The sequence below is a fragment of the Geobacillus stearothermophilus ATCC 12980 genome (assembly GCF_030369615.1).
Taxonomy (GTDB): domain Bacteria; phylum Bacillota; class Bacilli; order Bacillales; family Anoxybacillaceae; genus Geobacillus; species Geobacillus stearothermophilus.
In genome coordinates, this window is record NZ_CP128494.1 from 1,197,501 (window position 1) to 1,255,171 (window position 57,671).

The window sequence follows — 57,671 nt, forward strand, 5'->3', positions numbered from 1 at the left end:
AAGTCGTAACAAGGTAGCCGTACCGGAAGGTGCGGCTGGATCACCTCCTTTCTAAGGACGAAAAGCGGAAGCGCCGCGTTCGGCTCTCGAAGCCAAATGTTCTTCACCCGGAGGGGTGCTGGCACCCCGAGGGGGAAGGTTATTTGGCAGAAGAGAGCCAGGCGCTGGAGCTAGACAAGACGAAAAGTGGAGGCCGCAATGGCCAACTGTCGATACACAGCGCTTTCGTTTCGTTCAGTTTTGAGGGAACGAGTCATGTTCTCTCAATGACAAAAATCGTTCCTTGAAAACTAGATAACCGGAAAAGCGGAGGCTCGCGGGTTGCCGCGATGGGCAAATGTTCTTCGCCTGCAAGGGTGCTTGCACCCGGAAGGCGAAGGTTATTTGACCCCGAGCGGCGGCGAGCCGACGCTAGACAATAAGGAAGAAGCCGAGAGCGCTGTAGGTTAAGCTAGAAAGGGCGCACGGTGGATGCCTTGGCACTAGGAGCCGATGAAGGACGGGGCAAACGCCGAAACGCTCCGGGGAGCTGTAAGCAAGCGTTGATCCGGAGATGTCCGAATGGGGGAACCCACTGTCCGTAATGGGGCAGTATCCATGCCTGAATCCATAGGGCATGGAGGGCACACCCGGGGAACTGAAACATCTTAGTACCCGGAGGAGAAGAAAGCAAACGCGATTCCCTGAGTAGCGGCGAGCGAAACGGGAACAGCCCAAACCAAGAGGCGTGCCTCTTGGGGTTGTAGGACCGCTCATTGTGGGAGTGAGAAAGGAACGGGGTAGACGAACCGGTCTGGAACGGCCGGCCAGAGAAGGTGACAGCCCTGTAGTCGAAACTTCGTTCCCTCCCGAGCGGATCCTGAGTACGGCGGGACACGGGAAATCCCGTCGGAAGCAGGGAGGACCATCTCCCAAGGCTAAATACTCCCTAGTGACCGATAGTGCACCAGTACCGTGAGGGAAAGGTGAAAAGCACCCCGGAAGGGGAGTGAAAGAGAACCTGAAACCGTGTGCCTACAAGTAGTCAGAGCGCGTTCATGCGTGATGGCGTGCCTTTTGTAGAATGAACCGGCGAGTGACGATGGCGTGCGAGGTTAAGCCGAAGAGGCGGAGCCGCAGCGAAAGCGAGTCTGAACAGGGCGAAAAGTACGTCGTCGTCGACCCGAAACCAGGTGATCTACCCATGTCCAGGGTGAAGGCCGGGTAACACCGGCTGGAGGCCCGAACCCACGCACGTTGAAAAGTGCGGGGATGAGGTGTGGGTAGGGGTGAAATGCCAATCGAACTTGGAGATAGCTGGTTCTCCCCGAAATAGCTTTAGGGCTAGCCTCGGGATGGAGAGTGTTGGAGGTAGAGCACTGATTGGGCTAGGGGCCCTCATCGGGTTACCGAACCCAGTCAAACTCCGAATGCCAACGACTTATGCCCGGGAGTCAGACTGCGAGTGATAAGATCCGTGGTCGAGAGGGAAACAGCCCAGATCGCCAGCTAAGGCCCCAAAGTGCACGTTCAGTGGAAAAGGATGTGGAGTTGCAAAGACAACCAGGATGTTGGCTTAGAAGCAGCCACCATTTAAAGAGTGCGTAATAGCTCACTGGTCGAGTGACTCTGCGCCGAAAATGTACCGGGGCTAAACGTGCCGCCGAAGCTGCGGGATGACCGTTGGTCATCGGTAGGGGAGCGTTCTAAGGGCGTTGAAGCCAGACCGGAAGGACTGGTGGAGCGCTTAGAAGTGAGAATGCCGGTATGAGTAGCGAAAACAGAGGTGAGAATCCTCTGCGCCGAAAGCCTAAGGGTTCCTGAGGAAGGTTCGTCCGCTCAGGGTTAGTCGGGACCTAAGCCGAGGCCGAAAGGCGTAGGTGATGGACAACAGGTTGAGATTCCTGTACCACCTCCTTCCCGTTTGAGCGATGGGGGGACGCAGGAGGATAGGGCGAGCAGGCGGCTGGAAGAGCCTGTCCAAGCCGCAAGGCTGATCCGTAGGCAAATCCGCGGATTGTAAGGCCAAGCGGTGATGGCGACGGAGTCATCCGGAAGTCCCCGATTTCACACTGCCAAGAAAAGCCTCTAGCGAGGGAAGAGGTGCCCGTACCGCAAACCGACACAGGTAGGCGAGGAGAGAATCCTAAGGCGCGCGGGAGAACTCTCGTTAAGGAACTCGGCAAAATGACCCCGTAACTTCGGGAGAAGGGGTGCTCGTTTGGGTGAAGAGCCCGAACGAGCCGCAGTGAAAAGGCCCAAGCGACTGTTTATCAAAAACACAGGTCTCTGCGAAGCCGAAAGGCGACGTATAGGGGCTGACACCTGCCCGGTGCTGGAAGGTTAAGGGGAGCGCTTAGCGGAAGCGAAGGTGCGAACCGAAGCCCCAGTAAACGGCGGCCGTAACTATAACGGTCCTAAGGTAGCGAAATTCCTTGTCGGGTAAGTTCCGACCCGCACGAAAGGTGTAACGACTTGGGCGCTGTCTCAACGAGAGACCCGGTGAAATTATACTACCTGTGAAGATGCAGGTTACCCGCGACAGGACGGAAAGACCCCGTGGAGCTTTACTGCAGCCTGATATGGAATTTTGGTATCGCTTGTACAGGATAGGTGGGAGCCTGGGAAGCCGGAGCGCCAGCTTCGGTGGAGGCGGCGGTGGGATACCACCCTGGCGATATTGAAATTCTAACCCGCACCCCTTAGCGGGGTGGGAGACAGTGTCAGGCGGGCAGTTTGACTGGGGCGGTCGCCTCCCAAAAGGTAACGGAGGCGCCCAAAGGTTCCCTCAGAATGGTTGGAAATCATTCGGAGAGTGCAAAGGCACAAGGGAGCTTGACTGCGAGACGGACAGGTCGAGCAGGGACGAAAGTCGGGCTTAGTGATCCGGTGGTTCCGCATGGAAGGGCCATCGCTCAACGGATAAAAGCTACCCCGGGGATAACAGGCTGATCTCCCCCAAGAGTCCACATCGACGGGGAGGTTTGGCACCTCGATGTCGGCTCATCGCATCCTGGGGCTGTAGTCGGTCCCAAGGGTTGGGCTGTTCGCCCATTAAAGCGGTACGCGAGCTGGGTTCAGAACGTCGTGAGACAGTTCGGTCCCTATCCGTCGCGGGCGCAGGAAATTTGAGAGGAGCTGTCCTTAGTACGAGAGGACCGGGATGGACGCACCGCTGGTGTACCAGTTGTCCCGCCAGGGGCACCGCTGGGTAGCTATGTGCGGACGGGATAAGCGCTGAAAGCATCTAAGCGTGAAGCCCCCCTCAAGATGAGATTTCCCACCGCGTCAGGCGGGTAAGATCCCTCGAAGATGACGAGGTCGATAGGTCCGAGGTGGAAGCGTGGCGACACGTGGAGCTGACGGATACTAATCGATCGAGGGCTTAACCTAGAAAAGCGGCGGCGAGCCGGAGCTAGACAATGAAAAGTGAAAGCGTCCCGGCTTCTTCCCGAAACGGTTATCTAGTTTTGAAGGAATGGCTTTCCTTCTTGACAACATTTATTTTTTAAGTATAATAAATGATGTCGAAACTGAATCGCTTGCCTAGTGGTGATAGCGGAGGGGAAACACCCGTTCCCATCCCGAACACGGAAGTTAAGCCCTCCAGCGCCGATGGTAGTTGGGGCCAGCGCCCCTGCAAGAGTAGGTCGCTGCTAGGCAAAGAACAAGCAGCCAGTTGTGCGTAATGCATAATTGGCTGCTTTTGTTTTTGTTGACCAAGTTTCTGGAAGCCTCCCGTTCTTAATAAGGTGGATGGATCACGATCCGCTTTTTTCAGAACTCCTATTTGCCCTTGGAAATGTTCACTCGTTCAATCTTTCTTTTTCGCCCTTCTCCTTGCGCATCATGCTGAATGACAATGTTAGTAGTGGAATATCTGTGAACTACCCACCACCTACGCTTCGCTTAGAGGTGGGGGCTTCAAGCGACTTGTGTGTGTTCGCTGAACGGTAAGCCACACACAAGAACCCTTTACGCTTCCCTTCGTTCCGAAGGTGTCCGTTCTAGCCATATTCTATCATATTCGTTGGCTAACGCCAACCGAAATTCATCTCCCACTTTCACTGGTGCTGGCGCACCTTCACGTTTAGAAGTAGGAGACTTCTTTCGAAGGGAAGTTAAAGAGAATGCAAAATTTTTTTGAAGTACATATAATGTCCAAGTGGAGATGGTAATATATTGTTGGGGATTCATAATGGGACCATTTTAGGAGTATTATAGTAATTTGGGCTGATCGGCGTTTCGACAGTACAATGGGGGGATGAGCGTGGATGATCAGCACCCAAAGTCATTGCGGGTTCTATCCATTTATGAGAGGCTTCGCAAAGGGGAGGCGATTTCAAAAAAGAGGGAGGCGGAACGGTTTAGCGTCAACGAAAAAACCATTCAGCGTGATCTCGATGAGTTGCGTGCGTACATTGCCGAGATGTTCCAAGGTTTAATGGAATTGGAGTATGATCGGAAGAAAAATGGTTATGTGCTGAAGAAGGACGAAGAAGGATGGTTGACAAACAAAGAAATTTTGGTTGTCTCTAAAATACTGCTGGAAAGTCGTTCGCTGCCAAAGGAAGAGATGGATCGAATATTGAAAAAACTCATTTTTCAATCCCATCCGCAAAATCAACGGTTTATTCAGGAAGTGATCCAAAATGAACGTTTTCACTATGTTCCTTTGCAGCATAACCAACCGCTTATTGAAATCATTTGGGAGTTAAGCAGCGCTGTACATACGAAACGCATTGTTTTAATCGACTACAAAAAGGAAGGGAGCGATGCCCCCGTTGCCCGGAAAGTCAAACCGGTAGGCATTATTTTTTCCGACTATTACTTTTACTTGATTGCCTTTCCGGAAGATTATGATTTTGACTTTCCAACGATTTATCGCATTGACCGTATTGTCCGCTATACGATAACTGACGAACATTTTCACTATGATTACAAAAATCGTTTTGAAGAGGGGGAGTTTCGAAAACGGGTGCAATTTATGCATGCTGGGGAATTGATAAAAATCACCTTCCGCTTTTGGGGTTCGTCTTTGCAGGCGATTTTGGACCGTCTTCCTACCGCGAAAGTTATAGGGAAAGATGGAGATGCTTTTGTCATTGAGGCTGAAGTATACGGGCGCGGTATCAAAATGTGGCTGCTAAGCCAGGCGCAATATTTGGAGGTGATCAAGCCAAAAGAGTTTCGCGAAGAGATGAAAAGAACGATTGAAGAGATGCTGGGGAATTATCGGCAAGAATACGTTTGACGAATTCATGCTAGGGGATGAGCCGCTAGTCTTGCAGGTGAAACGATGTAGGCAAATGATTTTTCTATAATAATGTAAACGCCTTGTTGACTTTCATACAGACAGCGACAACACGTTGCCTATGAGCTTTTTTCGTGTGCTAAGAGGATTAGAACTAGAACCACCGATAAATCTCGAACAAAGATCAGTTATTGGGAAGGGGAAAAGATAAAGTATGAAAAAACGCTTATCATTCTTTTTGGCACTAGCATTGTTGTTCTCCACGGCGGCAGGCTGTTCATCGGAATCATCGTCCCCATCTTCCGGTGACAAAAAAGAAAGCCAAAAGCAAGAAACGAAGGCACCGCTATCGAAGGAAGAGTTTGCAAAAATGATTTCCGATCCGGATCAATACAAAGGCTCGAAAGTAGACTTCTATGCGAAAATTTTTGTTGAACCGGAAAGGAGCGATGACGGCGTTTACATTCAGGCGTTCGCCGATCCAAAAAATAGTGAACAGAACGTGATTGTGGTGGCGGATCCGAAAACGGATGTGAAAAATGAGGATATTATTCATGTTGTTGGAACAGTGAGAGAATCATTTGAAGGAGAAAATGCATTAGGTGGAACCGTGACTGCTCCTGTCATTGATGCAGAAAAAGTAGAAAAAACGGACTATATAAAAGCGTTTTCAAAGCCTTTGAAAACAATTGAGGTGAACAAAGAAATTAATCAGCATGGCTACATTGTTAAATTAAGCAAAGTTGAGGTTGCCGAGGATGAAACAAGGGCGTATGTGACGATTTCCAATCAAAGCAACGCTAAAATTAACTTCTGGGAGCATAATGCAAAGCTGTTAGTAGGGAATACACAGCATGAAAAAGCGGATAACTTTGAAGCAGGCTATCCAGAAATTCCTTCGGATATTTTGCCGAAAGCAACAGTTGATGCGATTATTCCTTTTCCTGCAATTGACCAGAATGAAAAGACGATTAAACTTTATTTTGAGGGAAGTTCAGAAAACTATGACATTACTATCGAACCGTTTCAATTTGAAGTTAATTTGAACTAAAATGCACTTTTGGAACGTGTTAGTGTAATAAAAATAAAGAGGAAAAGGGGGAGCGGCGCTGCACATTGCGCCGCTCCTTGCGTCTTGTTTACAGGTTTTGCCTGTCTTTCGTCACGGTTGTTCATTATGATGGCGGTTTCTCACGGCTGCAGGGATGGGAAGTAGGCTCTGCCGACGGAACAGACGATTTTTCAGCTTCATTTATATAAAGCCGGAAAATGTGCTGATTTTAGGTCCTTCGAAAATGTTTATCAGTTCGTTCCAAGGGCTGCTTCCGGATTTGAATTTAGAGGGCATTCAACAAATGACGTTTCAACAGCTGGCCTTGATGATTTTGCCTTTCTTGCCGAAGGGCCAGCTTGGTCGGTCGCATCACTGGTATTTTGAAAGCGTTTTGTTTGATGATGATGAACTAGAGCGAAAACGAATTGAGTTCAAAGGTTCGTTGTCTTTTATGCGGCTGCTTGACTGGTTTGTCGAAGGAATAAAGGAACGATACGAATCGCAGATGCAGCCGGTCATGGTGTTCGATGAGTATTTGCCATAGCAAAGGAATGGAATTTGATGCGGTGATGCTGGTCAACGTGAATGGAGAACATTTTCCTAATGACGATTTGCATGCCCGTCTCCTTTATGTTCTAGTCACCCGCGCCCAGCATGAGTTGAAAATATTTCGCTATTGGAAGGGCTCGTTCAGCCAACAGCCAAATCCGCTTCCAAGTTTGATGACATCTTATGAGAAGGCGGTGCATGCCCATCCCTAAAGTTCAAAATTTCTTCATTTTTTCTCCACAGATGATGGCGAAATATTCAACTATTTTGTAAAATTAAATATGTAGGTGAGCGTAGGTTTCCACTATTGATATCATAATTGTAGAGCAAAACAATTTATTATATAAGTATATTTTTTGCAGTGCAAATAAAAGTGATATACTATAACTGAAATGTGTTATAATAATTCTCGTCATCTCCCCCAAGCGGCGAGGGGGAGTGCTGAAATCGTTTCGAGCGGTCGCTCACCGTTTTTACAAATATGAGAGGATAGGGATGGTAAACATGGGCAACAAACAAGGAAAAACGGATGTCATTTTAATCGGCGCTGGCATTATGAGCGCGACGTTGGGGGCGCTCTTGAAGGAATTGGCGCCAGAGTGGGACATTGCCGTGTTTGAGCGGCTGGAGGAAGCGGGAGCGGAAAGCTCCAACGAGTGGAACAACGCCGGGACGGGGCATGCGGCGCTGTGTGAGTTGAACTATACGGTTGAGAAGGCCGATGGGTCGATTGACATCGGCAAAGCAATTAAAATCAATGAGCAGTTTTACGTCTCTTTGCAGTTTTGGGCTTATTTAGTCAACAGCGGTATTCTTCGTGACCCGAAAGATTTCGTCCGTCCGCTGCCGCATATGAGCTTTGTGCAAGGGGAAGACAATGTGGCGTTTTTGAAAAAGCGCCACGAAACGATGGCGGCCAATCCACTGTTTAAAGGGATGGAATTTTCCGATGATCCGAAAAAGTTGGCCGAATGGGTGCCGCTCATGATGGAAGGGCGGGTGGTGGACGAGCCGATCGCGGCGACCCGCATCGAATCGGGAACGGACGTGAACTTCGGGGCGTTGACGCGTCAACTGTTTGAACATTTGAAACGGAAAAATGTCAACATTTACTACCGCCATCATGTCGAGGATATCCAACGGACAAGCGATGGCTTATGGGAGTTGAAGGTGCGGAATTTGGACACGGGCGCGGTGGAGCGCCATGCGGCCAAGTTCGTTTTCATCGGCGCCGGGGGAGGCAGCCTCCATTTGTTGCAAAAATCCGGCATTCCCGAAGGAAAGGGGATTGGCGGCTTCCCGGTGAGCGGGTTGTTTATAGTGTGCAACAATCCGGAGGTTGTGGAAAAGCACCACGCGAAAGTGTACGGCAAAGCGAAAGTCGGCGCGCCGCCAATGTCGGTGCCGCATTTGGACACGCGGTTCATCGACAATCAAAAGATGTTGTTGTTTGGGCCGTTTGCGGGTTTTTCGCCGAAATTTTTGAAAAACGGATCGATGCTCGACCTGTTCACTTCAATCAAGCCGCATAACGTCTTGACGATCTTGGCGGCGGGCGTGAAAAATATGGCCTTGACCAACTATTTGATCCAGCAAGTGCTGTTGTCGAAAGAACAGCGCATGCAAGAGCTGCGTGAATTCGTGCCGACGGCGAAAAGCGACGAATGGGACATCGTCGTGGCGGGTCAGCGCGTGCAAGTGATCAAAGACACGGAATCTGGCGGCAAAGGAACGCTGCAATTCGGCACGGAAGTCGTCCATGCGGCTGATGGTTCGATCGCGGCGTTGCTCGGCGCTTCGCCGGGGGCATCGACGGCGGTTCATGTGATGTTGGAAGTCATCGAGAAATGTTTCCCAGAGCAGATGAAACAATGGCGACCGAAAGTGAAAGAAATGATTCCGTCCTACGGTGAATCGTTGATGAAAAACGAAGCGCTGTTGCGGCAAGTGCAAGCGTCTACAGCGGAAGCGCTCGGGTTGAACGGCCACTTTGCGATACAGTTGGCGTAGGCTTATAGGTTTGAGCAATGGAAAGGAAAGCCGAGAGCCCGTTGCTTGGAAGGAGCAGCTGCCTGGAAATGAAGGGCGGCTGTTTTTCTATTTCGTTTGCCGCTTGATGTCGGAATGAAAGGGGCCTTGCCCTGCGGTTTTCAGATGCACGGTGGGGCGCAATCAAGTATACTGGAAAACAAAGACGTGAATGGAATAGCAATGGATCATCAAGGCTTGTTGAGACGATCTTGCGCTGCGGCCGCTGTTATCTTCCATGGAGAAGCAGTTGAAGGGGGTGAGGCTATGACGAGATGGGTGTCCTATTCAGAAAAGCGGCAGTTCTTAACAACGTTTTTGCACAATCATCGCTTAAAGCATCCGGATGCCCGATTTGTGCTTAAGTATTTGCTTCAGCACCCCCATTTGCTTGAGAACGTCCAGTTTACGGAAACCGAGCAAAAGCAGGCGCGGTGGCTGATCATTTCGACTGCGATGACGGAAGAGGAAGGGCTCGTCTTTTATCGGCGCGGTCAAAAAAGCACGAGTCTTGCCTCGATTATGGGCGATTTGGCGCTGCATCCGAACGAGCCGCTCTATTTGACGCTCCATTTTCCAGGAAAGGCAAGGAATTTTTCGTACCTTCGGCTTATTGATCACCAAGCGTTTGAAAATGTCAGACGGCACGAGCGGCATGAGAAAATGGCGAAGGCGGCCGAGCAAGTGTTGGATGAGGCGCTGAAACGTCATGAACTATCGGTGTTGAAAATGCAAATTGACCAGGCGCTTGACCGAAAAGATATGGCGTTGTTTCAACAGCTGACGGAACAGTTAAAAAAATACGAAGGACAAAACAGCTAAACGGGCTGCGGGCCTGCATGGGGCAAGCCCGCAGCCGGCGCTGGCCGCTGAACGCGGCAGTTGGGCATCGGGTGGGAGTGCTAGTGTTGCACCGTGCGGCAGCGTCAGGAAAGCGGGATGATGGCCTCGGCGACGTTGTAGTCGAACGAATCAAGTTCGGTCGGGCGGCCGAGTACAAGCTTGGCAAGTTCTGCGCCTAAATATGGCCCGACGGTGAGCCCGGAAGAGCCAAGGCCGTTGGCTGCGTAAAGGCCGGTAAAACCGGGAAGCGACCCGAAGACAGGGAGAAATCCAGGCGTGCGCGGGCGAAACCCGACCCGTGTTTCCACGTAGGTGCACGCCGACAGCCCTGGCGCGACGGCGAGTGCTTTGTCCAGTATTTCGTGGATGCCGCCGGCGGTGGCGCGGACATCCATCCCCGCTTCATCTTCATGGGTCGTTCCGATGATGATTCGCCCTCTAGGGAAGGCGAGCATATACTGATTGTTCGGCGGCATGACGACCGGCCATCGGTCGGTCTCGCCTGCCAACCATTCGAGATGAACGATTTGTCCTTTTTGCGGAGTGACGGCAAACCGAACGCCCAGCGGCTCAAGCAGTTCGCCAGCCCATGCGCCGGCTGTGACGATGACCGCTTCGGCCGTGTATTTCGCTCCATTGACTTCCACGCCGATGACGCGGGAGCCTTCAAACAGGATCTGGGCGTTTCCGCGGATGTAGGCGGCGCCAAGCTTTTGGGCCGCGTTTGTGAGGGCGTCCCGCACCGCTCGGCCGTTCACTCGGGCGGCGCCGCTCACATATAGGGTATGATGCTCACCGCCAAGCGGCGGAAACAGCTCCTTCGCCTCATGGGGATGAAGCCGCACGATCTCTCCCATTTCCGGCGCGTCTTCGCGCCGTTTGCGAGCGCGCTCCTCCATTTGTTCCAGTTTCTGTTCGTCTGTATGCAGGCAAAGCGCCCCGACGCGCGCATAACCGGTGTCCGTTTCCCCGAGCGCTTGCAGTTCTTCGATGAGGGAGGGGTAAAACTTCGCTCCGTTTTTGGCCAATCGGTACCATTTTTGGTTGCGGCGCTGCGACAGCCAAGGGCAGACAATCCCCGCCGCCGCACCGGTCGCCTGCCCTTTGTCGCCGCGGTCGATGATGATCACGTTTGCGCCTTCCTTGGCCAAATGGTAAGCGGTCGAGGCCCCTAAAATGCCGGCTCCGACGATGATGTACTTCATTCATGAACACCTTTTCCTTTTTTCTACTAGTATACCATAGACGGCGCCAATCGGGAACCGGTGTGGGCCGGCCCGAAAGCCGGCAGGCGTCAAAAAGGCGCCCGCGTCAAACGGTGTTCGGCATATTTTTTCCGTAAAAGATCTCATCCATTTCCCTTCTCAGCTTGGCGGTTGTTTCATTCGCTTCTTGTTCGCTCAAATCCTCTTTTGCATAGCCAAACAAGTAGTTGTCCAAATCAAACTGTTTCAACTTGCATTTTGTGTGAAAAATATTCTCTTGGTAAATGTTTACGTCGATCATATCGTACTTTTCGCGAATGTGCTCCGGGATATAATCTTGAATCGACGTAATGTCATGGTCGATAAACAGCTTGTATCCGTGAATGTCGCGCGTAAATCCGCGCACGCGGTAGTCGATGATCATAATGTCGGCGTCAAATGAATGAATCAAATAGTCGAGCGCTTTGAGCGGCGAAATTGCCCCGCATGTGACGACATCAATATCGGCGCGGAACGTGCTGATTCCGTCATTCGGGTGATATTCTGGGTATGTATGGACGGTGATATGGCTTTTGTCAAGGGAAAGCACCACCGCCTCCGGCAAAGGGCCGTCATCTTCGGGCACCTCGACAACCGGCCCCTCGGAAACGAGCATCGTCACGCTCGCGCCCTGCGGAACGTAATCTTGCTTGGCGATGTTTAACACATGGGCGCCGATCATGTCGGCGACACGTTTTAAAAGATTCGTCAGCCGTTCGGCATTGTACACGTCGTCAATGTATTCGATATACGCCTCTCTCTCCTTCGCCGTTTTCGTATAGCAAATATCGTACATATTGAAGCTGAGCGATTTCGTCAAGTTGTTGAACCCGTGCAGCTTGACGCGCGGTGTTTCGTTCATCGACGGGACCCATCCTTTCGTTTTTTCTTAATTTGTCCCGTTGCTGGCGAAGATAGTAATTTTTCTTTTGAAATGGAAGAAAACGGAATATGGGCTTGCCCTAATGGTCTATGGCCATTTCCGGGAAGTGTCCGCTTCAGCTTGCCCGTTTCGCTTGATATTCTTGAATGACCGACCGGACAATGTGAAGGGAGTCCCACTCCTTCGCCGAAAAAAAAGACGATCGGATATTTTTTTTCGGGAAAAGCGTTTCTTGAATTTGTTTCGGCGGCATGCCTTTTTCGTATAAATCGATGATGTTGCCTTGAAGTTCAAGCAAGTAATCGAGTTTTCGCTGCAAGGCCTCGCGCCCGTTTGGGAGATAGCCGGCATGGGCGCAGAAGACGTCGCCGAAATCGTATGTCAACGTGCGTTGCAAGGAGGCGATGATCGCCGGGATGTTTTCCTCGCGCAAGATGACTTTCGTTTTCTCTTGGCAGTACAAGTCGCACGGGGAACGAAACGTGTTGGGGCGGCTTTTTCTTTTCGATTTCGTCTTCAAAAGGTGCCTCTCTCCCCTAACCGGAAAAGCGGAAGGGGGCGGCGCGTCAATACGCCGTCCATCCGGCATCGGCGACGATCACAGCGCCGTTTAGAAAACTGGCGTCATCGGAAGCTAAAAACAGGGCGATGTTGGCGATTTCCTCTGGTCCCCTGCGCGAGGTTTGAGGGCGGCGTCTGCCATGGCTATTTCGAATGGAGTTGACGCCGTAATCGTGGCGCTGAATGTTTGTTCGTACTGACTCCCAGGTGCGATGGCGTTGCAACCTTCAAGCGTTAGCTAAGAGGGGGAAGTGGACTGGCGACGTCATAGAGGCAATGTAGTATAATGGAATGGGGTGCTTCCACCTATTATGATGAGCCACGAGGGGGACATAGCTGTGATTGTCACGACCACCAATACCATTGAGGGAAAAGAAATTGAAGAGTATTTGGGCATCGTAGCGGGAGAGGTCATTTTGGGCGCCAATGTCGTCCGTGATTTTCTCGCCAGCATCACCGACATCATCGGCGGGCGGAGCGGAACGTATGAAAGCAAGCTGGCCGAAGGGCGGGAGATGGCGATCAAGGAGATGGTCAATAAGGCGAAGCATCTTGGCGCTAACGCCGTCATCGGGGTGGATCTTGATTTTGAAACGCTGCGCGATGGCATGATGATGTGCATTGCGACAGGGACGGCGGTGCGGGTGAGATCGTAATGGAAAAGCAGAGGGTCTATCGGCCCCTGCTTTTTTTGCTTTGCTGGCTGCCGTTGTGGGGTGTCAGTGCATCGGCTGTTGATGCTGATGGGGTTTTGCGGCTTGAAATTGGATTGACAGAGGAAAAAAAGAGGGTTATGATTCACATATATGAACAAATGCTCATATGTTAAAGTGAGAGGGAACAATGATGAAGGCAGAAGATCATTTGTTTTTAGATGAAAGCGTCGTGGAGGAAGTGTCGAAAATCTTTAAAGCGTTGGCGGATCCGACGCGGATGAAGATGTTGTATTTGTTGTCGCAGGAAGAATGCCATGTCGGCCATATTGCGGAAGTGCTCGGCATGTCGCAGTCGGCCGTTTCCCATCAACTGGCGCTGCTTCGGGCGCTACGGCTTGTCAAATATCGCCGTGAAGGGAAATCACTGGTGTATTCGTGCGATGACGATCATGTCATTTCGCTGCTGAGGCAGGCGATTGATCACGCTCAACATCCATAAAAGGGAGAGAAGAACGATGCATCATCATGAACACGGCCATTGCGGCCACCATCACGGGCATCATCATGGCTTGGGCAGAGAGGGGAGCCAAAAAGGGCTGGCGGCCGCTCTTGTCATTACCGTCGGGATTATGGTTCTGGAGTTTGTCGGCGGGCTTGTGACGAACAGCCTTGCTCTTCTTTCGGATTCGGGGCATATGCTGAGTGATGCCATTTCACTTCTATTAAGCCTGGCGGCGGTTTGGCTGGCGGCGAGGCCTGCGTCGCCGAAGAGGACATATGGATTTTACCGGTTCGAGATTTTAGCGGCGCTCGTAAACGGGGTTGCGTTGGTGGGGATTGCCGCTTGGATTATTTGGGAAGCGGTCGCGAGGTTTGTGAATCCACCTGCTGTCGCGAGCGGGCCGATGATGGCCATTGCTGTCATAGGGTTGCTGGCTAATTTGGCAAGCGCTTGGGTGTTAATGCGCAAAGGGGATGTCAAAGAGAACGTCAATGTCCGCAGCGCCTATCTTCATGTACTTGGCGATGCGTTAGGCTCGGTCGGGGCGATGGCGGCAGGGCTTGTCATCTGGCTGTTCGATTGGTACGCGGCCGATCCGCTCATTTCCATCGCGGTGGCGGTTTTGATTCTAAAAGGAGCATTTGCCGTAGTCAAGCAGACAGTGCATATTTTAATGGAAGGAACGCCGGCGGCGATTGACCATGCGGAAGTGAAGGCGGCGCTCTCGGGCATTGATGGGGTGATCGATGTCCACGATTTGCATATTTGGACGATCACCTCGGGGCTTGATTCGTTAAGCTGCCATTTGCTCATTGAGGAAGGATGCGATGGGCAGGCGGTTTTGCAGCGGGCGATTGATTTGATCGAGACGCGCTTTCACATTCGCCATGCGACGATTCAAATCGAAATGCCGCATATTCGCCATGGGGAGATGGAAGTATAGGGGAGGGCTGCCAAGCTTCTCCCCGTGTTTTTTAGGATCTCCAATTGTGTTGCAACGTTTCAAGGAAGATACGTACATTTTGCTTGTTTTCCATAATCGGTGCACAAATATAGGAAAACATTCGGTAAAACGGTGGATGGTTCAAGTGAACGATGGACAGATGGCCGTGCTCGATGTCGCGGGCGACGACGCTGCGCGACAGCAAGGACAGGGCGTTGCCGTTGATCAGCGTTTCTTTAATGCCTTGGTTGCTGCTGATGATCATGAGCGATTGGATTTTCAGCCCGTTCGAGCGGATGAAATGGTTGAAATATTCCCTTGTTCCCGACCCGACTTCGCGCGCCACCCACGCCTCGTTTTGCAGCTCGCCGATCGTGACTTCGCCTTTTTGTGCTAGCTCGTGCCGCTTGGAGGCGACGATGACGAGCTCGTCTTGCATAAACGGGTAGACGGACAATTCTTTTTCGTTCGTTTGCCCTTCGATCAAGCCGATGTCGACTTGATACGATTTGACGAGTTCGACAATTTCTTTCGTGTTGCCGATCATCACCTCAAGCTCCAATTCTGGATAGCGCTTTTGGAAATCGGGCAAAAGCGGGGGCAAAATATACTCTCCAATCGTAAAGCTGGTGCCGATGGTCAATTTGCCTTTCACTGAGTGATGGTGCTCCAAAATGTCTTGCTTTGTTTGTTCATAGAGCGCCATCATTTGTTTGGCGCGATCGTACAAAAGTTCACCTGTCGGCGTCATGCGCAGCCGCTTCGGGGAGCGGATGAACAGTTTCGTCTGGAACTCCTTCTCTAAATTTTTAATGTGCAAGCTGACACTTGGCTGGGATAAATGGAGAATTTCCGCCGTCTTTGTGAAATTTTTCACTTCTGCTAACGTAATGAACGTCTTCAACTCGTCGTAATACATTGGCCAACCCCTCGCATGCAGCCTGACTGTTTTGTTGCGGATTATTATTAGTGATGTTAATAGTTTTAATAATTTATATTTATTTTACTAATGTTTTGTTTTGCGGTAAAGTGTAAATATGATATTTTGGATAAAGTATACTTTGTTTATAGGGATTAATGTAATTTGGCGTCCGCCCATGATGGCGGGTTAAGCAACGCCAATCGATTCCATCTTATTTTTATATTGTGAGGTGGACACTGTTGCAGCTGCAAGTAACCAACAGTCCGTTTAGCCAGGAGCAGATTGAGCTCTTGAACCGTTTGTTGCCGACGTTGACGCCAGCGCAAAAATTTTGGCTGAGCGGGTATTTGGCCGCCGCCGAGTCGGCCGCTGCTGTGCTTGACGCCGAAGCGCCCGCACTGCTTGTCGGGGGTGGGAAACCGGTTTCGAAAGAAGTGACCGTTCTGTACGGTTCGCAGACCGGCAATGCGCAAAAACTGGCCGAAAAAGCAGGCAAGGCGCTTAAGGAGCGCGGATTCGAGGCGAAAGTGTCGTCCATGCTTGACTTTAAGCCGAATGAATTGAAGAAAGTCGAGACGCTGCTCATCGTCGTGAGCACGCATGGGGAAGGCGATCCGCCAGACAACGCGGTGGCGTTTTACGAGTTTCTCCACAGCAAACGGGCGCCGAAGCTGAATCATTTACGCTTTTCCGTCTTGGCGCTTGGCGATACGTCGTATGAACATTTTTGCCAGACGGGGAAAGATTTTGACAAGCGGCTCGAGGAGCTCGGGGGAGAGCGGTTTTATCCGCGCGTCGACTGTGACGTCGACTACGAGGAAGCGGCAGCGAAATGGATTGACGGCGTGCTTGCCGAGCTGAGCAAGGGGATCAATGCCGAGGCCGCACCAGTGTTGTCGTCCGCTGCGGCCGTGCCGAAAGCCGAACCGGCGGTCGTCTATTCGCGTAAAAATCCGTTCCCGGCTGAGGTGCTGGAAAACATCAACTTAAACGGCCGCGGATCGAACAAAGAAACGCGCCATCTCGAATTGTCTCTTGAAGGATCGGGGTTGAAGTATGAGCCGGGCGATGCGCTTGGCATCTTCCCGAAAAACGATCCGGAGCTTGTCGATCTCATCATTCAAGAAATGAAATGGAACCCGGAAGAAACGGTGACGATCGACAAAGACGGGGAAGTGCGGTCGCTCAAAGAAGCGCTCACGTCCCATTTTGAAATCACTGTGTTGACCAAAGCGCTGTTGCAAAAGCTTGCGCCGCTGTCGAAAAACAGCGAGCTTCAAGCGCTCGTTGCCCCAGGCAATGAGGCGAAGCTGAAAGAATACGCCAAAGGCCGCGACTTATTGGATGCGTTCCGCGACTTCGGCCCATGGGATGCGGCGCCGCAACAAGTCATCTCGATTTTGCGCAAAATGCCGCCGCGCCTGTACTCGATCGCGAGCAGCTTAGCGGCCTATCCAGATGAAGTGCACTTGACGATCGGCGCGGTCCGTTATGAGTCGCACGGCCGCCTGCGCAAAGGGGTGTGCTCGACGTTCTGCGCCGAACGCGTCCAAATCGGCGATACGTTGCCGGTCTTTGTGCAGCCGAACCCGAATTTTAAGCTGCCAAAAGACCCATCGACGCCGATCATTATGATCGGTCCAGGCACTGGGGTTGCGCCGTTCCGCGCTTTTATGCAAGAGCGCGAGGCGACAGGAGCCAACGGAAAATCGTGGCTCTTTTTCGGGGACCAACATTTTATGACCGACTTCCTGTATCAAACGGAATGGCTCGCTTGGCTGAAAAGCGGTGTGCTGACCAAAATGGATGTCGCCTTCTCTCGCGATACGGAGAAGAAAGTGTATGTGCAGCACCGGATGCTCGAGCGAAGCAAAGAACTGTTCGGCTGGCTCGAGGATGGCGCCGTCGTCTACGTATGCGGCGACAAACAACACATGGCGCGCGACGTCCATCAGACGTTGATCGAGATTATCGAAAAAGAAGGCGGAATGAGCCGCGAACAGGCGGAAGCGTATGTCACCGAGATGCAAAAGCAAAAACGATACCAACGCGACGTCTATTAATCTCAAAAGAAGGAGTGGGATCGAAAATGGCGAAAGTCGTGTTAAAAGCGCCGGACGGACCGCCAAGCGATGTGGAGCGCATCAAGCAGGAAAGCCGTTACTTGCGCGGCACGCTCGCGGAAACGATAGAAGACCCGCTCAGCGCAGGAATTCCAGAGGATGACAACCGGTTGATGAAATTCCACGGCAGCTATTTGCAAGACGACCGCGACGTGCGCACCGAGCGGCAAAAACAAAAACTGGAGCCTGCATACCAGTTCATGGTTCGCGTCCGCACGCCGGGCGGGGTGGCGACGCCGGAACAGTGGCTTGTCATGGATGAGCTCGCCCGCAAGTATGCGAACGGCACGTTGAAGCTGACGACGCGCCAAGCGTTCCAATTGCACGGCGTCTTAAAATGGAACATGAAAAAAACGATGCAAGCCATTCACAATGCGCTGATGACGACGCTTGCGGCGTGTGGCGACGTCAACCGAAACGTCATGTGCAACCCGAATCCGTACCAGTCGGAAGTGCATGCAGAAGTATATGAGTGGGCAAAGCTGATCAGCGACCATTTGTTGCCGCGGACGCGGGCGTACTACGAAATTTGGCTGGACGACGAGAAAGTGGCGGGGACGCCGGCGGTTGACGGCGAAGAAGAGCCGATTTACGGACCGACGTATTTGCCGCGGAAGTTTAAAATCGGCATCGCCGTTCCGCCGTCGAACGACGTCGATGTGTTCTCGCAAGACATCGGGTTCATCGCCATTGTCGAAGACGGCAAGCTCGCCGGGTTTAATGTCGCCATCGGTGGCGGCATGGGGATGACCCATGGGGACAAAACGACGTATCCGCAGCTTGCCAAGGTGATCGGCTTCTGCCGGCCGGATCAAGTGGTCGAGGTGGCGGAGAAAATTATGACCGTTCAGCGCGACTACGGCAACCGCTCATCGCGCAAACACGCCCGCTTTAAATACACGATCGCCCGCCTTGGCCTTGAAACGGTGAAAGAAGAAATTGAGCGCCGCCTTGGCTGGAAGCTCGGCGAAGCGCGCCCGTACCATTTCGAGCATAGCGGCGACCGCTATGGCTGGGTCGAAGGCGTCAATGGGACATGGCACTTCACACTCTTTGTCGAAGGCGGCCGCGTCAAAGACTACGACGATTACAAGCTGATGACCGGCCTGCGCGAAATCGCGAAAGTCCATACGGGCGATTTCCGGCTGACGCCAAACCAAAACTTGATCATCGCCAATGTCACGAGCGAGAAAAAGCCGGAAATCGAGGCACTCATCGCCGAATACGGCTTGACCGACGGCCGCCGGTACACCGCCTTGCGCCGCAACGCGCTCGCCTGTGTCGCCTTGCCGACGTGCGGCTTGGCGATGGCGGAAGCGGAGCGCTACTTGCCGAAGCTGCTTGATAAAATCGAGGAAATTATCGCCGAAAACGGTTTGCGCGATGAAGAAATCACGATCCGCATGACGGGCTGTCCGAACGGCTGCGCCCGCCACGTGCTCGCAGAAATCGCCTTCGTCGGCAAAGCGGTCGGAAAATACAACATGTACCTCGGCGCTGCGTTCAACGGCACGCGCCTTGGCAAACTGTACCGCGAAAACATCGGCGAAGAAGAAATTTTGCGCGAACTGCGCGTTCTCCTATCCCGCTATGCGAAAGAGCGGCTCGACGGTGAACATTTCGGCGACTTCGTCATCCGCGCCGGCATCGTCAAAGAAGTGACGGATGGGACGAATTTTCATGATTAAAGTGGTCAGGGTGAAATGGAAACCAGCCTCTCCTTGTTTAGGGGAGGTTGGTTTTTTTGTTGCTTTCATGCAATGGCTTTGGTGTTTTGTTCATTGTAGCCGCATTCAATCAATATGAGGTTGTAATAAAGGATTTCCGATCTCCATGTCCTATCTTTATCACTTGAAAAGCTGGCACGGTGACAAAAAGAGCGAACAATGCTATGTAAAAAATTGCAACTTATATAATTCGCGAAATATTTCAACTATATTATAGTAGTGTTATGAACTTGTATTTTTCAGATCATGAAAGTGCGCTGCTGTTTAGGCAGGGCGCTTTTTTTAGCGTCAAGCCATTGGTGAAGGTGATTGTCGGCGAGCAAACGGTTTGCTTACAAAAAAACGATGAAAATATTGACAATGATAATTTTTATCAATTAAAATATGGTGTGTGAAAATGATAATCCTTCTCTTTTTAGAGGTTTAGGCGGGAACATGGTTTTCAAAAGAATGGAGTGAGATGTGGTGGCCGCATGCGGACAGAATGGCTTGACTTGAAAAGAACAGCGATTGAGGAGATGCCAGCCATCTTGGCGGTGCTGGTTGCTTCTCAACACAAGCAGAATTTATCTTTTTAATCACGAAAGATAATCAATATCATAATTGCACCTGTAAAGCAATTGAGTCTGGACATGGCATCGTCATTCGACTTGTATGATGGGATAGAACGGGAGACAGGATGAGAAAACATGAAAAAATGGATGGTGCTTCTTGTTGTTTTGGCTGCGGCATCATTGTTTGTCGGTGTGCATGATTTATCGCCTCGCGAGCTGTTTGCCGGCGACCGTGAGGCGTGGGAAGTGTTTTTGATCAGTCGCTTGCCGAGGCTCATCAGCATTCTGATCGCCGGGTCAAGCGTGAGCATTTGCGGCTTGATCATGCAGCAGTTGAGCCAAAACCGATTTGTGTCGCCGACGACGGCGGGAACGATGGATTGGGCGCGGCTTGGCCTGTTGGTGTCCATGATTGCATTCGCTGCCGCAGGGCCGCTTGTGAAGGTGGCTATTGCCGTTGTGTTTGCGTTTGTGGGGACGCTGCTGTTTATGACGGTTTTGGATCGTGTGAAGTATAAAGATTCGATCTTTATTCCGCTCATCGGCTTGATGTTTGGCAATATTGTCGGTTCTGTCGCGACGTTTTTGGCTTATAAATATGATTTGATTCAATCGATGTCCGCATGGATGCACGGCGATTTTTCCGTTATGATGCAAGGACGTTATGAAATGCTGTATGTGAGCGTTCCGCTCATGGCAATCGCTTATGTATACGCCAATCGGTTTACGATCGCCGGCATGGGGGAGGAGATGGCGACGAACTTAGGGGTTCGCTACCGTTCGATTGTCTACACCGGTCTCCTCATTGTCGCTGTTGTTTCTGCTGTTGAGGTGTTGACGGTTGGGACGCTGCCGTTTTTAGGGCTGATCGTTCCGAACATTGTCACGATGTATTATGGGGATCATTTGCGCAAAGTATTGCCGTTGACAGCCATATTTGGCGCTTTGTTTGTGCTGATTTGCGATGTATTTGGCCGAGTCGCCATTTATCCATACGAAATTCCGATCGGCTTGACGGTTGGAGTAATCGGAAGCGGCGTCTTTTTATATTTGCTCGTAAGGAGAACGAAGCAGTATGTCTAATCGGATGAAAGTGGTTGTGCTCGTGGTATTGGCGCTCGGATTGATCGTGCTGTTTTTGTTTGCACACTTGCGAGGGGATTTTGACTATGTGTTGCGCTCGCGGAGCGAAAAGATTGTCGCGATGGTGCTTGTCGGTTGGGCGGGGGCGGTTTCGACCATCTTATTTCAGACGATGACCAATAATCGTATTTTAACTCCAAGCATTATCGGGCTTGATTCCGTTTATATGCTTGTACAAACTGCTGTGGTGTTTTTGTTCGGTTCGACGACGTTGACCATGATGGGCAACACCTCGCACTTTCTCTTGTCTGCTGGGGCGATGATCGGTTTTTCAGTTTTATTGTATTCGTTTTTGTTTCGCCGTGAAGGGCAAAATTTATATTTCATCTTGCTTGTTGGGATGATTCTCGGTACGTTTTTCCAAAGTTTGACGTCTTTCATGCAATATTTGATTGACCCAAATGAATTTTCCATCATTCAAGATCGAATGTTTGCGAGCATCAACAATATAAAAACAGACTTGCTTTGGCCGGCAGGCCTGCTCATTGCGGCTGCGACATTGTATACATACCGTCATCTTTACGAGTTGGACGTGCTGTCGCTCGGCAAAGATCATGCGATCAATTTAGGCGTGGCGTATGAAACGGTCGTCAAACGGCTGCTGATGATTGTGGCGGTGTTGGTGTCGGTTTCGACCGCGCTTGTTGGTCCCATCATGTTTTTCGGATTGATAGTCGCCAATGTGGCGTATGCGTTTTTTCAAACGTATGAACATCGTTATTTGCTTACGGGAGCAGCTCTGTTCGGCATCATCGCCCTCGTTGGCGGCCAGTTGGTAGTCGAGCGAGTGTTCACCTTTTCGACGACGTTGTCTGTCATTGTCAACATGGTCGGAGGCGTCTATTTTCTATACCTTTTGTTAAAGGAGCGAAAAGCATGGTAGAGGTGAAACAAGTATTGAAGCGATACGGCGGGAAGACCGTGATTGACCGTGTATCTTTATCTGTTCCGCGCCGCAAGCTCACATCGCTCATTGGCCCGAACGGGGCGGGGAAAAGCACGCTTTTGTCCATGATGAGCCGCTTAATTCCAAAAGATGGCGGGGAAATCTGGATTGAAGGAAAGGAAATTGCTCGTTATCGGACAGAAGAGTTGGCGAAAAAAATTTCCATTTTGAAGCAATCCAACCACATTGCGGCTCGCTTGACGGTACACGAATTGGTGTCGTTCGGTCGCTTTCCGTATTCGCGCGGCCGCTTGACGCGCCAAGATCGCGACTATGTGCGTGAGGCGATCCGCTATATGGAGCTGGAGCCATTGCAAGACCGCTATATGGACGAGTTGAGCGGCGGACAGCGGCAGAGAGCTTATATCGCGATGGTGTTGGCGCAAGATACGGATTATATTTTCTTGGATGAGCCGTTGAACAATTTGGATATGAAACACGCCGTGCAAATGATGAAAGTGTTGCGCAAGCTGGTCGATGAGCTTGGCAAAACGATCGTGATGGTGATGCACGATATTAACTTTGCTTCCTGTTACTCCGATTATATGGTCGCGTTAAAAGATGGAGCGGTCGTCTGTGAAGGGGATGTTTCATCGATCATGCGCAATGAAGTGCTTCGCGGCATTTATGATTTGGATGTGCGCGTGCAGACGATTGAAAATCGGCGCATCTGTGTGTATTTTTAGCAAATTCCCATGAGAAAGCGTCCATCTTGACTAGTGAAAAAGCGGGCTGTGGAAGCCTATGGGCATGCTTGGTGAAGAGCTCCGTCTCGGATTCAAACATGGGACGGGGAGACGCGATCAAAGTCAAGTATATGAAGAAGATTCCAATTAAGTAAAAAATGGTTGAGCCGGCTTTCATGTTGACATCGGCAAGAAAGGGCGCCCCTTGTTGAGTGAATACGAAAGCCGTCAACATATAATTTGAATTTCCAAAGGGGGGTATAGCCAATGAAACAGCGTTGGCTGATGGTAGTGGTTGCTTTGCTTCTTGTCGTACTGGCTGCTTGCGGCAATAAGGAGACTGCAAGCAACGGAGCGAGTGGGAAGAATGACGAGAAGAAAACGGAACAGGCCGAGGAAATGACGATCAAGCACCAGCTTGGAGAGGCGAAAGTCAAGAAAAATCCAGAGAAAGTGGTTGTCTTTGATTTTGGAGTGCTGGACACCCTTGATAAACTAGGGGTGAAGGTGACAGCTTTGCCGCAGATGAACGTGCCGAAATACTTGGAGAAATATAAAAGCAGCGACTACCAAAACGTCGGCAGCTTGAAGGAGCCGGATTTTGAAAAATTGAGCGAAATCAAGCCGGATGTCATTTTTATTTCCGGTCGTCAAGCACATTTGTATGACAAGTTGAAAGAGATTGGCCCAACCGTGTATATAGGGATTGACACTCAACATTATTGGGATTCATTTACAAACAATATGAAGCTGATCGGGCAAATGTTTGGCAAAGAAAAAGAAGTAGATGAGGAACTGGCCAATATTGAAAAACAAATCGAAGAAGTGAAGACAAAGGCTGCAGACAAAAAAGCGCTGATCATTTTGACGACCGGTGGGAAAGTGAGTGCGTACGGCAAAGGTTCGCGCTTTGGGCTCATCCATGATGTGCTCGGCGTGCCAGCCGCAGACCCGAATTTGAAAGTGACGAATCCTCATGGACAAAGCGTATCATTTGAGTACATTGCCGAGAAAAACCCGGATTACTTGTTTGTCATTGACCGCGACGCCGTTGTAGAAGGAAAGCCGACAGCGAAGCAAACGATTGAAAATGCACTTGTGAAAAAGACGAAAGCATATCAAAACGGCCACATTGTCTACTTGGATCCAAATTATTGGTATCTCTCAGGCGGCGGATTGACGTCGGTGTCGGAAATGATCAAACAGGTGGAAGAAGGATTGAAATAAAAGGACAGGCGGGCTTAGGCGGCCCGCCTGCTTTATCGTCATAAAATGACATTCTTAATTTTGTAGATTTCCCGTTCGTGTTCGATGACTTTGTTCGAGAGGAAGGTGATGTCAAGTTTGATGTTGTTCAGCTGTTCATTGAATGATTGGGCATGGGAATCGACTTTTTTCTCTAAGGAGTCGAGTCTTTGGTGGATGGAAGAAACTTCACCGTGAAGTTTGTGCACGTCCATCGCGAGGGCGTCGAGTGCGGCGTCGGTTTCATCCTGGCGGTGAAGCAGGGCAGACATCAAGTCATACAGCTCTTTTTGGCCGGCTTTGATATGGGCTTGTTCTTCTTCTAACCGCTTTTGGCCTTCAAGGAGAGCTTGCTGGATCCGCCGGAATTCTTCTTGTTCTTTCCGCATTTCCTGCTGTTCTCTACGGATCTCCTGTTGTTCTTTCCGCATTTCCTGCTGTTCTCTACGGATCTCCTGTTGTTCTTTCCGCATTTCCTGCTGTTCTCTACGGATCTCCTGCTGTTCTTTCCGCATTTCCTGTTGTTCTCTACGGATCTCCTGCTGTTCTTTTCGCATTTCTTGTTGTTCTCTACGGATCTCCTGCTGTTCTTTTCGCATTTCTTGTTGTTCTGCTTCCAGCCGTTTGTGGCTTTCGACGAGGAGGTGCAGCGTGTTCTCGATATGACCAAGGCGGTTGAACAACTGCAAGAGGATCTCTTCGCTCATGGTTGGCCCCTCTTTCATTCTAATTTCTTTCATTATAGCACATATGTTCTTGTCGGACAAGCACGAATGGTGTATATAGGAAAGCGTACAAACATATGATACAATGAATAAACAAACTGACAAGTCCCAGTGCGGATGTCGGCTAGTATGTTTTTAGAAAGGGATCGATGTATGCTTTACGTTTCTCCTGCCAAAATCGCAAGCTATTTTTATCACGAGTGCGAGCGGAATTTTTATTTTCAGTCGTTGGCGAAAGAACGGCGAAGCGAGCTCGATGTGCCGGAAGAGCTGTTTGAGCAGCCTGCGGTTCATGAGAGCGTGCTGCGCCGAGGGGTTGAGTGGGAAGAGGAAGTGATTACGACCTATTTGGCCGGCCAAGTGCAGATGGGGAAGCGAGAGCCTGGCGCACCGATTTCCCACTGCTATTTGGATGGAGAGGAGACGATCCGCGAGCTGAAGCAGCCGAGCAAGCGCTATTTATACCAGCCGACATTGATCGCGCCGCCGCGCTTTTACGAGCGGTACGGACTGGACACAACGATGATCCGGTTTGCGGCGTGTCGTCCGGATTTGATTGAGTGCATTCCGGGGCAAAACGGCTTTGTGTTCCGCATCATCGACATCAAATCATCAGATGTGTTAAAGATTTCCCACCGCGTGCAAACGGCGCTGTACGCGTTGATGTTGTCCTCGGTGTTAGAGGAGCACGGTGTTAAGGGCAGCGTCGATTTGCGCGAAGCCGGGATATGGACGTACAAAACCGAGCAGCCGCAGCTGACAGATATCGGACAGCTGCTTCCGTTTCTTGAGCAGTTTTTGGCTAGCGAATTGACGGCGCTGGCTGGGAAGCAACTTGATGAGCTGTTTTGGCATTTGGATTATCGCTGTGAATGGTGCCCGTTCTATGATTACTGTTTCGACAAAGCGCGGAAACAGTCGCATATTTCCCTCGTTCCGTACTTATCGAGTCATGCGTCCCGCTTTATCCGCGAGCGGCAGCTTCCGGAGACGATAGATGAGTTTCGCCAACTTCTTGAGCGTCAAGAAACGAGACACGTCCTAAAACAAAACGCTGGATTGGCGCGTCAACTTCGGCGGCTTGAAGCGCAGCTTGAGGCGATTGCGGAGGAAAAGGTCGTTCCGTATGACCAGGCGGTGACGCATATGCCGATATGGGAAGACATCCGTCTGATTCTCACCGCGCAACGCGATCCGTTGACGGGGAAGATTGCGGCGGCATCGTTGTACCGTGTTGGTGGAACAGACGTGTTTGGAACGGGATCGGAAATGCATCATGTTATCGCCGGTTCGTTTGAGGAATGCGACGAGGTTGGCCGAAAGCTGGCCGATGCGCTGGACCGCCTGCTTCAGACGGTGCACGATTACAACCGGGAGCGAGAGTGGCGGTCGCAAAAATCGGTGCAGGTGTATGTCATCGACAACTATGAATGGGACAATGTGCAGCAGCTACTTCAAGCGCTTTTGTTCGATCCAGACTATAACGAAAAAGCTGTTCGGCTGCTGTCGTATTTTCATAGCAGCTCACTAGCAAGTGCCAGCGACCACCCAAGCGAAATGGTTCCGCTTCCTGTCGTTGTGCTGACAACGGCTGTGAGCCAGCTGTTCGCCTTGCCGGCGCATGTCGCGTACCGTCTTGAAGACTTGTCGCGATATATTGCGACCTACCATGATTCGCCGTTTCTGTACTCGGCGAGTGAGCGTTTTTCATTTCGTTTGACAAACGCCATGAAACTGGATGTGCTGCACGACGCCTGGCAAACGGGGGACGAGGAAAAACGAAAAGCGGTCGAGAAGGAGCTGAGCCGCCGCCTTTGGGCCGCTCACAGCATCATTCAAGGAATCCGTGCGTGGGCCGAGAGCGTCCATCCTTCGCCGCTTATGGTCTGGCCGGAAAAATTTGCGTTTCCTCATTCGGCTGATTACCGTGATCCGCTTGTGTCCGAGCTGGCGTTTATGGCGCGCTATGAGGCGCTATTAAACTACTTGGATATTCGCCAAAAGCGCCTGCTTCCGCTTTCGGAGCGGCTTGAGAACGGAGTGACGCTTCATGTCACGTACCTTGGCGGCGATCGGTTCCGATTGAACAACCGCCAGGCGCTTGAAGCGATCGACCAGAAGGCGAGCTGGCTTTTGACGGAGTGCAATGAGGAAGGGGAAAAGGCGCAACAGACGTTTCCTGATCATAAGTACGCCAGTGAATGGAAGACGCCTCAACGGGTCAATTTGTACTTTACCCGCATTAGCGCCATCGAAGATAATGGCAAGACAGCTGAACTCGAGCTCAAGTTGCCCAAATGGCTCGACCGGTTCCCGCTTGTGGAAGGAGGGGAGTATTGGCTGTCGCTTCGGCATGCGGATTTTACCACCCCGCGCGTCTTGCAGGCGTTGCAACAGTTGGATAAGGACAATCATCGCATCTTGGACTTGATTCGCGATCCGATTCGCTATCGGAAAACGTTTCGTCCCAACTGGGATGCAGAGGAAGTCAAGGCGCTTCTCCGCCAAAGCAGGCTGACGAAAAGCCAGCGTCAGGCGTTTCTCCACTTTCTCCGTCATACGTTGACGCTCGTCTGGGGTCCGCCTGGCACCGGGAAAACGCATTTTATTGCCGTCGCTCTTCGGCTGCTTATGCCGATTTACGAAAAGCAGGGGCGCAGGCTTGCCATTCTTGTTTCGGGTTTCACCCATGCGGCGATCGAAAACGTTCTGCGCAAAATTCAGGAGCTTGCGCCGCGGCGCAGCGTCCATATCGCGAAACTTGGTGAGATTCAGACGGAAAACGCCAAAGGAATCGCCGAGGTGGCGGACCGTGACCTTCCCCGATGGCTGGGCAACGGCGGGCATCGGGTGCTTGGCGCCACGCTGTACGGCATTCAAAGAGCGTATGAAAAAGGCTGTCTAGAAGAGTTTGACGTCGTCATTCTGGATGAGGCGTCGCAAATCCGCGTGGCCGATTCACTGTTGGTGTTGCGCCATGTCAAAAAAGCAGGCAGGCTGCTTATCGTCGGTGACCATTTCCAGCTGCCGCCAATCATTCAAGGGACGTATGCGGCCGCGGAAGGGGAACCGCACCTGTTCGACTCGATTTTCCGCCTGCTGTTTGACGCGGATGTGGAGAAGCGGTATACCCGCCAACTGACGGACAATTTCCGCATGAACGAGGCGCTTTGCCGCTACCCGGCCGAGCGGATTTACAGCTCCCAGTATACCGCGTTCACCCGCCAGATTGCCGAACAAACGTTGGCGCTCGCCGATGCCCCAACTGCCGATGAATGGGTGGAAGCAGCGATCGACCCTGACTATCCGCTTGTCGTCTGCACGTATGACGGCGTGTACGGTGCCCAAGAAAACGAGGCGGAAGCGCGCTGGGTGGCGAGCATCGCGAAGGTGTTGCGGGAACGGCTTCTCGACAGCGAGGAAAAACGGTACGATGACTCATCAGAAGGCGACCAAGCGTTTTGGCGCCGCGGGCTGTTTATCATCTCGCCGCATCGGGCGCAAATCCGCGCCATTCGCCGTGCCCTTGAACACCAAGGACTGCGTCCGCCGTTTTTCGTCGATACGGTTGATAAAATGCAAGGGCAAGAAGTGGATGCGGCGATCATCAGCTACGGCGTCGCCGATCCGGAACTGGCTGTGATGGAAGGGGAGTTCATCTATAGTTTGAACCGCCTCAACGTTTCGCTCACGCGGGCGCGGAAAAAGGCGATCCTCTTCCTCTCGCGCCAACTCATGTCGCCGCCGCTTCAGGTGATCGGCAACGAGGAATACCGTGAAGGAGTCAACTTTATGGTTGGGCTTGAGCAGTACGCTTTACGTCATGGGGAAGCGCAAACGTTTATGGTCGACGGTGTTGCGCTGCAAATGTACCGAGTCAGTCGTCCGAAGATGGAAAACATGGACACTCTATGAAGCTGCTGAGTTTGACAGGAAAAAAGGATGAATCAAGGCGCTGTTCAACTTGAGAAATTCTTTGATGCATCCGAGAATCCCCCATTTTCTTACTCAAAAACCGCATAAGCAGTCACCATCCGCCATGCCGCCTTCTCCGTTTGTTGGCTCGTTTTGTTTCCATGCTGAGCGCAGCCGCGCACGGTTCGGAAGAGGGGGGCGTGGGGGACGGAATGGGGATTGATGTACGAACGGTGAATAGTTGATAAGAAAATTAAGGAAGGAAACCGCCGAGCCATGGCGAAATAATGGAAATAAGATTCGTCGATAAGAAACACTGCGCTGAGAATGCGCGGGAAGAGAGGGGGGCGTGCCATGGCAAATGCCGGCGGGAGAAGATCGGTGTCGGATGCAAGGCTTGAGGTGATCAAAAAGCTCTTTCCGGAAGCGGTTGTGGATGGGGGCATCGATTGGGAGTGGCTGAAGAGGGTGCATGGCGGTCACAAACGGCAGGAAGCATATGAGTTCATGTGGCCGGGGAAGGAAGAGGCGAGGCGGCTCGCTGAAACGCCTGCGTCCGGAGTATTGCGGCCGGATCAGGCAGCGAGCAAGCAGTGGGAGACAACAAACAATTGGTATATTGAAGGAGACAATTTAGAAGTATTAAAACTGCTGCGGACGTCGCATGCAGGGGCCATCCAAATGATTTACATCGACCCGCCGTACAACACCGGGAAAGTGCTGACGTATAAAGACCATTGGCGCCAAAAGAAGAGCGCGCCAGCTCGTAGGAAGGATATAGAGGAAGCGCGCGCTCATGCCGGCTGGCTCAACATGATGTACCCGCGCCTTTTGGTGGCGCGGGAGCTGTTGGCGGAGACAGGGGCGATGTTTATTTCCATTGATGATACAGAACAGGCGAATTTGAAAAAGATGTGCGATGAACTGTTTGGCGAGCGAAATTTTGTCGCCACGTTCATTTGGCAGCGGGCGTTTTCGCCTGTGAACATGAACAAGTTCGCTTCGCGCAACCATGACTTCATCCTCTGTTACGCGAAAAATATCGACCGTTTAGCTTGGTACGGCTTGCCGCGCCATCCGGAAGCGGACGGGCGGTATGCCAATCCGGACAACGACCCGCGCGGGCCGTGGACGTCAGGAGATTTGTCGGTCGGTCCGCCGATTCCGGAAAAAATTTATGACATCGTGACGCCAGGCGGCCGGGTCGTTTCGCCGCCGAACGGGTATTGTTGGCGGGTGACAAAGGAGCGCTTCGCCGAGCTGGCGGCGGACAACCGCATTTGGTTTGGCAAAGACGGCAACGGGGTGCCGCGCCTGAAGCGGTTTTTAAGCGAAGTGAAGCCGACGGTGACACCGCTTACGATTTGGACGCATGATGAGGTGTCCCATTCGCAGGAGGCGAAAAAAGAGCTGAAGGAGCTGTTCGATGGGCTGGCGGTGATGGATTACCCGAAGCCGGTGAAGCTCATTCAGCGCATGGTGGCGTTGACAACGAAGGACAATGACATCATTCTCGACTTTTTTTCCGGCTCGGCGACAACAGCCCATGCCGTCATGCAGCAAAACGCTGAAGACGGCGGCCGGCGGTCGTTTATAATGGTGCAACTTCCCGAGCCGCTTGCGGAAACGTCCGAGGCGTATCGGGTGGGGTTTCGGACGATTTGCGACATTGGCCGCGAGCGCATCCGCCGCGCGGGGGAGAAAATCGTCCGTGAAACGGGAAAGACAGAGCTTGATATTGGCTTTCGCGTGTTTCGGTTCGAGAAGAAATCGAAGCAGCCCGCTCGCTAGGTGGACGGGCTGCTTTTCGATTCGGCTGATGAAAAGCGCTTTGGTAAAACAGGCGTTGCGTCTATGTTCCGAGTCCCTGATGTCCGTCGTTTCAGGCGCTTTTTACAATGACGCCGCATCCCAACGGTCGTTGACAAAGACGTCGTACTCCGCGGCAATCGTTTCTTTGAGCTCCGCTAAAGACGGGATGCCGTCGGCGAACGTGTAGGTGTCAAGGCAAATGAGGGAGTATTCGTCGCCGGGATCAAATACGATGGTGACGACTTCTTCCGTTCCAGCGTCCACTTGTCGGATGGTGTCGCCGTCTTCCGGCTCCACGAGTACGTTTTGGTATGTTTCGCGAATCACGTAGTAGCCTTCCTGCAATTGTTCAGTGAATAGATGTTCGATGTCTGTCAGTTCGTGGACGATCATTATTTAAGTCCTCCTAACTTGTGAAATCATTCTTAATGTCAGTATATAACGTAGTCGTTGTCGATATAATAGATGTTGTGGAAAGTTCGAAAAATTGTCATTTTGTATGCCAAGCGTAGATAAGGTTGGGGGCAGGATTGACAAGGGAAAATAGCAGCTTCCTGCAAAAAGGCATCGCCCTCGTGGGAGGAATTCAAATATGAACAGGAAATTTATAGGAGTAATGTCCCTCTTTTTGATAATATTATTCGGAATGTATGGTGTCGGGACTAAAATTGTCGCCAAATCAAAAATTTATGAAACAGAGTCAACAACTACATTAGTGGTTAATAAAAATGATTTAGAGGACCTTTCAATTTACTTCTTAACGCCTTATATAACCAAAGCAGTACAGGATTATTATGGAAAACCATCTGGAATTCAGTGGTGGAAGCCTAAAATATTAGAGATTAAAAATTTAGAACCCGGGAGTCGTTATAAATTCTTACTCAAAATTCGTGTAGAAACATTTAAAGGGGCTCACAACCCTCCTTACGGAATTGATATAATAACACTTGAAATCGATTTTGACAAAATTCGTATTATTGATTACAAGCACATCGAAGAGAAGATAAAAAAACAAACATAGGGTATTACCTCTTTTATTTTTCCTAAATAATGGACTCACTAATCAGCGAGGAACAGCTGAGCTTATACAGCTGCTTTCTCCTGCCCGAGTTCGACAGTGACTAGGCAAATAAATCGCCTCTCAGTCCTTGATGCAGAAGGGCTGAGAGGCGATTAGGTATACTTGTGGCGTGTATCTAGGAGCGAGGATGAATGTCTAGGATCTTCGGGGGAGGCTCTAGTCCTAGAGTCGCAAAGGTTTGCCCTTATTTGGCGGTCAGTTCTGTCCGCTGATAAAGGTCCCCGTATTTCGAAGAAAAATGTCCGAGTGTGAGACGCTAGCATTCCTCTCTTACTTTCGGCCACGATTCGTTGGTCCGAATCTTTACGATGCGAACCAGCAAGAGAACCAGCTAACTGAGCAGCGCATGCACACGAATGCGGTCTTCCAAGCGATGATACATGGGTCGCAATTCCAATGTCGATTTCAGTGTACGAAAAGCCAGCTCGATATCCACCAGCTGCTTATATCCCAGCGCGACATCCTCGGCAGACAGTGTGTCATCGGACGTGCGGATAAGATATTTGCCATCATACTTTTCGGCTAAACGTGTGCCTATGGAATTCAGGGTTTTTTCCTAGGTTGACAACCCCAAAGTCCTTGATATAACGGGATTTCTGGACTTTTTATTTGCCTAAAATGGCCTCAAAACTGTCGAACTCGGGTCTACCAAAGAGGCGTCAAGGAAGTGCTTCTTGGCGTCTTCGATGGCCTTCCGGGGCTGGAGGAAGCCTTTCGGGCGGTGTATCCGAAAGTCGATGTGCAGCGCTGTGTCGTGCACAAAGTCCGCAACACCCTCAGCCGTGTTCGGAAAAAAGACCAATTCGAAGTGGCCGAGGATCTCAAGCTGATTTATCGCGCGCCGAATAAGGAGATGGCGTTACAAATGTTTCAACAGTTTGAGTCGAAATGGTCCAGCAAATATCCAAGAGAAGTTCAATCTTGGGCCAATGAGTTGGATGTCCTCCTTACATTTATGGATGATCCAAGCAGTATTCGAAGTGTGATTTATACGACCAATGCCATCGAACGAACGATCAAGGAGATTCGGAAACGTCTAAAGCCGATGAACAGTTTGAGCAGTTTAGAAGCTGCGGAAAAAGTCGTGTATTTAACCATTCAAGATTTTAATGAGAAATGGGCAGGGCGAAAGTTGCGAGGATTTGCCGAAGCGCATGAAGCCCTCGAGCGAATGTTTGAAGAACGTTAACATTAACCAAATACTGTAAATAAACAAAATAGGGGGATTCTCCCTTTCCACACAGGAGACCGAATATTCAGTCTCCTGTGTGGAGGAAACTAGTTCCCTATTCATTCCAAATCCATTTCAGAGAAACCCTACTCCATTACATTACACAAAATTCTTGACGGTACCACCGGAAGCGAGGGTTTTCTTGGTTCAGAAAGGAATCTGGCGTTTGGTTGTCGAATGACATGAGAGAAGAATGCATGAAGAAAGGGAGAGGAATGATGTCCGCATTTCAAGCGTTCGTTGTCAACAAAACCGAAACAGAATTTACCGCTGGTGTGCAGACGATGTCCATAGATGATTTGCCGGAAGGCGACGTCCTTGTCCGCGTCCATTATTCGAGCGTCAATTACAAAGATGGATTGGCGTCCATTCCGGATGGCAAAATTGTGAAAACGTATCCGTTCGTGCCGGGAATTGATTTGGCCGGGGTGGTTGTTTCGTCGCACCATCCGCGCTTCCGCGAAGGGGACGAGGTGATCGCGACCGGATATGAAATCGGTGTGACGCATTTCGGGGGCTACAGTGAATATGCTCGCCTGCACGGCGATTGGCTCGTGCCGCTGCCAAAAGGGTTGACGTTGAAAGAAGCGATGGCGATTGGGACGGCTGGGTTTACAGCGGCGCTGTCCATTCACCGTCTTGAGGAGCATGGGTTGACGCCGGAACGCGGACCGGTGCTTGTCACGGGGGCGACGGGCGGCGTCGGGAGTCTGGCCGTGTCGATGCTCGCCAAGCGCGGCTATACGGTGGAAGCGAGCACAGGCAAAACGGCGGAGCACGACTATTTGCGCGCCCTCGGCGCCAAGGAAGTGTTGACGCGCGAAGACGTCACGGCTGAACGCATTCGTCCGCTTGATAAGCAGCGCTGGGCCGCGGCGGTCGACCCGGTCGGCGGCCGGACGCTGGCGACGGTGTTAAGCCGCATCCGCTACGGCGGAGCGGTGGCGGTGAGTGGGTTGACAGGCGGCGTCGAGGTGCCGACAACCGTCCATCCATTCATTTTGCGCGGCGTCAGCTTGTTTGGCGTTGATTCCGTCTATTGTCCAATGGATGTGCGCCTCCGCATTTGGGAGCGGCTCGCTGGCGACTTAAAGCCGGATTTGGAGCGGATTGCTCAAGAGATTTCGCTCGCTGAATTGCCGCAAGCGCTTAAGCGCATTTTGCGCGGCGAACTGCGCGGCCGGACGGTCGTGCGGTTAGGATGACGTTCGGACGCAATCGAACGGAAGCAGCGTCCGAACTTGGTGCTCTCCACATCTTCTTTTGAATGATCCTTGATGAGTGAAGGCGATGGAAAGGGGAAGTGTGCAGAAGAAGAAAGGAAAGACGCAGGGGGAAGCACCTGCGTCTTTTTTTGTGATCTCGAATCCGTTTTTCGACGTGAGCGTAGGCGGGGGAGCGTTCACCCCCGCAATTGATACCGCTCGAGCTCCGCGAAAAAGTCTTTCACAAACCGGTAAAACACTTTTACCGACGGAGCGAGTTCGTGGTGGTCGGAAATGATAATGCCGACGTTGCGCTTTACTTGCGGCATCTCGATTGGCACTTTGGCGGCGTAGCGAAGAAGGCTTTCCGACAAGGCGCTTTCCGGCAGGAGGGTCACGCCGATGCCAGCGGAGACAAGCCCTTTAATGGCATCGAGATCTTCGCCTTCCGATGAAATGTTGGGCGAAAATCCGGCTTGGTGGCAAGCGTCAATAACGATTTGATGCAAAATGTATCCTTTTGGAAACGTTACAAATGGATCATGGCGCAGTTCGTTCAATACGATCCGGTCGCGGCGGGCGAGCGGATGGCTGTTCGGCAGGAGGGCGGCAAACGGTTCGGAAAACAAAATTTCTCCTTTAATGCCGATTTCATGAACCGGAATCGGTCCGAGAAAGGCAAGGTCGATCTCCCGTTTTTTCACCGCTTCGATTAAATAATAGTACGACCCTTGGCGGAGATGGAACGAGACGTTTGGGTGCTCCGCTTTAAAGGCGGAGATGACCATCGGCATCATGTGGCTTGCCAGGCTTGTTGGAAACCCGATTTTAATCGTTCCGCGTTCCGGGTCCAAATACTCTTCGATTTGTTGCTTTGCATCCTCGACCGCCTTTAACACCGCTTCGGCGTGCGACAAAAAATGGCGGCCGATCGGGGTGAGCTTCACGTTTCGCCCTTCCCGTTCAAACAGCTGCACGCCAAGCTCCGCTTCGAGGTTGGCAATTTGCCGGCTGATCGCCGACTGCGCGACATGGAGGGCGTCGGCGGCTTCGGAGACGTGTTCGCGCCGGGCGACTTCCACGAAATATTGCAGTTGCCGCAGCTCCATTTTTCTCCCTCCTTTTGATTGATCGCAAAAAGAGATGGATTTTATCTAAATTATATATTGTTTATATTAATTTTGAAAACTACAATGAATATTACAGACAATTCGGAACGGGAGGGGAAGGCAGCATGAAACACTACGGATTACCGGAAGCGCAAGGGTTATATCGCCCGGAATTTGAGCATGATGCATGCGGGATCGGGTTTTATGCGCATTTGAAAGGAAAACCGTCACATGACATTATCGAAAAAGCGCTCCATATGCTTCGCCAGCTTGAACACCGCGGCGGACAAGGGAGCGATCCGGAAACAGGCGATGGCGCGGGCATTATGACGCAAATTCCGCATGAGTATTTTCAAGCGGTGTGCGGCGGGATGAACTTGCCGGAAAAAGGGCGCTACGGGGTCGGGATGTTCTTTTTGCCGGAAGAGGAAGCGAAACGGGCGTACTATGAATCGATGTTCAATGAGATCGTCGCTCAAGAAGGGCAACGGCTGCTCGGATGGCGGACAGTTCCAGTTGATCGTGAAAAGCTTGGCAAACTGGCGCGGCAAAGCAAGCCGTTCATCCGTCAAGTGTTTGTCGCGGCAAGTGATGACGTGACTGATGAGTTGGCGTTTGAACGGAAGCTGTATGTGATCCGCAAACAATTCGAAAAATGTGTGGAACACAACGAGTGCTATGTAGCGAGCTTCTCGAGCCGAACGATCGTGTATAAAGGGCTTTTGACGCCGGAACAAATCGATGCGTTTTATTTGGATTTGCAAGATGAACGGTTCCGTTCGGCGTTTGCTCTCGTGCACTCGCGCTTCAGCACGAACACGTTTCCGAGCTGGGAGCGGGCCCATCCGAACCGCTACTTGATCCATAACGGCGAGATCAACACGCTGCGCGGCAACGTCAACTGGATGGCGGCGCGCGAGAAACAATTTGTGTCCGAAGCGTTCGGCGCGGATTTGGAAAAAGTCGTGCCGATTTTGGATACGAACGGCAGCGACTCGTCGATTTTGGACAATGCGTTTGAATTTTTCGTTCTCGCTGGCCGGAAGCCGGCCCATGTCGCGATGATGCTCATTCCGGAACCGTGGTTTTGGGATGAGCAGATGGACGGGGCGAAAAAGGCGTTTTACGAGTACCACAGCTGTCTCATGGAGCCGTGGGACGGACCGACGGCGATTTCGTTCACCGACGGCAAGCAAATCGGCGCCATTTTGGACCGGAACGGTTTGCGTCCGGCCCGCTATTATGTCACCAAAGACGACTACATTATTTTCTCATCCGAAGTCGGCGTCATCGATGTTGACCCGAACAACATTTTATATAAAGAGCGGCTGAGCCCGGGGAAAATGCTGTTGGTTGACCTCGAGCAAGGGCGCATCATCTCTGACCAGGAAATCAAGGAAGAAATGGCTCATGAAAAGCCATATCGCCAATGGATCAACGAGCAAATGATCACGCTTGGCGATCTGGAAATTCCGGAGGACGTCGAAGCGCCGAAGCAACTCGTCAAACTGCAAAAAGCGTTCGGCTACACGTTTGAAGATGTGGAAAAAACGATTTTGCCGATGGCGGCGGAAGGAAAAGATCCGACCGGCGCTATGGGCATGGACGCGCCGCTTGCCGTGCTGTCGGAGCGGCCGCAAAGTTTGTTCAACTACTTCAAGCAGCTGTTTGCCCAAGTGACAAATCCGCCGATTGATGCGATCCGCGAATATGTCGTCACCTCGACGATGACGCTGCTTGGCAAAGAAGGGAACATTTTGCATCCGGACGCCAAAGCGGCGCGGCGCATCCGCTTGGAAACTCCGCTATTGACGAACGAAGAGCTCGCAGCGTTAAAAGCCAATCCGTACCCGGAATTTGCGTGCGCGGTGCTGCCGACGCTGTTTACTGATGATTTGAAACAGGCGCTTGATGAGCTGTTTGCCAAAGCGGATGAAGCGATCGAAAACGGGGCGGTGCTTCTTGTGCTGTCCGACCGCGGCGTTGATGAAACACATGTCGCCATTCCGGTTTTGTTGGCGACAAGCGGGCTTCACCAGCATCTTGTCCGCAAAGGGACGCGCACGAACGTCAGCCTGCTTGTCGAAAGCGGCGAAGCGCGTGAAGTGCATCATTTTGCGGCGCTCATCGGCTACGGGGCGGACGCCATCAACCCGTACTTGGCGCTGGAGACGATCCGCCAAGCGTCAGAAAACGGCACGATCGCCTTGTCGTACCGCGAAGCGGTGAAAACGTATATGAAGGCAGCCGTTGACGGCGTTGTCAAAGTGATGTCGAAAATGGGCATTTCGACGGTGCAAAGCTACCGCGGCGCGCAAATTTTTGAAGCGGTCGGCATCGGCGACGATGTCATTGAGGAATACTTCACCGGCACGGCATCGCAAATCGGCGGCATCGGGCTTGCGGAAATTGCGAAAGAAGCGAAAATGCGCCACGAAGCCGCTTTCGGAGCGCGGCATGAAGACGATGTGCTCGATGCAGGCAGCGAGCTGCAATGGCGGCGCAACGGCGAACATCACGTGTTCAATCCGAAGACGATCCATTTGTTGCAATGGGCGTGCCGGAAAAACGATTACAACCTCTATAAACAATATTCGAAACTGGCCAATGAAGAACAGTTGACGTTTTTGCGCAACTTGTTCGACTTCGATTCGAAGCGCCCTCCGGTGCCGATTGACGAAGTCGAGCCGGTTGAATCGATCGTCCGCCGCTTTAAAACAGGGGCCATGTCGTTCGGTTCGATCAGCCAGGAAGCCCATGAGGCTCTGGCGATCGCCATGAACCGGATCGGCGGAAAAAGCAACAGCGGCGAGGGCGGCGAAGACCCGGCCCGCTATGTGAAAGACGACAACGGCGACTGGCGCCGCAGCGCGATCAAACAAGTGGCGTCCGGGCGTTTTGGCGTAAAAAGCCATTATTTGGTCAATGCCGATGAATTGCAAATCAAAATGGCGCAAGGGGCAAAACCAGGTGAAGGCGGGCAGCTTCCGGCCAATAAAGTGTATCCGTGGGTCGGCAAAGTGCGCGGCTCAACGCCGGGAGTCGAGCTCATTTCCCCGCCGCCGCACCATGACATTTACTCGATCGAAGACTTGGCCCAGCTCATTTACGATTTGAAAAACGCCAACAAAGACGCGCGCATCAGCGTCAAGCTCGTCGCCAAAGCCGGCGTCGGCACAATCGCCGCTGGCGTGGCGAAAGGGAACGCCGATGTCATTGTCATCAGCGGCTATGACGGCGGCACGGGTGCGTCGCCGAAAACGAGCATCAAGCATGCCGGCTTGCCGTGGGAGCTTGGTTTGGTGGAAACGCATCAGACGCTCATGCTCAATGGGTTGCGCGACCGCGTCGTTCTAGAAACCGACGGCAAATTGATGACCGGCCGTGACGTTGTGATGGCGGCGCTGTTTGGGGCCGAAGAATTCGGATTTGCGACGGCACCGCTCGTCGTTTTAGGCTGTGTCATGATGCGCGTCTGCCATTTGGATACGTGTCCGGTCGGCGTGGCGACGCAAAATCCGGAACTGCGCAAGAAATTTACCGGCGAGCCGGATCATGTCGTCAATTTCATGTATTTCGTCGCTCAGGAAGTGCGGGAAATGATGGCGGAACTCGGATTCCGCACGATCGACGAAATGGTCGGCCGCGTTGACGTCTTAAAAGTGAGCGAACGGGCGAAAGCGCATTGGAAAGCGAAACATCTTGACTTGTCCCGTCTCTTGTATCAAGTCGATGGCCCGCGCACAGGCAGCAAAGGGCAAAACCATCGAATGGAAGAGACGCTCGACTATACGGAAATTTTACCGGCGGTGCAGCCAGCGCTTGAGCGGCAGGAGCCGGTCGAACTTCACCTCGCCATCCGCAACGTCCACCGCACGGTCGGGGCGATGACAGGAAGCGAAATCTCGAAGCGCTACGGCGAGGAAGGGCTGCCGGATGATACGATCCGCCTCCATTTCACCGGATCGGCTGGGCAAAGCTTTGCAGCGTTTGTGCCGAAAGGGATGACGCTTGAGCTCGTCGGCGACGCGAATGATTACGTCGGCAAAGGGCTTTCCGGCGGCAAAGTGATCGTCCGTCCGCCGCATGAGGCGCCGTTTGCCGCGGCTGACAACGTCATCATTGGCAACGTGGCGTTTTACGGGGCTACAAGCGGCGAAGCGTACATTCGCGGCCGCGCTGGGGAGCGGTTCTGCGTCCGCAACAGCGGCGTCCATGCTGTTGTCGAAGGCGTCGGCGACCACGGCTGTGAATATATGACCGGCGGCCGCGTTGTCATCCTCGGTTCGGTTGGCAAAAACTTCGCCGCCGGCATGTCCGGTGGGATCGCTTACGTTCTTGCCGATGAAGACAGCTGGCAGCAAACAGCCAACCTTGAGCTCGTCTCATTTGAGCGGCTCGAAGACGAGGAAGAAATTCGCGACGTGCGCCGGATGATCGAAAACCATTACCGCTATACAGGAAGCCCGCGGGCTGCATTGGTGCTCGACGAGTGGGACGATTACGTCCGCCGCTTCGTCAAAGTTATTCCACGCAATTACAAACTGATGATTGAGACGATCGAAACGCTCGAACAGTCCGGGCTTTCGCACGAAGAAGCTGTCATGGCGGCGTTTGAAACGGTGGCAAAACAGAAAAAAGCGGCTGTCGGCGGCGTCCATCAGCTGCAAGCGGTGGCGAAGTAACGCTGTGGCTTGCGATTGGCCGCGAAGTGACGACGCCGCTTCGGCTCCGCGGCTTCGCGGGGCCCGCTTTTTGATCGGCCAACAGGCGGGAAGGCCGCATGAGAGAAGAGAGGATACGTACGGAAAGAAGGAGGGGAACCATCGTGGGAAAAGCAACAGGATTTATGGAATATGCACGCGAGGAAGAGAAAAAGCGCGATCCGCTTTCCCGTCTTGATGATTGGAAAGAATACACGCAGCCGTTTTCCGAAGACGTGCTGGCCCGCCAAGGTGCCCGCTGTATGGACTGTGGCACGCCGTTTTGTCATATGGGATTGGAGCTAAACGGCCTGACTTCGGGGTGTCCGGTGCACAACTTGATCCCGGAATGGAACGATTTGGTGTACCGAGGCCGCTGGAAAGAAGCGCTTGATCGTTTGTTGAAAACGAACAACTTCCCGGAATTCACCGGCCGCGTCTGTCCAGCGCCGTGCGAGGGGTCATGCACGGTGGCGATTTCCGACCCGGCGGTTGCCATTAAAGGGATTGAACGGGCTATTATTGATAAAGGGTTTGCCGAGGGATGGGTGAAACCGCGCATTCCGAAAACAAGAACAGGGAAAAAAGTGGCCATCGTCGGCTCTGGCCCGGCTGGGCTCGCCTGTGCCGACCAACTTAACCAAGCTGGCCATTCGGTGACGGTGTATGAGCGGGCTGACCGCATCGGCGGCTTATTGATGTACGGCATTCCGAATATGAAGTTGGAAAAAGAAGTGGTCGAGCGGCGGGTGCGTCTGCTCGAAGAGGAAGGTATCACGTTTATTACGAACACCGAAGTCGGCAAAGATATTACGGCTGACGAACTGCGTGCTCAGTACGACGCCGTCGTCTTGTGCATCGGTGCGCAAAAGCAGCGCGATTTGGCCATTGAAGGCCGGGAGCTGGAGGGCGTCCATTTTGCGATGGATTATTTGACCGGCGTGACGAAAAGTTTATTGGATTCCAACTTTGCCGATGGCCAGTTTATTGACGCCAAAGACAAACATGTCATTGTGATCGGCGGCGGCGATACGGGCGCCGACTGCGTGGCGACCGCGCTGCGCCAAGGCTGCAAAAGCGTCGTCCAGTTCGGCAAACACCCGGCTTTGCCGGACAAGCGCCCAGACAATAACCCTTGGCCGCAATATCCGCTCGTTTTCACGCTTGATTATGCGTATGAGGAAGCGAAGGCGAAATTTGGGGCAGACCCGCGTCAATATTGCATTCAAACGAAAAAAATCGTAGGCGACGAGCACGGCCGCGTGAAAGAGCTGCATACGATTCAAACGGAAAAAATCATTGATGAAAACGGCAAAGCGATCTTTAAAGAAATTCCGGGGACGGAACAAGTATGGCCGTGTGATTTGGTTTTTATCGCCATCGGGTTTGAAGGGCCAGAGCAGCCGTTGTTGAAGCAGTTTGGTGTTGAAACGATCAACAACAAAGTGAAAGCCCCATACGGCAAATATACAACAAACATCGAGGGCGTGTTTGCCGCCGGCGACGCCCGCCGCGGCCAAAGCTTAATTGTCTGGGCCATCCATGAAGGCCGAGGGGCGGCTCGTGAAGTCGATCGGTTCCTGATGGGAGAGACGAAGTTGCCGTGGTGATGGATCCCTCCTTAAAAAGCACCGCTTTTTAAGGAGGATTTTTTGTTTTGCTGGAAAAGAAGGTATAAGGAGGAGAGTGATGCTCAGCATGAATCGACGATTATGGATCACTGCGGCTATGAGTCTGAGCCTTTTTTTGCTTGTTTGGACAGGCGTGGCCGCTGGATGGACGGAGAGAATGGATGAAGAGGGGCTGCGTCTGTTTGATTATTGGAATTGGCTTGACCCGTTTACGTTTCTTGGCAATGGAAAGACGATTGGCACCATCAGCATTATGCTTGTCATTGGTTTATGGTTTTTTCGCCGCGACGTCTACGGAATGGTGTTGGTTGTGGCCGCTGTTGGCGGGGGATATGGCATCAATGAGTGGCTAAAACATATCATTGGACGGCCTCGACCTCCTCATGCTGAAATCGGTGGATTTAGTTTTCCAAGCGGCCACGCGATGATCGGGACGATTTACTTGTTGATTTTGGCGTACTTTTTGGCGCAAACGCGCACGAAGCGAGGCGAGCGGACCGCGATTTACGGCGTTTTTGGAGCGCTTGCCCTGTTGACTGGCTTAAGCAGGTTAAGTCTGCAAGTGCATTATCCATCTGATGTGCTTGGTGGGTTTTTGCTCGGGGTTGCCTATGTATCAGCCTGCCTGGCTCTTTACCGTAGGTTCACTCGCTGAAGCGGATTTTAGAACATGGACAAAAAACGATTTTTGTTTTGATTTCGCGCGGTGAAAAGCAAATTTTGCGGCTTTGTGTTGAGCTTTGCCGTTGTCGAAATTAGGGAGAAAATCTCTTTTTCTATACTATCGCGTTGACCGAGACAATGATACAATGGGGAAAAGGAGGTGAAACGATGAGCCAAGCCGAACTCGTGCAAATGATGGCCGAACTGCTTGACCAAAAGCTCAATCCCATCCACGTGCGGCTCGATCGGATTGAAGGAAATGTCCGAGCGCTTCAAGAAGGGCAGGCGCGCTTGGAAGGCGAAGTGCAGGCACTCAAAGAAGGGCAGGTGCGCCTCGAAGGCGAAGTGCAAGCACTCAAAGAAGGGCAGGCGCGCCTCGAAGGCGAGGTGCAGGCACTCAAAGAAGGGCAGGTGCACCTCGAAGGCGAAGTGCAAGCACTCAAAGAAGGGCAGGCGCGCCTTGAAGGCGAGGTGCAGGCACTCAAAGAAGGGCAGGTGCGCCTCGAAGGCGAAGTGCAAGCACTCAAGGAAGGGCAAGCGCGCCTCGAAGGCGAGGTGCAAGTGCTCAAGGAAGGCCAGGCGCGTTTGGTAGATGAAGTGCAGTTGTTACAGGAGGGACAAGCCCGCTTGGACCAACGGCTTCACCGGGTTGAGGAAGATGTGCGCACATTAAAGGTGGATATGAACGCGGTCAAAGGCGATGTGCAAACACTGAAAGCCGACATGGATGCGGTCAAAGGCGATGTGCAAACATTGAAAGAAGGACAGCAACGGCTTGAAGGGAAAGTTGAACGGGTCGAAGAAAAAGTTGACAACCTCACACTAGAAATGCGGAGCCACTTTCGCTATATCGAGAACATGCTCCATAAGCATCAGGCCGCTCTTGACATGGCTTCGCGGCAGTTCTCTTCGCAACAGTCATCGATCAACTATTTGATCAAAAAAGTGGCAGAGCATGATATGGACATTTTCCACTTAAAAAATGATCTCCAACCATAGTGTCCTGTACTGCAATAAAGAAAACAGTCTAAAGGGTGAGCGGCAACTAGGAAAATACGATGGAATGAGGCGTGTTTTCACTGGTCTTCTAGACAGCTTTTTCAGCATATTTTATAGAGAGAAAGATTCGAGCCACAAGGGGAGAAAGCGATATGGCGGTCCGCGTCGTGAAAACGGGGTATGCGTTGGCGTTTTTGTGCATGATTGCCGGGATGGTGTATTTTTTTGCCGCCAATTGGCCGGAGATGGGGCGAGAGGTGAAAGTCGGGATCAGCATCGGCATGATGGCGGCATTTTACATCGCAAGCGCGGCGCTTTGGGGCCGCCGTCGTTTCTTAGGGCGTTGGATGTTGATCAGCGGAGTGTTGTCATTTGGCATTGCGTTGGCGCTGCTCGGTCAAATGTACAACTCGCATGCGGACAGTTATTGGCTGTTTCTTGTCTGGCTTGCGCCAACCGCTTTGTTGGCGCTGTTGACAAAAGAACGGGTGCTTTCCGTGATCGCGATTGGGCTGCTACAGCTTGCGTGCTGGTTTTATTATTTTCCGTCCGCTTATCGGATTGAGTGGACGGAATGGTCTTCGTTTGGAGTGCTGTCGTTATTCGTGATCGTAAACGGTGCGCTCGTTGTGTTTGCTCGGACACCGCTCATCCGTTGTTTCGCTTACCTAGCCATGCAAGGTTGGCTGCTTGTGATGGACATAACCGGGTTTTCCTATGGGCGCGACGCATGGTGGCCATACGTGTATGCCGTGTTGCTCGCTGTGTTGCTTTATTATTTTCTTGTCATCGCCAAGCAGCGGTTGTATGTGTTGTTGACGAGTTTGTTTGCTGGACTGTTTTTGTTCATTCAATACATTCGCTTGCTCGCTGATCATTATGGAACATGGTTGCTTCTCATTGGGCTCGTGGCGGCTGCTGCCGTGTTGTACGGGGGCGTTGTGCTATTACGGCGCACGGGGCTGTTTTCAGCAAAGACGAAAGCCGGGAAATGGTTTTTGGCGGCGTTTCAGGCGATTGTCACACTTGCGGCTTCCGCGTTGGCCATCCAAAGCCTGCTTGGCTTGTATTTTCTTTGGACAGAGTCATGGTCGCCTTATGTGCTCTTTTTCATTTCCATCTCTGGATTTGTCGTTCCCGCCTCATTGGGCCGGCATTGGAATGCGGTCGTTCGTTATACTCTGCTGGCTGTTGGTTATGGGCTCGGGGTGGCGATGGCGGGGGAGGTCTCGCGGCTGGCTCTGTTCCTCTATGCCATTGGGCTTGCGATTGGCATCATCCGGTCATCAGACAGCGGAGTGCGCCGGTTGACGACGGCGGCGCTGACGGTCTATTTCGGGATCGCCTTAAGTTCGGCGATGGATGACGGCCGGACGGTGTTGCTCACCTTGGCTTTGGTCAACGGCGGGTTGTATGCGTATGGCCGCTTTCGCGGAACGCCGTTTCTCACTCCGCTTGTCTTGGCGTTCGGAGCGCTTGGGATCGCGACGAGCGCCGATGTATTTGCGGCTGATGGACTGTACGCGGCGTTGAATATCGTCATGGTCTTGGCGCTTGCCTTCTTTCTTTTCCGCGGTCGGCAACTGGAGCGGAAGACCGCTTGGGTGTACACGGCGCTTTATCTCGTGCTGAAATATTACGAGTTCGCCTGGAATTTGCTTCATAAATCGATCAGCTTGCTGGCGGCAGGCGTGGCGTTGCTTGCATGGACATTGTGGCTCGAGAAACGGAATGGCTTCACATGGGCCAAGGGAGTGCGCTGGGGGCGGCGCGTTTCATTGTGGACGCTCATAGTCGTGATCGCTCAATTTTCATTTTTAGGTTATACCGTGTGGCAAAAAGAGCGATTGCTGCGATATGGTGATGTCGTAAAGCTGGAGCTTGAGCCGGTGGATCCGCGTTCCATGCTGCAAGGGGATTATATTCAGCTTCGGTACGATATTTCCACCATTCCGTCGCTTGATGGAAGCGGACGGGTGCAAGTTGGGCTGCGAAAAGGAGCGGATGGGGTGCATCGTTTGGCTGGCGTATATATGGTGAATGGAAACAAAAGGCCGGGATACACGCCGCAGCCTGGGGATGTGATCATCACCGGCACGTTCCACGGCCCGCAAGTCGTGTATGGCATTGAATCGTATTTCATTCCGGAAAAAACGGGGATGACACAGCAAGAGAATGTTCGGTTTGCCTATGTGCGCGTGAGCGAAAGCGGGGATGCGTTGCTCGAAGCGATCCGTGCTGAATAAAGATGGCGCGGGGAAAGCAGGAGAAACTACTCCCCCGCATACCGTTCTAACACGCGGTCGACCGCGTTGCCGTATGTTTCGCCGAATAAATTGAGATGAACGAGCAAGTAAAACAGCTGGTAGAGTGGTTTTCGGTCATGATAATCAGCCGAGAGCGGCATAAGCTCGCGATAGCTTTCATAAAACCGGAGCGGAAAGCCGCCAAACAGCTCGGTAAACGCGATCTCAAACTCATGATGGCCATATAAAACAGACGGATCGATCAAATACGGCACTCCGTCTGGCCCCGGAATCCAGTTGCCGCTCCATAAATCGCCGTGCAACAGCGACGGGAAACAGTCATCCGGAAGCCATTGGTCAAGCCGCTCGAGCAGCCATTCGAGACGTTTGCGCCGCTTGGCGGGCAGGAGGCCTCTCTCCGCCGCCCGCGTCATTTGTGGTCTAAGGCGGGCGGCGCGGTAATAGTCGGGCCAGCGGCCGTACCAGCCGTTGCGCTGCGGCAGCGTCCCGATGTACGTATCGCGGTCAAGGCCAAACGCCGGGCCGCGGCATTGATGGAGGCGGGCAAGGCCGTGTCCGAGCTGTTCGGCCGTCTGCGCCGTTTCCGTTCCTTCGACCCATTCCAAGACGAGCCAGCCCCAGCCGTTCGCTTCCCCGAAGCCGAAGGTATGCGGAACGTTGATGGCGCGTGCTTGCCTGATCAGCTCGAGGCCCATCTGTTCGGCAGCGAAAAATCCACTCGGCGGGAAACGTTGCATTTTGATAAAGTACGTTTGCTTGCCGCTTTGGACGCGATAGGCGTCATTGATGTCGCCGCCTGAGACGCGGCGCCAATGGCGGATGCGGGAGTGATCGCCGATCGATTCGAGCGCCATTTGCAACATCATTTCTTTGGTCATGGATCCACCTCTGCCAATTGCTCATTGAGCTCGGTCAGCACTTGGCCGATTTTCCGGCCGTGAATGACAGCGTCGGCGAGATCGTCCAAGTCAGTCGGCTCCCAATTGATGATCACGAGTTTAGCCCCACTCCGCTTGGCAACAAGCGGCAGCTGGTTGGCTGGGGATACCTGCAGAGAGGAGCCGAGCACAACGAACAAGTCCGCTTGGCGGGCCGCTTCCCACGCTTGATCGATGGCTTTCTCCGGCAGCGGCTCGCCAAACAGCACGACCGACGGGCGCAAAACTCCGCCGCATTCGCACGTCAACACACCGTGCAAATAGACAAAGCTTGGCTTTGTTTGCCCGCACCGCTGACAATGGACGGTGCGGAGCGAGCCGTGAAGTTCGATGACGCGTCGGCTTCCCGCTTCTTGGTGAAAGCCATCGACATTTTGCGTCACAATCGTCTGCACGATCCCGCGCCGCTCCCAATCGGCCAACAAGCGGTGTCCGTCATGCGGTTGGCACTGTTGCAATGTGCGAATGCGATATTGGTAAAACTCGACGAACGATTCACGGCGATGATGCAATGCATCGATGGTCGCGAGTTCGCTCGGATTGAAACGCGCCCACAGCCCGGTGCGCGGCGAACGGAAATCGGGCAGCCCGCTTTCCGTTGACATGCCGGCGCCGGTCAGCACGACGGTTCGGCGCGAGGCGGCCAGCCATGAGGTGATGGTCATTCCGTTTCCCTCCTTACTGTCGCAACCATAGCGACTCTCATTTCTGATGCTTCATCTCTTTCCACCAATCATTTTACTTTTCCTTTTCACTCGTTTCTAGTATGATAGAAATGAAAAAAAGGGTCTTCACCATTTTCTGTGATTTTCACTCAATCCCAGAAACATGTTAGCTGGATGAAATCGATTCATCAGTCAGGATCCTCCTTCCGCATACAGACCACGAAGTTGGTAGAATGGAAACAGTCAAGTGCTTTCCTTGACGGGTTCCATTCTACCAACTATCATACCGATAGCGGAAGAAGTGAGCGCTAAGCAGCCTGACTACCTGTAGTGTTCCCTGTACACTCCAGAAATACACGTAAACGAAACCGTTCTAGATTTCGATAGCCATATGCCCGGCGTTTGATGTTTTTGATCTTGTGATTCGTCCCCTCGATTCGGGCATTCGTATATGGGCACAAAAAGTAGGAAAGAATAGGCTCCTTCCACCTTTCAAGCGTGTTGGCTGCTTCCTGAAAAGAAGCAAAAGGGCTCTGTTTAGCTAACTAAATCCATTCTTCCAAGCGTTCCTTTGCTTCGTTATATCCATTGGTTCGGTAAAAATCCCGAAACAACTCTTTCAGATAATAAGGTCTCTGTTTTCTCTATATGAATCGCATAACCATAGGAATGAAGTTCTTGCTTAATCACTTTCAATTCTGGCAATCCTAGTGGTATCGAAAGCACTTACGAGACCTCCTTAATGTTGATTTCACCGCTAACATTATGGCCAAGATCTCGTCAGTACTTTCTCTTTTTTGTCACTAAATCACAAAATTTGGTGATGAACCAGAAAAAATGGACAAGGAGGCGGAAATCCATGAGCAAAAAAGTGTTGATCATCACCGGCGACGCTGTTGATGCGCTGGAGGTGTATTATCCGTATTATCGTTTGTTGGAGGAAGGGCATGACGTAACGATTGCCGCGCCGAAGAAAAAGAAACTGCACACCGTTGTCCATGATTTTGCCGACTGGGATACGTATGTGGAAAAACAAGGCTATTTGATCGACGCCCATGCGTCGTTCGCCGAAGTCGATCCGGCGCAATACGACGGATTGGTCATTCCGGGCGGGCGCGCTCCGGAATACATTCGCCTTGATGAGAACGTGCAGCGCATCGTTCGCCATTTCTTTGAGGCGAATAAGCCGATTGCCGCCATTTGCCACGCCTCGCTCATTTTTGAAACAATGCCGGATTTGCTGAAAGGACGGAGTTTGACAGCGTATATTGCCTGCAAGCCGGGGGTTGAGGCGCTAGGAGCGACGTATGTGTCTGACCATACAGTCCACGTTGACGGCAACCTCGTCTCCGCCCATGCGTGGCCGGATTTGCCGGCATTTATGCGTGAGTTCCTTCGATTGCTCCAATAGCCAAAAAGCGGTCTCCCTTTGGGTGAGGGGAGACCGCTTGTGCATGCAACAGGGTTTTGGGTGCGGCGGGCGGCGCTGTTTTTCATGGCTAAAGGTTCCCGCTTTTGATGGCGGGTTTTATTTTTGATGATGCTGTCCGCCAAACGGTCCGGCCGTCATCCTGCGATATCCACTTGTTCCGTCTTCACTTTCGGCGCTTTTGTCGCCAAATAGACGCCGAACAAGACGATTGCGCCGCCGGCCAGCTGCAGGACGGATAGAGCACCGCCAAGCAAAAACGTGATCACAGCGGTAAATACGGCAATTAAGTTTAAATATACACCGGCATGGCTCGGACCGACTTTTTGCACTGAGATGTTCCAAAAAATAAGAAGGAAAGAATGGACGGAAACAAGCAAATATAGACCAATCCGGCGAGCCCAGCTGCACTTATGTGATCAGCTGGAAACGGATAAAAGAATGCGAACGGCCACAGCAGCAGCAAGTTGAAAAAACGGAGCACGTTGTCGCTGTAATCGGCGGGACGGGTAGTTTTTTGCCGATGATCGAATAAAGCGCCCAGACGACGCCGGCGGCGAGCATCATCAAATCGCCGCGGTTGTAGTTCATAAGGAAGTCAAAGCGACGTATTCGCTCCGGCAAAACAGCTGCTTTGCTTATGCTGACATCGCCTACCGGCTGCCGGTGCCGGCGGACCTTGACAGCATTCTCCGCTTTTACAACCCGGCGCCAAAGGCGACGACGGCGGTATTTCAATGGAACAAGCCGCTCTTGGGCGTCTTTCGCACGAATCTCAATGAGGAGCTGCTTGACTCGCTCGTGGCGGACGAATGCGGAACGTTTGCGGTCGAGGTGAAGCCGAACGAAGTGCAAACCGTGCTTGTCGTTGATAAACAATAAGATGGTCATCAAAGCTGGGGCTTGCCGCCCCGGCTTTTCTGTTTGCAACAATAGGACAAGCTGTCCGTCTGTTTTGTAACAATACTGTAACAATTGTTAAATGAAACAGCGTGTTCGAGGGGTTGTCAACTCCCTTTTTGCAAGAAAAATATAGAATGATCGGCTGATAGAAGAAAAAAAGGAATGGAAGTGTGTGAAAGGATGACATCGCCAGCCGTTGCAGCCGGCGGCTTAGGCGTTTATTTGGCAATGAAAACAAGCCTTTTTTTTGCTCATTTTTTCCAACAGTCCTTTTTCCCAAATTTAAACCAAAAATATTACAAAAAACCCGTGTTATAATGGGGGTGCAGGCAAGAGAACAGCTGGAACTGTTCCTAAACAGAACTTAAGTGGATGGCGTGACGATGAATAGAGAAAGTCTTTGAAACTTTGAAAATAGAAACGTTAAGAAGGAGGAATTCCGATGAAGAAAAAAATGTTAGCCACGATCGCCGCTTCGGTCGCACTTGTCGGCGCTTCGTTTGCGGCAACGACGAAAACGGAAGCGGCAGGGGTGACGTGTCCGACAGCGAACGTGTATCAAGTAAAATATACAAGCACTAACATTCAAGATTTCGAGAAATGGTTGAAACAATACTTCCCGTTTGTGTCGTTCCAACCGGCGAAACCGGCCGTGCAGCAACCGGCAGTGAAACAGCCGGCCGCAGCGAAACCGCAAGCTCCGGCAGCGGTCAAACAGCCGGCGGCTGCAAAACCGGCAGCCAATACGCAAGCGCCAGCGAAAAAACCGGCAACAGCGCCAACAACAACGACACAAAAAACAACCGGCTTGAACGCTTATGAGCAACAAGTCGTAGAACTGACGAACAAAGAACGGGCAAAATACGGTTTGCCGCCGCTTCAAGTCGACTTAGCTCTCAGCAAAGTCGCCCGCGAAAAATCGCGCGATATGGCGGTCCACAACTACTTCTCGCACAACAGCCCGACGTACGGCTCCCCGTTTGAGATGATGAAAAAATTCGGCATTTCGTACACAGCCGCCGGGGAAAACATCGCCAAAGGCCAACGCACCCCGCAAGAAGTCGTCAATGCGTGGATGAACAGTGAAGGCCACCGGGCGAACATTTTGAACAAAAACTTTACGCATATCGGCGTTGGTTTTGAAGAAAACGGCTATATTTGGACGCAACAATTTATCCGCAAGTAAGGCGGATGGTTGACGGTGATCCTGCCCATCATGCAGATGGGCAGGGTTTTTTTGTACAAAAATATTTCGCTAACAACTTGGGAAACTATGCTATAATGGTCAACAGGCTGTAAAAAATGAGAAGATCGCGGGGGAGACACCAATGCGAATACGCGATTGGGATCACAACTTAAAAGCCCGCCTGTATGGCGAGGCGCTGATGAATACGACTTTTTGGATGTTTTTTCCGTTTATGGCCATCTATTTTGCAGACTCGTTTGGCAAAGAAACAGCCAGTATGTTATTGATTGTGTCGCAATTGTTTTCCGTGGTCGCCAATTTGATGGGTGGCTATTGCGCCGATGTGTTCGGGCGCAAGCGAATGATGGTGTTATCCGCTTACGGGCAGGGGGCGGCGTTTTTCGTCTTTGCCTTGGCCAGTTCCCCATGGTGGTCGTCGCCACTTGTCGGTTTTCTTTGTTTTACGTTTGCCGGCATTTGCGTCGCCTTTTATTGGCCGGCGAGCCAGGCGATGGTTGCTGACATCGTGCCAGAAAAAGACCGGAGCTACGTGTTCGCGGTGTTTTATACGTCGGTGAATATTTCGGTCGTGATTGGCCCGACGGTCGGCGGGCTGTTTTATGCTGATCACCTGTTTTGGCTGCTGCTTTTGGCGGCGTGCTCCTGTTTAACGATGGCGGCTGTGTTGGCCAGACGGCTGCGCGAAACAGCCCCGCATTCGGCGGGAGGGCGGCGAACCGTGCCGTGGCTGCGGTTTTGGCGGGAACAAATAGGACAGTATGCCGTCATTGTCCGCGACCGCACCTTTTTCTTGTTTATTATAGCCGGGGTGCTTGTCGCACAGACGTTTATGCAGCTTGATTTGTTGCTTCCGGTCTATATGAAAGAGACGCTTCATAAAGAAACGTTATGGGCTGGCTGGACGGTGGACGGCGCCAATGCTTTTGGCCTGCTTATTGCGGAAAACGGGCTGCTTGTGGCGCTGTGCACGGTCATGATGACGCGGCAGATGGCGCGTTTTTCGGAGCGGTGGGCGTTTATCGGCTCGGCTCTTTTATATGGCATCACAATGTGGCTGTTTAGCCAAACATCGTCGTTTTTCGGATTTGCGGCGGTCATGGTGCTGTTCACCTTGGCCGAGCTGATGACGGCCGGTCTGCAGCAGTCATTTGTATCCAGGCTGGCACCTGAAGACATGCGCGGCCAATATTTTGCCGCCGCTAGCCTCCGCTTTACGATCGGGCGGATGGTGGCGCCGATGTCGCTTGCAGCCGCGACGTGGGTCGGCTATACATGGACGTTTGTTGGCCTTGGAATGCTGGCGCTCGCCAGCGCGGCGCTCTATGCATGGATGTTTCACCAGGCCAGGCAGCAAACAGAGCGGCCGGACATTTCCCTTTCCCAATGACGGGGGCTATGCAAATGGCTACCCGTTTTTTTGTGTTCCCCGGTATAATAAAAAGCGTGTCGTTGTTCGTGTAACATATATTCCCTGTCTCTGACATAAAGTGGAACTAGACAGAGAGAAGGAGAGGGGAAGCCATCATGAAACTGCAACGGTGGGAAACGAACATAAACGGGGGGGAAGCGGACAACCGCGGCGGACAAGACGGCTCGGCGGCGTTAGCGCGTTATGAGAAACGGCAGCAAAAGCGCCTATTGTCCCGAGAAAAGAGAAAAAAACAATACCGTTTCATCGGCTGGCTTCTTTTGGCGGTCGCTGTCGCATGGGGGGCGGGCACGCTCGTTTGGAGCGGGTACGGAACATTAAAGACGGCAGCGAGCCGAGAGTTGGCCATCACGCGGTTGAAAGAAGCGATCGAAGACCGCGATGCGGCTGCCTTGCAAACGATGCTGAGAACGACCGATGAAACGGTGCCCATTAATGAGAAAACGCTCGCGCCGTTATTCGCCTATTTTGAACAGCATTCTGAGGCGTACGAAGCGCTCGATCAGGAGTTCGACCGCCAGCGTGAGGGGGGGCACGTGTATATTAAAGGATTGACGTCCCGCCCGCCGGTGTTTACGATTCATGTGTTTGAGGATCGGTATGTGTTTGAGCCAGCCCTCTATTTTCTCCATGTCCGCGTCGATGATCCGGAGGCGTCGCTTGTCGTCAATGGGGTGAAAGCGGAAGAGGAGGCGACGAAAGACCCATTTGTCAAAAAAATCGGCCCGTATTTGCCGGGCGCGTACACTGTAACCATTGTCCATTCGAATGGGAAAAAGAAAACCATCCGCGTTGAGCTGTTTGGCGGCGCCCGCGTCCATGAGGTCGATATCACGAAATGAACGAATAAGCAAATACCGCTTCCACGACGGCGGTAATGACAACATCTTGCGTCTGTACAGGCGGCGCTGATGAGGAAATGCTGAGAACAGCCGGATTGTATGGCGCCGGCCGAGGCGATGACTGTTCTTTCAGTTCAATCGGCGTGTCATAAAGAGGCAAGCTGAGAGCGCGGGCGATGGCCAGCGCTTTTTCTTTGGCGTGTTTCACGGCCAATGCCAACGCTTGCTGGTAATAGGCTTGTTCGTTTGCTAGACGGAATTCCAAGCCGCGGGCGAGGTTTGCTCCACGGGCAACGGCCGCCTCGTAAATGGCGCCGGCTTTTTTAGGATCGCGGACGGTGATTTCCAGCCAATGTTCGACTTCATAGCCAGATAAAGCGGTTGTTCCGTTATGATGTTCGTATGTTGGCCGGATGGAAAACGATGTCGTTTCAATGTCTTCTATTGGAATGTCAAGCGCCTTTAATGCTTCGGTGACGGCATTGGTGCGTTTGGCATTGTCAGTCAGGGCTTCTTGGATGTTGTGATGTTCTGTATGAACGCCGATTGCGATGAGGACGGTATCCGGTTTGGCGATGACGGTTCCTTGGCCAGTGATGGTCAATGTGGGGCGAGAAGCGGCAGGGGGAGCGGGACGATGCCATGACTGCATTTCATTCCCTCCTTCCACCATTAGGCAGCTTTTTGATCCTCGTCCGCCGCTTGCCAATAGTAGACACGCGGCAGGCCGACATAGCACCAATATTCCTTCAACAGCGAGATCACGACAAAGGAGGCAAATTGCCAGTCGATCGAATTCATCCCCATTTCTCCTTTCGATGGTTTCACTATAGCTTATTCGAAGCGGCCATTGTCCTATGCGCGCCGTCTAGTTGGTGATGAAACTTCTTTGGGCGCTTGTACGTATCATGGCGTGGACATGTTATAATGGAAGAAAAGATGAAGAAAGGGATGGACAATGAAGCAACTGCTTCGCACGATATGGCGTTGGTTCGTTTCATGGAACATTGGGATCATCGTTGCAGTTACGGTATTTATTGCCGCCGATTTTCACGTCCTGCCCTCGCTTTTATCAGGAATGGGAGCGATGTGGGGGGTGTCCGCTGTGATGAAAAGGCGGCATCGCCGTTTGGCAGCTGACGTACCGACCGAGGAGCAGGCATACGTTCGCAGCCAGCTTGGCGAGGCGCGCGCGTTATGGAAGCGGCTGCGCCGGGCCCGCTATCGGCTTCGTTCGGTGGCGATGTGGCAAACCGTTTCCCGATTGAGTGCCATCGTCGATCGGATCATTCGCGCGGTCGAGCAGCAGCCGCACCAGCTTCGCCTCGCCCAGCCGTTTTTCTTAAATGAGTGGCCGACGGCGGTGGAAATGGTGGAAAAATACGTATACTTGTCGCAGCAACCGGTGCAAAATGCGGAAATGGCCGCGGCGCTGCAACAAACGGAGCGGTTGCTTGGCGAGCTGACCGAAGCGGCGGAGCGGCAGCTGCTCGAAGTGTTATCAAACGACGTTTGGTCGCTGCACACCGGAGCAAAAATGCTTGAGCAGTCGTTGCATCAATCATCGGCCCGGCTTCATTTGCCGTTGTCAAAGAAAGGAGAATGACGGTGGACGAACGGAATCATGAGATGGAGTCACTCGAACAGCTTCATGAACGGAAACGGACAAGCATACTTGACGATCTGCTGGCCCAGCCGTTTTCCCCGCCGGCCGCCCCCCAGCTTGAAGAAGGGGAAACGACGGCTAACGCACTCGATGCGCTCAAACCGGAGCATCGGGAAAAAGCATTGGCGCTGGCCCGACAAATCGATCCGGCCAACCACCAGGCCATTTTGCAATACGGGGTGGCGGCGCAAGCTGAGCTGTCCAAGTTTTCCCATGCGATTTTGCATCATGTGCAGACGAAAGACGCCGGTCCGGTCGGTGAAGTGATCAGCGAGCTGATGGCGAAAATTAAGGAAGTCAATCCCGATGATTTAATGACGGCGAAAAAAGGGTTTTTGTCCCGCTTGTTTGGCACAGTGGCCAAGCCGCTGCAAGGGATGGTGGCGAAATATCAAAAAATCGGCGTTGAAATCGACAAAATCGCCGACCAGCTGGAAAAACACCGGCATTTGTTGTTTCGCGACATCATGATGCTCGAGACGCTTTACGAGAAAAATAAAGAGTATTTTGAGGCGCTCAATATTTATATTGCGGCCGCGGAATACAAGCTGGAGGAGCTGCGGACGAAAACGATCCCGGAAAAGCAAGCGGCCGCCGAGCGCTCCGGCGACCAAATGGCTTGGCAAGAGGTGCAAGATTTGCGCCAGTTTGCCGACCGGCTGGAAAAGCGGGTGCACGACTTAAAGCTCAGCCGGCAAGTGACGATCCAGACCGCGCCGCAAATCCGCATGATTCAGCATATGAACGAGACGCTCGTCGAGCGCATCCAGTCATCGATTTTAAACGCGATTCCGCTTTGGAAAAACCAAGTCGTCATCGCGTTGACGCTGTTTCGACAACAAAAAGCGGCGGAGGCGCAAAAACAAGTTGCTGAAACGACGAATGAGCTGCTGTTGCGCAACTCCGAGCTGTTAAAAACGAACAGCATCGCAATTGCCAAGGAAAATGAGCGCGGCTTGGTCGACATCGAAACGCTGAAGCGGACGCAAGAAAACTTGATCGCCACGCTTGAGGAGACGTTGAAAATTCAAGCGGAAGGCCGTTTGAAACGGCAGCAGGCCGAACGCGAACTGGCGGCCATGGAAGCGGAACTGAAACAGACGCTTCTGTCTTTGAAGCGGCCGGAGCGTTAGGGGATCGCTTGCCCGCGGCTCGGCGCATAGAAAAGGGTGCCTGCCACGAAATGGGCACCCTTTTCGTCGTTTTGCGCGGCCGCTTGTTTCGGCCGCAGGCGGTTGTGCAGCCAAGAGCCGCCGTTCGATGGCGTTTTGCGCTAGGCGGCCTCCTCGCCTACAAAATCGGGGGGTTGGGCGGTTCTTGCTTCGGCCGGTCTTCGTCGTCCACCCGTTCGTCTTCGCGGCCATCGGGGCGGGTGGTGCGGATGTCAAACTCTTCCGCCGCTTCCGTCTGCCACTGGCGGCCGATCAGCGGCACCCCTTCCTCGCCATGTTGGCCGATGACAAAACGCAACACATAGCCATGGAACAACAGCTCCCCTAATGCGGCAAGCAAGGCCGAGAAAAAGGCCGCATTGATCATAGTGCCCCCTGCACCGTCATAAAACGCGCCAACGCCGATCCAAGTAGCGACAAACACTAGGCCGAAATCGGCGATCGTCGCCGAGACGTTGCCGAGGCGCGGCAAGACATACAAATCGCCGAGCGCGTAGGCGACTAGCGTCAGCCAAAGGCTGAACCATAATAGTTCCGCGGACGATATGCGCAAAAACAACGGCAAAATGGCGAACATCACGGTAGCCGTCAGCAAATACTTCAGCGCCAATGCGAGCAAATGTCTCATCTTTGCGCCGCCGCCTTCACTCTGCAGGGGAGTTCGGGCCCTCTAATTTTTTATCTCCGTACCCCGGTTGCTTTTCCATATTTTTTGCCGGCTGTTGTTTTTTTCGTTGCTGCTCCAAGCTGTCGTTTTGTTGTGGCTGTCTCATTGGCCATCATCCTCTCTTTTGGTTGTTTACCGTTAGTTTGCCGCATTTGTCTTGATATATACATGATGTATACATGTATTATCCATAAACTTCCTCTTTTTATTTTTCATCCCTGTTTCACATTAATATAATGAACGATGTGAACAGGGAGGAAAGCGAATGGCAGAGAACAAACAATCGCTTGAGGTGGCCGGGCGCCAGTATGATCCGTCTGATTACAAGTCAGCCGCGGCTCTCGGCGCCGGGTTGGCCGAGACGCATGAACAAGTAAGCGACGTCTACGCGGAAGGGACGATCGAGGCGGCGGTCGAGCAAGAAAACGCGCCAGACATTCCCCTGTCCCCGCCGGAGTAAAAGCCGAAACGCCAAGGATTCGCTCTTTGGCGTTTCCGCTGATGGCTAAGGCTGTCCATCGGTGAGAAATGAAAGGGTAAAAGGAAAGAAAAACAGTTCGTACTTTCCCCCATCGTCGTCTATACTAGTAGTGCGCACGGCGATTCACCGATATAAGGGGGATGATCATCGTGAGATGGCAGCGGGCTTTATTGGCGTTGCTCAAAGAGCGGAAAGACCATTCCATCGCGTTGGCGATCGACACATCAAACCGTCCGGAGCGGCCAATGCTCATTCAAAACATTGTGAAGCTGTTTGAAAAGCTGCGCCCGGACACGCTGCTCGTCCAAGCGGATTTTAAAATTCGCGATGTCTCTCCGGTTGGCGTGGCGACGATTAAATATTTCAAGCACGGGAAATCGTCGTACACCGAAGTGCTGGAATGGGCCGCTGCGCAAAAAATCGATACGTTGTTTTACATCACCGATGTAACCGGCTATTTTTATGAAGAACTCGAAGTCAACTATGAAGTGTTTTGGCTTGTGCCGGACGATTATATGCCGCGCGTGCCGTTTGGCAAGCCCATTCGTGTGGCGTAACACTGTGAGGAATGCCCCTCGTGATGAGAGGCATTCTTTTTTTGTTAAGAAATTTAACAAACTTTTTGCGTTTGAAACCGATTGCAACCAAAAACACACGTTGCTTTTGGTTGTTTTATGTCATATATTATTACATATAAAAGGGATGATAAATGACAAAAGGGGGATGCGTAAAATGGATGAAAAAACGTTGACGCTTGGGCTGGATGCCCTCTGGGTCATGCTTTCGGCGGTGCTCGTCATCGGCATGCAGGCAGGGTTTGCTTTGCTTGAGGCCGGATCAACGCGCATGAAAAACTCCGGGCATGTGGCTGGCAAACAAATTTTAAGCTTTGCTATCGCCTCATTGGCGTTTTGGGCGTTCGGCTTTGCGATTACGTTTGGGGCTGGGAATAGCTTCATCGGGACGGAAGGATGGTTTTTAAAAGAAGGAAAAGGAACGTTTGACTCGTTGTCGTGGGCGAATGTGCCGCTCGAGCTCAAATTTTTATTCCAGCTCGGCTTTGCCGGCGTGTCGCTGGCCATCGCTTGG

The 57,671-nt window shown here is 52.2% G+C and carries 49 protein-coding genes, 3 rRNA genes and 4 pseudogenes (2 of these 56 cut by a window edge); 39 read left to right on the plus strand and 17 right to left on the minus strand.

Going from position 1 to position 57,671, the window contains the following annotated elements; all coding sequences use genetic code 11:
- The 10 genes from QSJ10_RS06360 to QSJ10_RS06405 form a co-directional block, all read left to right on the plus strand.
- Positions 1-51 (plus strand): 16S ribosomal RNA (locus QSJ10_RS06360) (it extends 1,508 nt beyond the left edge of the window).
- 270 nt (positions 52-321) lie between these two features.
- Complete coding sequence (locus QSJ10_RS06365) at positions 322-450, plus strand: hypothetical protein (RefSeq protein ID WP_268760403.1); 129 nt, start codon at positions 322-324, stop codon at positions 448-450.
- Positions 445-3,372 (plus strand): 23S ribosomal RNA (locus QSJ10_RS06370). Before QSJ10_RS06365 ends, QSJ10_RS06370 begins: the two co-directional genes overlap by 6 nt.
- Positions 3,373-3,524: 152 nt before the next feature.
- Positions 3,525-3,641, plus strand: a 5S ribosomal RNA gene (gene rrf, locus QSJ10_RS06375).
- Together the 16S, 23S and 5S rRNA genes form the textbook arrangement of a ribosomal RNA operon.
- Before the next feature lie 608 nt (positions 3,642-4,249).
- Entirely contained in the window at positions 4,250-5,233 is a 984-nt protein-coding gene (locus tag QSJ10_RS06380; RefSeq protein ID WP_053532635.1) for a helix-turn-helix transcriptional regulator, read from the plus strand.
- A 214-nt stretch (positions 5,234-5,447) separates the two neighbouring features.
- Positions 5,448-6,284 (plus strand): hypothetical protein, encoded by an 837-nt coding sequence (locus tag QSJ10_RS06385; protein ID WP_049625229.1) that lies wholly within the window; start codon positions 5,448-5,450, stop codon positions 6,282-6,284.
- A gap of 244 nt (positions 6,285-6,528) precedes the next feature.
- Positions 6,529-6,831 (plus strand): hypothetical protein, encoded by a 303-nt coding sequence (locus QSJ10_RS06390; protein WP_049625230.1) that lies wholly within the window; start codon positions 6,529-6,531, stop codon positions 6,829-6,831.
- Positions 6,832-6,838: 7 nt separating this feature from the next.
- Positions 6,839-7,048 carry an ATP-binding domain-containing protein gene (locus QSJ10_RS06395; RefSeq protein WP_049625231.1) on the plus strand — a complete coding sequence of 70 codons (210 nt, stop codon included), beginning with the start codon at positions 6,839-6,841 and terminating at the stop codon, positions 7,046-7,048.
- A 292-nt stretch (positions 7,049-7,340) separates the two neighbouring features.
- Positions 7,341-8,846 (plus strand): malate:quinone oxidoreductase, encoded by a 1,506-nt coding sequence (locus tag QSJ10_RS06400; protein WP_049625232.1) that lies wholly within the window; start codon positions 7,341-7,343, stop codon positions 8,844-8,846.
- 285 nt (positions 8,847-9,131) lie between these two features.
- Positions 9,132-9,686 carry a YpiB family protein gene (locus QSJ10_RS06405; RefSeq protein ID WP_053532633.1) on the plus strand — a complete coding sequence of 185 codons (555 nt, stop codon included), beginning with the start codon at positions 9,132-9,134 and terminating at the stop codon, positions 9,684-9,686.
- Between the two features lie 104 nt (positions 9,687-9,790).
- Here QSJ10_RS06405 and QSJ10_RS06410 read toward each other — a convergent pair whose 3' ends face one another.
- The 4 genes and pseudogenes from QSJ10_RS06410 to QSJ10_RS06425 all read right to left on the minus strand — a co-directional run bounded on the left by QSJ10_RS06410 (position 9,791) and on the right by QSJ10_RS06425 (position 12,619).
- Positions 9,791-10,912: an NAD(P)/FAD-dependent oxidoreductase gene (locus tag QSJ10_RS06410; protein ID WP_049625233.1), complete on the minus strand. Its 1,122-nt coding sequence runs from the start codon at positions 10,910-10,912 to the stop codon at positions 9,791-9,793.
- A gap of 106 nt (positions 10,913-11,018) precedes the next feature.
- Positions 11,019-11,813 (minus strand): adenosylmethionine decarboxylase, encoded by a 795-nt coding sequence (gene speD / locus QSJ10_RS06415; RefSeq protein WP_049625234.1) that lies wholly within the window; start codon positions 11,811-11,813, stop codon positions 11,019-11,021.
- Positions 11,814-11,949: 136 nt separating this feature from the next.
- Positions 11,950-12,300: pseudogene (locus QSJ10_RS06420) on the minus strand (MBL fold metallo-hydrolase); the annotation flags it as partial.
- Between the two features lie 100 nt (positions 12,301-12,400).
- Positions 12,401-12,619 carry an SDR family oxidoreductase gene (locus QSJ10_RS06425; protein WP_230847134.1) on the minus strand — a complete coding sequence of 73 codons (219 nt, stop codon included), beginning with the start codon at positions 12,617-12,619 and terminating at the stop codon, positions 12,401-12,403.
- A gap of 114 nt (positions 12,620-12,733) precedes the next feature.
- Here QSJ10_RS06425 and QSJ10_RS06430 point away from each other — a divergent pair, with 114 nt between their 5' ends.
- The 3 genes from QSJ10_RS06430 to QSJ10_RS06440 all read left to right on the plus strand — a co-directional run bounded on the left by QSJ10_RS06430 (position 12,734) and on the right by QSJ10_RS06440 (position 14,496).
- A complete protein-coding gene (locus QSJ10_RS06430; RefSeq protein ID WP_025951297.1) occupies positions 12,734-13,051 on the plus strand; it encodes a YbjQ family protein in 318 nt (105 codons plus the stop codon).
- Positions 13,052-13,241: 190 nt separating this feature from the next.
- Positions 13,242-13,550: an ArsR/SmtB family transcription factor gene (locus tag QSJ10_RS06435; protein ID WP_025951296.1), complete on the plus strand. Its 309-nt coding sequence runs from the start codon at positions 13,242-13,244 to the stop codon at positions 13,548-13,550.
- A gap of 16 nt (positions 13,551-13,566) precedes the next feature.
- Entirely contained in the window at positions 13,567-14,496 is a 930-nt protein-coding gene (locus tag QSJ10_RS06440; protein ID WP_033017394.1) for a cation diffusion facilitator family transporter, read from the plus strand.
- 31 nt (positions 14,497-14,527) lie between these two features.
- Here QSJ10_RS06440 and QSJ10_RS06445 read toward each other — a convergent pair whose 3' ends face one another.
- Positions 14,528-15,415, minus strand: a complete 888-nt coding sequence (locus QSJ10_RS06445) for a LysR family transcriptional regulator (protein WP_033017395.1) — start codon at positions 15,413-15,415, stop codon at positions 14,528-14,530.
- Positions 15,416-15,657: 242 nt separating this feature from the next.
- On the opposite strand from QSJ10_RS06445, the gene QSJ10_RS06450 reads away from it, so the two are divergent.
- The 6 genes from QSJ10_RS06450 (at position 15,658) to QSJ10_RS06475 (ending at position 23,824) form a co-directional block, all read left to right on the plus strand.
- Positions 15,658-17,481: an assimilatory sulfite reductase (NADPH) flavoprotein subunit gene (locus QSJ10_RS06450; RefSeq protein WP_033017396.1), complete on the plus strand. Its 1,824-nt coding sequence runs from the start codon at positions 15,658-15,660 to the stop codon at positions 17,479-17,481.
- A 26-nt stretch (positions 17,482-17,507) separates the two neighbouring features.
- Positions 17,508-19,229: an assimilatory sulfite reductase (NADPH) hemoprotein subunit gene (cysI, locus tag QSJ10_RS06455; protein ID WP_033017397.1), complete on the plus strand. Its 1,722-nt coding sequence runs from the start codon at positions 17,508-17,510 to the stop codon at positions 19,227-19,229.
- 728 nt (positions 19,230-19,957) lie between these two features.
- Positions 19,958-20,905 carry an ABC transporter permease gene (locus tag QSJ10_RS06460; RefSeq protein WP_053532631.1) on the plus strand — a complete coding sequence of 316 codons (948 nt, stop codon included), beginning with the start codon at positions 19,958-19,960 and terminating at the stop codon, positions 20,903-20,905.
- Entirely contained in the window at positions 20,898-21,848 is a 951-nt protein-coding gene (locus tag QSJ10_RS06465; protein WP_053532629.1) for an iron chelate uptake ABC transporter family permease subunit, read from the plus strand. The genes QSJ10_RS06460 and QSJ10_RS06465 overlap by 8 nt, the downstream gene beginning before the upstream one ends.
- A complete protein-coding gene (locus QSJ10_RS06470) occupies positions 21,842-22,597 on the plus strand; it encodes an iron ABC transporter ATP-binding protein (RefSeq protein ID WP_033017401.1) in 756 nt (251 codons plus the stop codon). Before QSJ10_RS06465 ends, QSJ10_RS06470 begins: the two co-directional genes overlap by 7 nt.
- A 267-nt stretch (positions 22,598-22,864) precedes the next feature.
- The gene (locus QSJ10_RS06475) at positions 22,865-23,824 is read left to right on the plus strand and encodes a siderophore ABC transporter substrate-binding protein (protein WP_053532626.1); all 960 of its coding nucleotides are present in this window, start codon (positions 22,865-22,867) and stop codon (positions 23,822-23,824) included.
- Positions 23,825-23,862: 38 nt separating this feature from the next.
- Here the strand turns inward: QSJ10_RS06475 and QSJ10_RS06480 are convergent, their stop codons facing one another.
- Positions 23,863-24,549, minus strand: coding sequence for a coiled-coil domain-containing protein (locus QSJ10_RS06480; RefSeq protein ID WP_053532625.1), 687 nt, complete (start codon positions 24,547-24,549; stop codon positions 23,863-23,865).
- A 171-nt stretch (positions 24,550-24,720) separates the two neighbouring features.
- On the opposite strand from QSJ10_RS06480, the gene QSJ10_RS06485 reads away from it, so the two are divergent.
- The gene (locus QSJ10_RS06485) at positions 24,721-28,482 is read left to right on the plus strand and encodes a bifunctional RecB family nuclease/DEAD/DEAH box helicase (protein WP_053532623.1); all 3,762 of its coding nucleotides are present in this window, start codon (positions 24,721-24,723) and stop codon (positions 28,480-28,482) included.
- 354 nt (positions 28,483-28,836) lie between these two features.
- Positions 28,837-30,273 carry a site-specific DNA-methyltransferase gene (locus QSJ10_RS06490; protein ID WP_033017406.1) on the plus strand — a complete coding sequence of 479 codons (1,437 nt, stop codon included), beginning with the start codon at positions 28,837-28,839 and terminating at the stop codon, positions 30,271-30,273.
- A 102-nt stretch (positions 30,274-30,375) separates the two neighbouring features.
- On the opposite strand, the gene QSJ10_RS06495 is transcribed toward QSJ10_RS06490, so the two are convergent.
- On the minus strand, positions 30,376-30,687 hold the full coding sequence (locus QSJ10_RS06495) for a hypothetical protein (protein ID WP_033017407.1): 312 nt from the start codon (positions 30,685-30,687) through the stop codon (positions 30,376-30,378).
- A 199-nt stretch (positions 30,688-30,886) separates the two neighbouring features.
- On the opposite strand from QSJ10_RS06495, the gene QSJ10_RS06500 reads away from it, so the two are divergent.
- Entirely contained in the window at positions 30,887-31,315 is a 429-nt protein-coding gene (locus tag QSJ10_RS06500) for a DUF3888 domain-containing protein (RefSeq protein WP_015374612.1), read from the plus strand.
- A 175-nt stretch (positions 31,316-31,490) separates the two neighbouring features.
- Here the strand turns inward: QSJ10_RS06500 and QSJ10_RS06505 are convergent.
- A pseudogene (locus QSJ10_RS06505) lies at positions 31,491-31,904 on the minus strand (IS1634 family transposase); the annotation flags it as partial.
- Between the two features lie 114 nt (positions 31,905-32,018).
- Here QSJ10_RS06505 and QSJ10_RS06510 point away from each other — a divergent pair.
- Both QSJ10_RS06510 and QSJ10_RS06515 read left to right on the plus strand, forming a co-directional pair.
- Positions 32,019-32,564: pseudogene (locus tag QSJ10_RS06510) on the plus strand (IS256 family transposase); the annotation flags it as partial.
- Positions 32,565-32,824: 260 nt separating this feature from the next.
- Positions 32,825-33,811, plus strand: coding sequence for an NADPH:quinone oxidoreductase family protein (locus QSJ10_RS06515; RefSeq protein ID WP_033016618.1), 987 nt, complete (start codon positions 32,825-32,827; stop codon positions 33,809-33,811).
- 197 nt (positions 33,812-34,008) lie between these two features.
- On the opposite strand, the gene gltC is transcribed toward QSJ10_RS06515, so the two are convergent.
- Positions 34,009-34,920: a glutamate biosynthesis transcriptional regulator GltC gene (gene gltC / locus QSJ10_RS06520; protein ID WP_033016617.1), complete on the minus strand. Its 912-nt coding sequence runs from the start codon at positions 34,918-34,920 to the stop codon at positions 34,009-34,011.
- 125 nt (positions 34,921-35,045) lie between these two features.
- On the opposite strand from gltC, the gene gltB reads away from it, so the two are divergent.
- From gltB to QSJ10_RS06545, 5 genes are all read left to right on the plus strand, one after another.
- Positions 35,046-39,605, plus strand: a complete 4,560-nt coding sequence (gene gltB / locus QSJ10_RS06525) for a glutamate synthase large subunit (RefSeq protein ID WP_049626138.1) — start codon at positions 35,046-35,048, stop codon at positions 39,603-39,605.
- A 143-nt stretch (positions 39,606-39,748) separates the two neighbouring features.
- Positions 39,749-41,233, plus strand: coding sequence for a glutamate synthase subunit beta (locus QSJ10_RS06530; RefSeq protein WP_033016615.1), 1,485 nt, complete (start codon positions 39,749-39,751; stop codon positions 41,231-41,233).
- A gap of 79 nt (positions 41,234-41,312) precedes the next feature.
- The gene (locus QSJ10_RS06535; RefSeq protein WP_033016614.1) at positions 41,313-41,909 is read left to right on the plus strand and encodes a phosphatase PAP2 family protein; all 597 of its coding nucleotides are present in this window, start codon (positions 41,313-41,315) and stop codon (positions 41,907-41,909) included.
- 176 nt (positions 41,910-42,085) lie between these two features.
- Positions 42,086-42,916 carry a coiled-coil domain-containing protein gene (locus tag QSJ10_RS06540; RefSeq protein ID WP_053532619.1) on the plus strand — a complete coding sequence of 277 codons (831 nt, stop codon included), beginning with the start codon at positions 42,086-42,088 and terminating at the stop codon, positions 42,914-42,916.
- A 152-nt stretch (positions 42,917-43,068) separates the two neighbouring features.
- Positions 43,069-45,162: a GDYXXLXY domain-containing protein gene (locus QSJ10_RS06545; RefSeq protein WP_053532617.1), complete on the plus strand. Its 2,094-nt coding sequence runs from the start codon at positions 43,069-43,071 to the stop codon at positions 45,160-45,162.
- Positions 45,163-45,188: 26 nt separating this feature from the next.
- Here the strand turns inward: QSJ10_RS06545 and QSJ10_RS06550 are convergent, their stop codons facing one another.
- The 3 genes and pseudogenes from QSJ10_RS06550 to QSJ10_RS06560 form a co-directional block, all read right to left on the minus strand.
- Entirely contained in the window at positions 45,189-46,061 is an 873-nt protein-coding gene (locus QSJ10_RS06550) for a fructosamine kinase family protein (protein WP_033017468.1), read from the minus strand.
- On the minus strand, positions 46,058-46,786 hold the full coding sequence (locus tag QSJ10_RS06555) for an NAD-dependent deacylase (RefSeq protein WP_033017469.1): 729 nt from the start codon (positions 46,784-46,786) through the stop codon (positions 46,058-46,060). Before QSJ10_RS06555 ends, QSJ10_RS06550 begins: the two co-directional genes overlap by 4 nt.
- A gap of 308 nt (positions 46,787-47,094) precedes the next feature.
- Positions 47,095-47,415 (minus strand): annotated as a pseudogene (locus tag QSJ10_RS06560) (ISL3 family transposase); the annotation flags it as partial.
- A 230-nt stretch (positions 47,416-47,645) separates the two neighbouring features.
- On the opposite strand from QSJ10_RS06560, the gene QSJ10_RS06565 reads away from it, so the two are divergent.
- Positions 47,646-48,197, plus strand: a complete 552-nt coding sequence (locus tag QSJ10_RS06565; RefSeq protein WP_053532526.1) for a DJ-1/PfpI family protein — start codon at positions 47,646-47,648, stop codon at positions 48,195-48,197.
- Positions 48,198-48,352: 155 nt separating this feature from the next.
- Here the strand turns inward: QSJ10_RS06565 and QSJ10_RS06570 are convergent, their stop codons facing one another.
- Positions 48,353-48,547 (minus strand): hypothetical protein, encoded by a 195-nt coding sequence (locus tag QSJ10_RS06570; RefSeq protein ID WP_230581376.1) that lies wholly within the window; start codon positions 48,545-48,547, stop codon positions 48,353-48,355.
- Positions 48,548-48,626: 79 nt separating this feature from the next.
- Positions 48,627-48,839, minus strand: a complete 213-nt coding sequence (locus QSJ10_RS06575; RefSeq protein ID WP_230581377.1) for a hypothetical protein — start codon at positions 48,837-48,839, stop codon at positions 48,627-48,629.
- A gap of 42 nt (positions 48,840-48,881) precedes the next feature.
- On the opposite strand from QSJ10_RS06575, the gene QSJ10_RS06580 reads away from it, so the two are divergent.
- From QSJ10_RS06580 to QSJ10_RS06595, 4 genes are all read left to right on the plus strand, one after another.
- The gene (locus QSJ10_RS06580; RefSeq protein ID WP_061567579.1) at positions 48,882-49,097 is read left to right on the plus strand and encodes a glycosyl hydrolase-related protein; all 216 of its coding nucleotides are present in this window, start codon (positions 48,882-48,884) and stop codon (positions 49,095-49,097) included.
- Between the two features lie 463 nt (positions 49,098-49,560).
- Complete coding sequence (locus tag QSJ10_RS06585) at positions 49,561-50,304, plus strand: CAP domain-containing protein (RefSeq protein ID WP_049625268.1); 744 nt, start codon at positions 49,561-49,563, stop codon at positions 50,302-50,304.
- 142 nt (positions 50,305-50,446) lie between these two features.
- Entirely contained in the window at positions 50,447-51,712 is a 1,266-nt protein-coding gene (locus QSJ10_RS06590; protein WP_053532522.1) for an MDR family MFS transporter, read from the plus strand.
- Positions 51,713-51,849: 137 nt separating this feature from the next.
- A complete protein-coding gene (locus QSJ10_RS06595) occupies positions 51,850-52,596 on the plus strand; it encodes a TcaA second domain-containing protein (RefSeq protein WP_053532521.1) in 747 nt (248 codons plus the stop codon).
- Here the strand turns inward: QSJ10_RS06595 and QSJ10_RS06600 are convergent.
- Together QSJ10_RS06600 and QSJ10_RS06605 are read right to left on the minus strand one after the other, a co-directional pair.
- Positions 52,586-53,248 carry an SIMPL domain-containing protein gene (locus QSJ10_RS06600; RefSeq protein ID WP_053532519.1) on the minus strand — a complete coding sequence of 221 codons (663 nt, stop codon included), beginning with the start codon at positions 53,246-53,248 and terminating at the stop codon, positions 52,586-52,588. The genes QSJ10_RS06595 and QSJ10_RS06600 overlap by 11 nt on opposite strands.
- A 20-nt stretch (positions 53,249-53,268) precedes the next feature.
- Positions 53,269-53,397 carry a hypothetical protein gene (locus tag QSJ10_RS06605; RefSeq protein WP_255350121.1) on the minus strand — a complete coding sequence of 43 codons (129 nt, stop codon included), beginning with the start codon at positions 53,395-53,397 and terminating at the stop codon, positions 53,269-53,271.
- A gap of 157 nt (positions 53,398-53,554) precedes the next feature.
- On the opposite strand from QSJ10_RS06605, the gene QSJ10_RS06610 reads away from it, so the two are divergent.
- Together QSJ10_RS06610 and QSJ10_RS06615 are read left to right on the plus strand one after the other, a co-directional pair.
- A complete protein-coding gene (locus QSJ10_RS06610) occupies positions 53,555-54,202 on the plus strand; it encodes a 5-bromo-4-chloroindolyl phosphate hydrolysis family protein (RefSeq protein WP_053532517.1) in 648 nt (215 codons plus the stop codon).
- Positions 54,199-55,395 carry a toxic anion resistance protein gene (locus tag QSJ10_RS06615; RefSeq protein ID WP_033016581.1) on the plus strand — a complete coding sequence of 399 codons (1,197 nt, stop codon included), beginning with the start codon at positions 54,199-54,201 and terminating at the stop codon, positions 55,393-55,395. The genes QSJ10_RS06610 and QSJ10_RS06615 overlap by 4 nt, the downstream gene beginning before the upstream one ends.
- A 157-nt stretch (positions 55,396-55,552) precedes the next feature.
- Here the strand turns inward: QSJ10_RS06615 and QSJ10_RS06620 are convergent, their stop codons facing one another.
- Complete coding sequence (locus QSJ10_RS06620; protein WP_053532515.1) at positions 55,553-56,062, minus strand: YndM family protein; 510 nt, start codon at positions 56,060-56,062, stop codon at positions 55,553-55,555.
- 304 nt (positions 56,063-56,366) lie between these two features.
- Here QSJ10_RS06620 and QSJ10_RS06625 point away from each other — a divergent pair, with 304 nt between their 5' ends.
- From QSJ10_RS06625 to QSJ10_RS06635, 3 genes are all read left to right on the plus strand, one after another.
- On the plus strand, positions 56,367-56,561 hold the full coding sequence (locus tag QSJ10_RS06625) for a YozQ family protein (RefSeq protein WP_011230946.1): 195 nt from the start codon (positions 56,367-56,369) through the stop codon (positions 56,559-56,561).
- A 170-nt stretch (positions 56,562-56,731) separates the two neighbouring features.
- Positions 56,732-57,139, plus strand: coding sequence for a VWA-like domain-containing protein (locus QSJ10_RS06630; protein ID WP_033016603.1), 408 nt, complete (start codon positions 56,732-56,734; stop codon positions 57,137-57,139).
- Between the two features lie 175 nt (positions 57,140-57,314).
- Positions 57,315-57,671: the beginning of an ammonium transporter gene (locus tag QSJ10_RS06635; RefSeq protein ID WP_033016584.1), read on the plus strand. The gene runs 945 nt beyond the window's last position; only the first 357 of its 1,302 coding nucleotides appear in the window; the start codon lies at positions 57,315-57,317; its stop codon lies off the right edge, out of view.

Bases quoted from the DNA above. Each gene is read 5' to 3' on its own strand.
- QSJ10_RS06585 (WP_049625268.1), top strand. From the start codon at position 49,561: ATGAAGAAAAAAATGTTAGCCACGATCGCCGCTTCGGTCGCACTTGTC.
- QSJ10_RS06625 (WP_011230946.1), top strand. From the start codon at position 56,367: ATGGCAGAGAACAAACAATCGCTTGAGGTGGCCGGGCGCCAGTATGAT.
- QSJ10_RS06480 (WP_053532625.1), bottom strand. From the start codon at position 24,549: ATGAGCGAAGAGATCCTCTTGCAGTTGTTCAACCGCCTTGGTCATATC.
- QSJ10_RS06600 (WP_053532519.1), bottom strand. From the start codon at position 53,248: ATGCAGTCATGGCATCGTCCCGCTCCCCCTGCCGCTTCTCGCCCCACA.
- QSJ10_RS06465 (WP_053532629.1), top strand. From the start codon at position 20,898: ATGTCTAATCGGATGAAAGTGGTTGTGCTCGTGGTATTGGCGCTCGGA.
- QSJ10_RS06400 (WP_049625232.1), top strand. From the start codon at position 7,341: ATGGGCAACAAACAAGGAAAAACGGATGTCATTTTAATCGGCGCTGGC.
- QSJ10_RS06475 (WP_053532626.1), top strand. From the start codon at position 22,865: ATGAAACAGCGTTGGCTGATGGTAGTGGTTGCTTTGCTTCTTGTCGTA.
- QSJ10_RS06545 (WP_053532617.1), top strand. From the start codon at position 43,069: ATGGCGGTCCGCGTCGTGAAAACGGGGTATGCGTTGGCGTTTTTGTGC.
- QSJ10_RS06555 (WP_033017469.1), bottom strand. From the start codon at position 46,786: ATGACCATCACCTCATGGCTGGCCGCCTCGCGCCGAACCGTCGTGCTG.
- QSJ10_RS06485 (WP_053532623.1), top strand. From the start codon at position 24,721: ATGCTTTACGTTTCTCCTGCCAAAATCGCAAGCTATTTTTATCACGAG.
- QSJ10_RS06615 (WP_033016581.1), top strand. From the start codon at position 54,199: ATGACGGTGGACGAACGGAATCATGAGATGGAGTCACTCGAACAGCTT.
- QSJ10_RS06440 (WP_033017394.1), top strand. From the start codon at position 13,567: ATGCATCATCATGAACACGGCCATTGCGGCCACCATCACGGGCATCAT.
- QSJ10_RS06605 (WP_255350121.1), bottom strand. From the start codon at position 53,397: ATGAATTCGATCGACTGGCAATTTGCCTCCTTTGTCGTGATCTCGCTG.
- QSJ10_RS06470 (WP_033017401.1), top strand. From the start codon at position 21,842: ATGGTAGAGGTGAAACAAGTATTGAAGCGATACGGCGGGAAGACCGTG.
- QSJ10_RS06540 (WP_053532619.1), top strand. From the start codon at position 42,086: ATGAGCCAAGCCGAACTCGTGCAAATGATGGCCGAACTGCTTGACCAA.
- QSJ10_RS06405 (WP_053532633.1), top strand. From the start codon at position 9,132: ATGACGAGATGGGTGTCCTATTCAGAAAAGCGGCAGTTCTTAACAACG.
- QSJ10_RS06460 (WP_053532631.1), top strand. From the start codon at position 19,958: ATGAAAAAATGGATGGTGCTTCTTGTTGTTTTGGCTGCGGCATCATTG.
- QSJ10_RS06390 (WP_049625230.1), top strand. From the start codon at position 6,529: ATGTTTATCAGTTCGTTCCAAGGGCTGCTTCCGGATTTGAATTTAGAG.
- QSJ10_RS06490 (WP_033017406.1), top strand. From the start codon at position 28,837: ATGGCAAATGCCGGCGGGAGAAGATCGGTGTCGGATGCAAGGCTTGAG.
- QSJ10_RS06385 (WP_049625229.1), top strand. From the start codon at position 5,448: ATGAAAAAACGCTTATCATTCTTTTTGGCACTAGCATTGTTGTTCTCC.
- QSJ10_RS06620 (WP_053532515.1), bottom strand. From the start codon at position 56,062: ATGAGACATTTGCTCGCATTGGCGCTGAAGTATTTGCTGACGGCTACC.
- speD (WP_049625234.1), bottom strand. From the start codon at position 11,813: ATGAACGAAACACCGCGCGTCAAGCTGCACGGGTTCAACAACTTGACG.
- QSJ10_RS06535 (WP_033016614.1), top strand. From the start codon at position 41,313: ATGCTCAGCATGAATCGACGATTATGGATCACTGCGGCTATGAGTCTG.
- QSJ10_RS06550 (WP_033017468.1), bottom strand. From the start codon at position 46,061: ATGACCAAAGAAATGATGTTGCAAATGGCGCTCGAATCGATCGGCGAT.
- gltC (WP_033016617.1), bottom strand. From the start codon at position 34,920: ATGGAGCTGCGGCAACTGCAATATTTCGTGGAAGTCGCCCGGCGCGAA.
- QSJ10_RS06610 (WP_053532517.1), top strand. From the start codon at position 53,555: ATGAAGCAACTGCTTCGCACGATATGGCGTTGGTTCGTTTCATGGAAC.
- QSJ10_RS06445 (WP_033017395.1), bottom strand. From the start codon at position 15,415: ATGTATTACGACGAGTTGAAGACGTTCATTACGTTAGCAGAAGTGAAA.
- QSJ10_RS06595 (WP_053532521.1), top strand. From the start codon at position 51,850: ATGAAACTGCAACGGTGGGAAACGAACATAAACGGGGGGGAAGCGGAC.
- cysI (WP_033017397.1), top strand. From the start codon at position 17,508: ATGGCGAAAGTCGTGTTAAAAGCGCCGGACGGACCGCCAAGCGATGTG.
- QSJ10_RS06500 (WP_015374612.1), top strand. From the start codon at position 30,887: ATGAACAGGAAATTTATAGGAGTAATGTCCCTCTTTTTGATAATATTA.
- QSJ10_RS06590 (WP_053532522.1), top strand. From the start codon at position 50,447: ATGCGAATACGCGATTGGGATCACAACTTAAAAGCCCGCCTGTATGGC.
- QSJ10_RS06395 (WP_049625231.1), top strand. From the start codon at position 6,839: ATGGAATTTGATGCGGTGATGCTGGTCAACGTGAATGGAGAACATTTT.
- QSJ10_RS06515 (WP_033016618.1), top strand. From the start codon at position 32,825: ATGTCCGCATTTCAAGCGTTCGTTGTCAACAAAACCGAAACAGAATTT.
- QSJ10_RS06565 (WP_053532526.1), top strand. From the start codon at position 47,646: ATGAGCAAAAAAGTGTTGATCATCACCGGCGACGCTGTTGATGCGCTG.
- QSJ10_RS06435 (WP_025951296.1), top strand. From the start codon at position 13,242: ATGAAGGCAGAAGATCATTTGTTTTTAGATGAAAGCGTCGTGGAGGAA.
- QSJ10_RS06410 (WP_049625233.1), bottom strand. From the start codon at position 10,912: ATGAAGTACATCATCGTCGGAGCCGGCATTTTAGGGGCCTCGACCGCT.
- QSJ10_RS06495 (WP_033017407.1), bottom strand. From the start codon at position 30,687: ATGATCGTCCACGAACTGACAGACATCGAACATCTATTCACTGAACAA.
- gltB (WP_049626138.1), top strand. From the start codon at position 35,046: ATGAAACACTACGGATTACCGGAAGCGCAAGGGTTATATCGCCCGGAA.